Here is a 49,063-nt window from a genome sequence, read left to right on the forward strand (position 1 = left end):
AAACACTAAAAAATCCTTGATTTTCAAGGAAAAAAGACTTGACTATATAGGGAGGAAAATGCAATGATACAGAATCCAATACTTCCGGGATTTAACCCGGATCCGTGCATCTGCCGCAAAGGCGATGATTATTATATGGCAGTTTCTACTTTCGAATGGTTTCCGGGAATCCCGGTATATCATTCCAGAGATCTCAAAAACTGGGAATTATATACACATGTATTAACCGATGATGAGGAAGTAAACCTCAAGAAACTTCCAAGTGCCAAAGGTGTCTGGGCACCATGCCTGACTTATTGTGAGGAAGAAGAGATGTTTTATGTAGTTTATGGGGTGATGAACTCCATGAACGCGAGATATTTTGATGTGGACAACTTCCTGATCTGCTCCAAAGACATCAAAGGACCGTGGAGTAAACCGGTATATCTTCATTCAGCAGGATTTGACGCTTCTTTATTCCATGACACAGATGGTAAGAAATATGTTGTTTCACTGGAATGGGAGACAAGGGAAGGATATGAAAAGCCAGGCTACATCTGCATGGTGGAGTATTCTCCGGAAAAGAAGGAGATCGTAGGATATCCGAAGATCATATGGAAAGGCGGCACAGACAGAGGCTGCATGGAAGCTCCGCATCTGACAAAGCGTGGAGACTATTATTTCATCATGTGTGCTGAGGGTGGCACAGGATACAATCACTGTGTGACCATGGGACGTTCCAAAAACGTCTGGGGACCATATGAAAAAGATCCGAAGAACCCGATTGTGACAAGTGTACCGGGAGAATCTTATGAAAGACAGGATCCCGATCATCTGAAACCGAAGTACTATAATCCGGACTCTATTCTTCAGAAATCCGGTCATGGAAGTTATGTGGAACTTCCTACAGGAGAAGTCTATCTGGTTCATCTCTGTTCCAGACCGTTCGTTCCGGAACTACGCTGCACACTTGGAAGAGAGACTGCGATCCAGAAAATGATGTGGACAGAGGATAACTGGCTCCGCATGGCAGACGGCAGCAACCTTGCCAAACTTGAAGTACCGGAAAGTTCCCTCCCGGAATATCCGATAGAAAAAACACCGGACTTTGATGATTTCGACGGTGATGAACTTGGAAACTTCTATTATTCACCGCGTATCATGCCGCAGAGATTTGCTGATATAAATGCAAGAAAAGGATATGTCCGTATCCGTGGACAGGAATCCCGCACTTCCCTGAACAAAGTCAGCATTCTTGCAAGAAAACTGACCAGTGTTTACGCAAGGATCACTACAAAGATGGAATTTGTGCCGGAAGTACATCAGCACAGTGCGGGTCTGATCCTGTATTATGATAACATGAACTACATCAACCTCCGCAAATATTACAGTGAAACTCTCGGACAGAGCGCATTGTCCATCATCCATCTGGAAAATGGCGTCAAGACAGAATTTTTGAATACCAGGATCCCGGTAGAGGACAAACCGATCTACCTTCGCCTCTACATCGAAGGAAGAAAATCCTGGTTCGAGTGGAGCTACGACGGAGAAAATTATGAGAAGATCGGACGCATCTTCGATACCACCAGATTCTCCGATGAATACTGCAAATACGGTGAGTTCACCGGTACCATGGTAGGCCTCACCTGCGCCGACCGCATCCTCCACAGGAAATGTGCCGACTTCGATTTCTTCGAATACAAAGCCGACGAAAGCCGGATGGTGGAGTAAATTAGTCAGAATATCTAAAAAATTTAATATAAACCATCAATTCTGAACATTGACGGTTACCCCTTGTATGTGACAAAATAGGTATTACCAATAATAGGATTGCCGGGCGTTAAAATGCGCCTGGTTTTTCCGCGTTAAAAAGGAATATCAGGGAGGAAAAAAATGGCACAGAAAAGAAAATGCGGCGTACTGCTTCCAGTGAGCAGTCTGCCTTCAAAGTACGGTATTGGATGCTTTGACAAAAAAGCGTATGAATTTGTAGATGCACTCAAGGAAGCAGGACAGAGTTACTGGCAGATCCTGCCGCTGGGACCGACCAGCTATGGTGATTCACCGTACCAGTCTTTCTCTACATTTGCAGGAAACCCATACTTCATCAGTCTTGAGGCACTGATCGAAGAAGGAGTCCTGACAAAGAAAGAGTGTGACAAAGTAGACTTTGGAACAGATGCGACCAGCGTAGATTATGCGAAATTATACGAAGGACGTATGCAGCTTCTCCGCAAGGCATATGAGAGAAGTAATATTTATATGGATCCGGAGTTCCGCAGATTTCAGGAAGAAGAAGCATGGTGGCTCAAGGACTATGCACTTTTTATGGCAGTGAAGAAACGCTTCGGCGGTATTCCGTGGAGCGAGTGGGCTGAGGATATCCGCCTTCGCTGGCAGAACGCCCTGGATTACTACAGAGAAGAAATGTATTTTGAAATCGAATTCCAGGAATATATGCAGTTCAAATTCCGCCAGCAGTGGATGGCACTCAAATCTTATGCAAACGAAAAGGGAATCCAGATCATCGGTGACATCCCGATCTACGTTGCAATGGACAGCGCAGATACCTGGGCAAATCCGTGGCTCTTTAAACTGGATGAGAAAAACTGCCCGACACAGGTAGCAGGATGCCCGCCAGATGGATTTTCCGCTACAGGACAGCTCTGGGGAAACCCTCTGTACAACTGGGAAGTGCACCGTAACTCTGGATATGAGTGGTGGATCAAACGAATCTCCAACTGCTTCCGCCTGTATGACGTTGTAAGGATCGACCATTTCCGCGGATTTGATGAATATTATGCAATTCCATACGGAGATAAGACAGCAGAGAACGGCTGGTGGGAAAAAGGTCCTGGAATCGATCTGTTCCGTGCAATCTCAGCAAGATTGGGAGACAGAGAGATCATCGCAGAGGATCTTGGCTACATGACTGATAGCGTTAAACAGCTTGTAGAAGAGAGCGGCTATCCCAACATGAAAGTTATCGAATTCGCTTTTGACGAGCGCGATACCGGAAATGCCAGCGACTACCTGCCGCACAACTATCCGAGAAACTGTGTTGTCTATACAGGAACCCATGACAACGAAACACTTCTTTCCTGGCTGGACGACATCACACCGGGCGAGAGAAGACAGGTCCGTGAGTATCTGAACAACTTCAAAGACTCCGGCAAAGAACTGTGTGACGACCTGATCTGCCTCGTAATGCAGAGCGTTGCCAATCTGTGCATCATTCCAATGCAGGATTACCTTGGTCTTGACAACTCCGCACGAATGAACCAGCCGTCCACCCTCGGCAAGAACTGGAAGTGGAGACTAAAAGAAGGTCAGTTCTCAAAAGAACTTCAGAAAGAAATGCTGGAACTGGCAACACGTTATGGAAGAAGATAAGAAGAATAATATCAAAGGATATATGCTCGCAATCCTCGGAGGGGTCAGCTGGGGAATATCCGGTGTATGCAGCCAGTATCTGTTTACGCAATATGATCTCAGTGCTGACTGGCTTACCGCGATCCGAATGCTGCTTTCGGGGATCCTTCTTCTCGTACTTGCTTTCCGAAAGGAACATACACGGATTTTTAAGATCTGGACAAAAGGGAAAGATACGTTCTGGCTGATCGCGTTTGCACTTGCCGGACTTCTTCTGTGTCAGTATACATTTCTGGCAGCGATCAAACATTCTAATTCTGCTACAGCTACGGTCCTTCAGAGTCTGAACGTTGTTTTGATGGCGATCGTGATGGCGGTCTGGAATAAGAAAATGATGAGCAGAATACAGATAGCGGCAATTGTCTTGGCGTTTTCCGGTACCTATCTGATCGCAACGAAGGGAAGTCTGACAAGCATGGATCTTCCCGACAAACCTTGACCTTCCAGCGTGGATCATCATCGCAGTCATCGTTATTATCGGCACAGCAGTTGGATTTTCCGTATTTCTCGAGAGCGTAAAATATATCGGCCCCGTAAAATCAACACTACTTGGCTGCCTGGAACCTGCATCCGCAACCCTTCTCTCAGCCTTGCTGCTGGGAACGAAATTTACCGCGATCGAACTGATCGGTTTTGTATTTGTTGTAGGCACGGTATTTCTTTCCGTGTCAACAAAGGAATAGAAGTCTAAAATATTGCACCGGTTGTTTACTTGAGAAAAAGCATGTGTTATAATTTTTTACACGAAAAGATAAAAAATTATCGGGAGTGTAGAATGAAGAAAGAACTAGAGAAATATTTTGTGATAGCAGATACTGTTCAGGAGATGAATGGAGATATCTGTGAGGTTATCCTTCATGAGCTGACAAAATCTGGAAGTTATGTGGCATATGTTGCAAATGGAACAGTTACCGGACAGAAAACAGGAGAGAAGTCAGATTACTTCGTGAAGCAGGTGCTTGAGAACAAAGACTTTAAAGACGATCATCTTTCGAATTATTTTTTCAGGACAACAGATGAAAAGGCAGTCAAGTCATCATCAGCACTGCTCCGAGATCAGGATGGAGATGTGATCGGGATGCTTTGTATCAACATGGATATCACCATGCTTCAGAATGTAAATACTATGTTGATGAACTATCTGAAAACAGACCTGGAGGCAGGAAGAAATCCGGGAACAGGAGAACATGACGTCCCGCAGGACGTCATGGCAGTCATTGACAAACTCATTATGTCGGTGATTGGATCCACAGATACCAGAGAGTTAAGCCGCTCAAAATGCGTTGGGCTGGTGCGCCTTATGGATGAGAAAGGAATCTTCCTTGTCAAAGGAGCAATGGACAAAGTAGCAGAACTGATGGGAGTCTCCCGAGTGACGATCTACAGTTATCTTGACGAAGCAAGAGGAAAAAAAGGATAATTTTTATAGCATATATTAAGATAAGGGCTGCAGTTACGCTGGTGGTAACTGCAGCCCTTAAAATTGCATTGCATATCGAGGAGGTGCCAGTGGCACGTCTGCTGATTTTATGCCTCAGGCGTATAATACACAGCTGAGAACGGCGGCAGGGTCAGGATGATCCTGTCGTTTTTGAGTGTGATGGCGGTATTTAAGTTTTTCTGGGTGCCGCCGTAGATCTCAAGATTGCTGTTCAGTAGTTCTTTAAGGCTGGTGACTCCCGGGAGTTTCAGTTCGTACATCTGCTCGTGGTCGGAGAAGTTGAACAGGGAGATGATCTTTTCTTTCTTGCTGTTTCGCTCAAAGACGTAGATGCAGTTTGCCTCCTGGTGGCAGTCGATCCACTGGAAGCCGTCTGCCTCGTAATCCTTCTCCCAGAGAGCAGAGTGCTCAAGGTAAAGCTGGTTCAGGTCTTTCATGAAACGTGCAAATCCCTTATGGATCGGATAGTCGAGGAGCATCCAGTCCTGTTCACGCTTTTCATCCCATTCACGGAGCTGGCCGATCTCATTTCCCATGAAGTTCAGTTTCTTGCCAGGATGTGCATACATATACATGTACAGTGCGCGTGCCTGCGGGAATTTGTTGTCATAGTCGCCGCTCATTTTCTGCATGATCGTTGCCTTGCCGTGGACAACCTCATCGTGTGACAGCGGAAGCAGGAAACGTGCATCGTAGTAATACATCATGGAGAAAGTCAGTTTGTGATAATTGTCTGTACGATATTCCGGACCAGTACGGAAATAGTCCAGGGTATCGTTCATCCAGCCCATGTCCCATTTATAGTCAAATCCAAGACCGCCCTGGGAAACCGGATCGGTAACTTTCGGGAAGGAAGTGGAATCTTCGGCTGCGAGGATCGCAGATGGGTGGAGATTCTTGAGTCCCTGGTTCATGTACTGAAGGAACTCTACCGCATTCAGGTTTACCCCACGAGCCGGGTCGCCCTGCCAGTAGATCGCACGGCTGATCGCATCCATACGGATACCGTCCATGTGGAATTCACTCATCCAGTAATTGGCACAGGACTGCAGGAAACTTCTTGTTTCGCCGCGGGAATGCATAAAGTTGCAGCTTCCCCATTCGCTGACACCGACAGCAGAGTTCGGATACTCATAAAGCGCAGTTCCGTCATAATTTGCCAGACCGTAAGCATCCACAGCGAAATGAACCGGAACAAAGTCCATCAGCACGCCGATGCCGTGTTTGTGGCAGGCATCCACGAAAGCCTTTAACTGGTCAGCAGTTCCGTATCTGGAAGTCGGACTGAAAAATCCTGTTGCCTGATATCCCCAGGATTCGTCACATGGATACTCATTCAGCGGCATGATCTCAAGACAGTTGTATCCGTTCTCAGTAAGATACGGGATCAGGATATCGATCATTTCCTCATAAGTATACCAGTCGTCGGTCTTGTCGGACGGCTTGCGGAAAGAACCGAAATGGATCTCATAGATGTTGAGTGGTTTTTTGCGGCAGTCGCTGCGGTTCTGCATCCATTTGGAGTCTTTGAATTTATATTTGGACATGTCACGGACGATGGAAGCACTGTTCGGACGAAGCTCCATGCCGAATCCATACGGGTCGCAGTGATCGACCGGATTGTCGTTGCGGTCATAGATACGGTATTTGTACATCTGTCCCGGCTTTGCCTCCGGGATATAGCATTCCCAGAAGTTGCCGTCATAAACTTTGTTCATCTCTGATTCCTGCCAGTCGTTGAATTCTCCGATCACAGCGATGCGGGAAGCAGATGGTGCGAAAGTGCGGAAAGTAACTCCTGTTTTTTCTGTATGTGCACCGAGGTACTGATAAGCGTCAAAAATTTTTCCTGTGTAAAATCCGTAAAAATCCATGCAGATTCTCCTTTGCATATAATAATTATGATTCGATAGTAATGGACAATAGTTGTTTTTTTAACTATACTATAAGAAGACAAGGAAGGGTTGTCCACCGACAATAAAAAAAGAAAGACGGATAAGCAACTTTTGAAAAAAACCGTCGGAAAAGGAAAAACATATGGATATCAGAATCGAAAAAACAGAGCGCGCGATCAAGAATGCTTTTCTGGAATTACGCTCCCGCAAACCACTTGGAAAGATCACTGTAAAGGAGCTGTGCAGTCTGGCTGCGATCAACAAGTCAACTTTTTACAGTCATTATGAAGATATTTATGCACTGTCAGACAAAATGGAATCAGAAACAATTGTCTCTGTGCTCAAGAATATTTCCAGTCAGCAGGAGGAGCCGTTCAAGAATCCGGATGTGTTTACCAGAAACCTCTACATGGCACTGATCTCAAATAATACCCTGATCAACCTTCTGTTTTCCGGAACAGAAAAAGCCCGTCTCGGTGACTGCCTGGAAACAGAGCTGAAACGTCTGATCTGCGAAAAATATCCGGATTATAAGGAGGACCCGCAGAGAGACATCATGCTTTCTTTCTGCATCCAGGGCTGTTTCCATGCATATCTGAACAATCAGGAAAAAGATGTCGCAACACTGGTCTCTGTCAGTGAGAGTATTGTACGTAAACTGGCTCCGATGTATCTGGAAAACAACACAGAAGAAAACTGAAATACAATCTGAAAGAAGAGAAAACATGAAAAAACTGGTAATAGGAATCCTGGCGCATGTAGATGCCGGGAAGACAACTTTGTCCGAAAGACTCCTGTATCTGTGTGGTGTGATCCGTCAGATCGGACGCGTGGATCACGGAGATACCTTTCTGGATAATTATGAACTGGAAAAAGAGCGTGGGATCACGATCTTTTCCAAGCAGGCGATCCTTAAGACCGAGGATGTGGAAGTAACACTTTTGGATACTCCGGGGCATGTCGATTTTTCGGCTGAGATGGAGAGGACACTGCAGGTGCTGGACTATGCGATCCTTGTGATTAACGGCATGGACGGCGTGCAGAGCCATACGATGACACTGTGGCGGCTTCTGGAAAGATATCAGATCCCTACATTTCTGTTCGTCAACAAGATGGATCAGAACGGAACGGATCATGATGCCCTTCTTGCTGATCTTAAGGCACATCTGCATGAAAACTGCGTGGATTTTGGAAAAGTCCAGGAAAACGATGAAGAAAACACCCTAACTCCGGACCAGATGGAAAACATCGCGGTCTGTGACGAAACTCTTCTCGAAAAATATCTTGAGACAGGCAGCATCGAGGAAGAAGAGATTGCAGAACTGATCACACAGAGAAAGATTTTCCCGTGCTATTTTGGCTCCGCACTCAAAGAGGACGGTGTGGAGGATTTCTGGAATGGCGTGCAGAAATATACCAGAGAACCTAAACGACCGACAGAATTCGGTGCAAAGGTCTTCAAGATCGCAAGGGATGAACAGGGAAACCGTCTGACTTATATGAAGATCACAGGCGGCTCTCTCAAAGCCAAAACCATGCTATCATCCAGAGCGAAAGGACAGGCTTTGCCGGGTGTAAGACAGCAGCAGGAGGACTGGGAAGAAAAAGCAGACCAGCTCCGTCTCTACTCTGGCGCAAAATATACAACGATCACAGAGGCAGAAGCAGGAACGATCTGTGCCGTGACAGGTTTGACCAGAACTTATCCGGGTGAGGGACTTGGCATAGAAAGCGAATCCGAGCTTCCTGTTCTGGAACCGGTCCTGAATTATCAGATCCAGCTTCCGGACGACTGCGACCCGCACCAGATGCTGCAGAAATTACGACAGCTTGAGGAGGAAGAACCGGAACTTCACATTCTGTGGGACAGCCAGCTTGGCGAGATCCATGCACAGCTGATGGGAGAGGTACAGATCGAGATCCTCAAGAAACTGATCTGGGACCGTTTTCATGTGGCGGTAGAATTCGGAGCTGGAAGTATCGTCTACAAAGAAACAGTTGCAGAACCGGTAGAAGGGGTAGGGCATTTTGAGCCGCTTCGCCATTATGCGGAAGTCCACCTCCTGATCGAGCCGGGAGAACCGGGAAGCGGATGTCAGTTTTTTACCGCATGCAGTGAAGATGTGCTTGCAAGGAACTGGCAGCGTCTGATCCTCACACATCTGGAGGAGAAGGAACACATCGGTGTGCTGACAGGTTCTCCGCTTACGGATGTGCAGATCACCCTCCTGACAGGGCGTGCCCATGCGAAACATACAGAGGGCGGGGATTTCCGCCAGGCAACTTACCGTGCTGTCCGTCAGGGACTTCGCAAAGCAAAAAATATCCTTCTGGAACCATACTATGAATTCCGTCTTGAAGTGCCTGCCGAGATGATCGGAAGAGCACTGGCAGATGTCCAGAAGATGCAGGGGAGCTTCGAATCACCGGATACAGACGGAACAACCGCAGTCCTAAAAGGAACAGCAGCCGTTTCCCAGATGCGCGATTACCAGAAAGAGGTCGTTGCATACACACACGGAACAGGAAAACTTTTCTGCACACTCAAGGGCTATGCACCGTGCAAAAACCAGGAAGAGATCGTACAGAATGTTGCCTACGATCCGGAAAGCGATCTGGAAAATCCGACAGGTTCCGTTTTTTGTGCACATGGCGCAGGTTTTGTCGTACCATGGGATCAGGTCGAGGATTACATGCATCTGAACAGCGGAGTGGAACTTAACGGCCTGGACAGCGAAACCTGGTATGATGATGTGGATTATGCGGAAAATCCGGGTACAGCGGTGGATAATCCAAACATTTCCAGAAACACAAGTGGAAAAAACGGCAAATTTTCCTACAGCGGAAGTTATGATGAGGAGGAAGAGCTGCAGGCAATTTTTGAGAGGACATTTGGTCCGGTCAAACGCGACCGTGCCGCTTTCCAGAAAAAGACGGTTCATTCGTCAGCACCGACCGTCCGCTATCGACAGGGAAAACCACGCAAGGAAGAATATCTCCTTGTCGATGGATACAACATTATTTTTTCCTGGGAAGAACTGAATGAGCTGGCGAAAGAAAACATCCACGCAGCCTGCGATAAGCTGATGGATATTTTGAGCAATTATCAGGGCTACCGTAAATGCACGCTGATCCTTGTATTTGATGCTTACAAGGTGGAAGGACATATGGAAGAAGTCCTCACCTATCATAATATTTATGTAGTATACACCAAGGAAGCCGAGACAGCAGATCAGTATATCGAGAAGACGGTCCACCGGATCGGCAGACAGTATCAGGTAACCGTAGCGACTTCTGATGGTCTGGAGCAGGTCATCATCATGGGACAGGGCGCACACAGGATTTCCGCACAGGGACTCAAAAAAGAGATCGAAGATACGGAAAAAAATGCGCGTGCAGAGTGGCATCAGCAGCGCCGGAGCAGCAAGACCTATCTCTTTGACAACATGTCAGAAGAACTGCAGGCGCAGATGGAAAAAATCCGGTTAGGTGAGGCAGGCGAAGAATAAAAAATGATATATTTATATAGAAGAAACAAAACAGGAATCTGCATTGACCGCGTATATGGACACGACGGGATCGTGGAACTGCCGGAAACTCTGGAAGGATTTCCTGTGACAGAACTGGGAGCATATATTTTTTCTGACCATATAGACCGGGGCGACTTGGAAAAGTGCAGGATGAGTGGGAAATTCTGTACAGAGGACGGACTGGAAGTGCAGGATGAAGAAGGAATGCCGGAGATGTCCGGAAATGCGGTGCAGGAACTGATTCTTCCGTCAAAACTCAGAAAAGTAGGAAGATATGCTTTTTACAATTGTTTTCACTTGAAAAAGTTAAGTTTCGGCGGTGATCTGCGGGATGTCGGTGTCGGTGCAATGACCGGCTGCCACAAGATCGAGCGGGTCACTGTAAAAACAGACGAGAACGGTGATTCCTGCCTGAGAGATATCCTGACAGAACTGCCGGAGACTCTGAGAGTCGATATGGACAAAAATGGTGAACAGGGGCGTTTCTGGTTTCCGGAATTTTTTGAGGAAGGCGTAGAAAACACACCGGCGCGAATCATCGAAAATCATGTGCACGGAAGCGGGATCCGTTACCGAAACAGCTTCCTTCACAAGAAACTCAACATACTGGAATACGACAAGCTTTTTCCCTATGCGGAAGCGTGGGAGGAGGAGTCAATCGTTCTGAAACTGGTACTGGACCGTATCCTCTACCCGATGGATCTGACAGAGACAGCGGAAGAAAAATACATCCAGTATCTCAGAGAACACGGAGAGCGTGCGGTCAGTATCCTTGGCGAAGAAAAAGAATACGCAGCAATGCGGACGATCCTCACAAAGATCACTCCGGACAGGGCAGAGACAGAAAAAATGCTCGAGCGTGCACAGAGATCAGGAGATTCCAGATGGGTCAGTATCCTCATGGACACGCTCGCAGGCCATGGAAGGAAGAAGAGAAAGGCATTTGAACTGTGAACAGAGAAGAAAAAAACAAATTTGGAAATTTTGTTCATGAGCAGCGCAAAAAAGAAGAAGAGGTACTGGAGATCTGCCAGGATATTTTTGCAAATTCCAGAAATGAACTGGCGGTTTCCATGCGTTATTTCCAGAGCGCTCTCAGTGCATTAAAGATAGTGCCGTCAGGCGAGACACAGGTGCTGGGCACGGACGGGAAACTTCTCTATGTGTCCCCACAGTGGCTGCTTCCGATGTTTATGCAGAACAAAGTAGTGATCAACAGGCTGTATCTCCACGAACTTCTGCACTGTCTTTTCTGCCATCTGTGGAGCAGAAAGGAACGGGAGTGGAGAATCTGGGATCTGGCAGCAGATATCGCGGTGGAAAATATTCTGGATGAACTTTATCAGAAGGCAGTTTACATCCGCCCGAACAGTTTCCGAAGAGAAAAATATCAGCAGTGGAAAGCAGAACACAAAGTTCTGACTGCGGAGATCCTGTATTATGATCTCCTGAAATGCGAGGAAGAAGAAATCGCCCGTCTGGAACAGGAATTCCGCAAGGACGACCACCATTTCTGGTACACGCCGAACAGTCGAAGCGGGATGGCAGACCGCCAGAAGAAATGGGAAGAGATGCGGCGCAAGATGCAGACGGAGATGGAGCTTTTTTCGAAGGAAGCAGCAGGGGATTCGCCGGGACTTGTGGAGCATCTGCAGGCAGAAAACAGAAAACGGTATGATTACCGGGAGTTCCTTCGGAAGTTTTCTGTCCTGAAAGAAGAGATGCAGGTGGATATGGATTCTTTTGACCCGATCTACTATCATTTTGGGATGGAAACTTACGGGAATATGCCGCTGATCGAGCCGCTGGAAACAAAAGAGATGAAAAAAATCGAGGATTTTGTCATCGTGATCGACACTTCCATGTCCTGTAATGGAAGCCTGATCCGCAGGTTTCTGGAGGAAACGTACAGTGTACTTGCAGAGTCGGAGAGTTTTTTCCGAAAGATCCAGGTGCACATCATTCAGTGTGACGAAAAGATCCAGGACGATCAGGTGATCCATAACCAGAAAGAGATGGAAGCGTATCTTGAGGATTTTAATGTCAGAGGGTTCGGCGGAACGGATTTCCGTCCGGCATTTACGTATGTGGAGCATTTGATCAAAATGGGAGCATTTCAGAGACTTCGGGGACTTCTGTATTTCACCGACGGATATGGGACTTTTCCGGCAAAGATGCCGCCTTATGATACCGCGTTTGTTTTTATGAAGGATGATTACAGGGATGTGGATGTGCCGCCGTGGGCGATCAAACTCATTCTGGATACACAGGCACTAGAGAGGAAAGAAGATTATTATGAATATTAAACAGGCAAAACAGGAAGTTGTGGATACGGTCGAAGCGTATCTTATGAAAGACGAGTATGGAGAATATGTGATCCCGAGCGTTCATCAGAGGCCGGTGCTTCTCCTTGGTGCACCGGGAATCGGAAAGACGCAGATCATGGAGCAGGCGGCGCGTGAATGCGGCGTGGCACTGGTGGCGTATACGATCACACACCACACCAGACAGAGTGCGATCGGACTTCCGTTTATTTCGAAGAAGGAATACGGCGGCAGGGAATACTCGGCGACAGAATATACGATGAGCGAGATCGTTGCAAGTATTTATAACCGTATGAGTGAGACGGGTCTCAGCGAGGGAATCCTTTTTATTGATGAGATCAACTGTGTTTCTGAGACACTGGCTCCGGCGATGCTGCAGTTTCTCCAGTGCAAGAGTTTCGGAAACCATGAGATCCCGAAGGGATGGGTGATCGTGGCAGCAGGAAACCCGCCGGAATACAACAAATCTGTCCGTGAATTTGACGTTGTCACCCTGGATCGTGTCAAAAAGATCCTCGTAGAGCCGGATTACCAGACCTGGCGGGAATACGCATACAAAGAAAACATGCACCCGGCGATCCTTTCCTATCTGGAACTTCGCAACAACTGTTTCTACCAGATGGAGACAACGATCGACGGCAAACAGTTTGCAACTCCGCGAGGATGGGAAGATCTTTCCAGAATGATGGAAGTCTACGAGCGTCTTGGAAAAAGTATCACGGCAGATCTTGTGGGGCAGTACATCCAGCATGAGCGCATTTCGAGAGAATTTGCAGAATATTACGAACTGTATCAAAAATACCAGCAGGATTACCAGATCACAGAAATCCTTCAGGGCAAAAACTCCGAGGCAATGGTAAAGAAAGTTTCCCACGCATCCTTTGATGAAAGAGTGAGTGTCGTGAACCTTTTGTTCTCCGGTACACGACAGGCGGTACGAAAAGTCATGCTTCAGGAAGAAGTACTGGAAAAAGTGTTCGAGGTGCTGAAAGCCCTGAAAGAAAACCTGTCATCCGGAAATCTCGCGCAGAGACTGGAAGACTACATCTTTGATCTCAAAAACACCCGCGAGAAGAAGCAGAAAGAAGGACTTCTGGAACGAAGAGAAGACCTCTGCATTCGCCAGGCAGTCACACTTCTGGAAGATTACGCGAAACTTCTGAAACAGCACAGCGAGGTTCAGGGAGAAGAAGCGTTTGATCTTGTCCGGGAGGCATTTGGGAAAGAAAGAGCTTCCTGGGAAGACGAATGGGATCAGGCAGGAAATACACTGGAATATGCGTTTGATTTCATGGAGGCGGCTTTCTATAACAGCCAGGAAATGGTTATGTTTGTCTCAGGGATCAATACCGATTTCTACTGTGTACGTTTCCTGGAAACTTATGAATGTGAGAGATACGTACGTTACAACAGAGATCTGCTGTTCGAAGATGTGAGCCAGCAGATCCGAAGGAGAATTGAAGAACTTTAAGAGGAGCGTTATTAAATGAAGAAACAAAGGAAAATCTACACCTTTTTACTTTCGCTGCTTCTGGCGTTTTCGCTTCTGCTTCCGGGCAGTATCGTTCCGGTGGAAGCAGCAGGCGGCGACATGGCGGTGCACTTTATTGATGTAGGGCAGGGACTGGCGATCCTCGTGCAGTCGGGCGGAGAAAATCTTCTCTATGATGGTGGAAACCGTTCTCATGCAGATGAGGTGGTCCAGTATCTTAAGAATCAGGAAGTAGAGACGATCGATTACATGATCTCCTCTCACTATGATGAGGATCATCTGGGAGGACTTGTCAAATGCCTTGATAATTTTGAGGTGGATCATGTTCTGGGTTCCGACTATGTGCACACATCGGACCTTTTTAATACGTTTATGAATACGGCGACAGCGAATGCGATCACTGTCGAATATCCGGCTGTCGGTGATACTTATGAATTTGGGACCGGCAGTTTCACGGTCATGGCACCTTCCGGAATCTCCAAGAACAGCAATGACAACTCTGTTGTGATCCGTCTTGTCAATGGCGACAACAGCTTTATGTTCATGGGAGATGCGGAGGAGACAAGTGAGCAGGATATGATCAGTACAGGAATGAACCTGGACTGTGATGTGCTCTGTCTCGGTCATCATGGTTCTGCATCTTCTACTTCATGGGATCTTCTGGAAGCATCGACTCCATCCTGGGCAGTGGTAAGCTGCGGCAAAGGTAATTCCTACGGTCATCCGACTGCGGAGACAATGGGAAAACTTTCCGACATGGATATCCCGGTATTTCGTACCGATGACCAGGGAACCGTGATTGCAGTTTCTGATGGAAGTACGATCAGCTGGAACCAGGAACCGTGCAACGATTACAGTTCCGGAGATGAGAGTACTGGCAGCAGTTCAGGTTCTTCTGATGCAAGTACAGGTTCAGGTGTGCGTTATTCTGGCTGGTCAGACAGCTCACAGATTTCGGACAACAGCACCGAGACTGCAGACACGACTGACACCCAGGGAGCCATGGTCTGGATCTCTGCAACAGGAAGCAAATATCACAGCATTCCAAACTGCGGAAATATGAACCCGGACAATGCAAGACAGGAAAGTGAATCACAGGCACTCAGTGAAGGTTATGAAGCCTGCAAAAAATGCTGGTAAAAACAAGAATCAGATTTCCTGATAAAAATCCCGTACATAGTGCATAAACTGGCGCACATGCGGTTTCAGGATCCGGTTTTTGCTGTAAACAATATAAAAACTTCTTTTATGAACAGATTCTTCTAATGGAAACAGAAGGATCTGTTTTGTTTTTTCCAGATCTACGGCAGAACGGGCAGAGAGGATTGAGATGCCAAGTCCGTTGACGATAGATTTCTTGATGCTTTCCAGATCGTTCATTCGGGCGATCACATTGAGGTCAGAAGGCGTGATGCCGATCTTTTCCAGAAAAAGATCCATCTCTTTCTTGGTGCCGGAGCCTTTTTCACGGATGATGATCGGATCTTCCAGAAACTGTTTGAAATCGACAGGATCTTCCTTGAATTTCAGGTAGTGTTCTGTGACAGGCGTGGCGATCACAAGAGTATCCTGGCAGAACGGGATAAAGACACAGCTTTCATCTCCGGTGTTCTGCCCGACGAGTGCGAGGTCGACGATTCCATCGAGGACACGGTGGATAGCTCCTTCGCTGTCTGTCTGAATGGAATGAAAATAAATATCCGGGTGCGTGCCTCCAAAACCTGCGAGCAGTTCCGGCAACAGATAAGAGGAAGGAATCGTGGAGGCTGCAAGGTCGATCATGTGCTTCTGCGCCCCTGTGAAGTTGTCGAGAAGGTTGTTGCGGATCTCAAGCATCCGGACTGCACTGTCGTAGAGCTGGTAGCCTCTGGTGGTGATGGTGGTCTTTTTTGTCGTGCGGATGATGAGTTTGGAGTGAAGCTCTTCTTCGAGGGAGCGGATGTGTGCGCTGATGGTTGGCTGTGTCAGATAAAGTCGTCTGGCAGCTTCGGAGAAACTGCCGTAATCGACGACGGCGACAAAGGCTTCTAACTGTTTGAATTCCATAAATCAAAAATCTCCTGAAAAGTGAATCTTCTAAATAATACGATAATGATACGCTTATTGTGAAATCCCTGTGATCTCTGCAAGTGCATGAAGGGCAGTGTCCACTTCTTCCGGGGTATTTTCCGGACCAAAGGAGAAGCGGAGCGTACCGGCAGGATATGTGCCGAGGGTTTTGTGCGCACTTGGGGCACAGTGGAGACCGACGCGGGACATGATCCCGTAAGTATCGTCCAGTTCAAAGGCGGCACGAGCCATATCCACTTCAAGTGTCTGGATCGAGACGACGGCACAGCGGTTCTGGGTGTCTTTGTGTCCGATCACGCGAAGGCTGGCCTCAGCCGGGTCGAGGGTGAGGATTCCGTCAATGAATTGTTTCGTCAGCGTGAGTTCATGCTGGAAAGCCAGATCCATTGAACTGTTCTCCAGATCATCAAGCGCGGCGTGAAGACCGAGGATCCCGGGGATGTTCGGCGTTCCCGGCTCGAAGCGGTCCGGGAGGAAATCAGGGACTTCTTCAGTATGGGAAATACTTCCGGTGCCGCCACTTAAGAGTGGTTCGATCTGAGAAGCAAGCTCGCTGCAGATCAGGAAACCGCCGATCCCCTGTGGTCCACGGAGTCCTTTGTGCCCGGTGAAAGCGAGCGCATCAAGCTTTAATTCTTCCATATCGATCGGAAGTGTACCGGCAGTCTGTGCACTGTCCAGGACAAAAAGCAGCTCATGTTTCTGGCAGAAGGTGCTGATCTCCTTAAGCGGCATGATGGTTCCGCATACATTGGAAGCGTGGAGACAGACGAGAAGTCTGGTATTTGGTTTCACGAGCGCATCTGCTTCTGAGAGAATCAGATTTCCTTCATGATCGCACGGAATCCTGTCAAAAGTCACTCCCTGTCTCTGAAGCTGCACAAGCGGGCGCATTACTGCATTGTGCTCCATCGAAGTGACCAGCACATGGTCGCCTGGTTTCAGGATCCCCTTGAGGAGAATATTAAGGCTCATAGTGATGTTCTGGGTGAAAATCACATTTTTGCCCCTGCCGGATGTGAAATGGAAAAGCCGGCGAAGCTGTTCTCTTGTTTCAAAGATCTGTTCTTCTACGGAATAGGCAGCCTGATACCCGCCGCGTCCGACATTGACCGCACAGCCGGAGAGATACTGATAAACAGCATCAGCCACAGAAGGAGCCTTCGGAAAAGAAGTGCTTGCCTGATCCAGATATATTTTTTTCATAAAATTACCTCACGTACTTTTATTAGATCATAATTCTGAGTATAGCATAATTTATAAATATTATCTATAAGTAGCTATAAAATACGACTATATTTAATTAGTGAAAAATGCTCAACAATGGTATGATAATACAAAGAAAATATGCTGATACCAAAATCTTTCAGCATTGAGGGAAAGGGAGGTTATTCACTAATGAAAAAAGAAAAAACAACAATTGTTGTAGCTGGCGTGCTCATCGGTGTGATCGCAGCTATGCTGGTATTTTTTGGAAATCCGGCAAATATGGGATTCTGTATTGCCTGCTTCCTCCGTGATACCACAGGTGCGCTCGGACTTCATTCCGCAGCAGCCGTACAGTACATCCGTCCGGAGATCATCGGACTTGTGCTGGGTGCATGTATCGTGTCACTGATCACCAAAGAGTTCCGTCCAAGAGGAGGCTCTGCACCGGTGACAAGATTTGTTCTGGGTGCTTTTGTTATGATCGGATGCCTGATGTTCCTTGGCTGTCCGTTCCGTATGATCCTGCGTCTGGCAGGCGGTGACGGAAATGCCATCTTCGGTCTGGTTGGTTTCGTGGCAGGTATCCTGACAGGAACATTCTTCCTCAAGAAAGGCTACACTCTGAAACGTTCCTACAAGATGCCGAAACTTGAAGGTGGTATTTTCCCGGTAGTTCAGATCGTAATGCTGCTCCTTCTTGTGGCAGCACCGGCATTTATCTACTTTACAGAGCCGGACGGCGGCCCTGGAGCAAAGCATGCGGCAATTCTGATCTCACTGGCAGCAGGTGTGATCGTTGGTATCCTTGCACAGAGAACCCGTCTCTGCATGGTCGGCGGAATCCGTGATGCAGTTCTGTTTGGCGAGTTCAAGCTTCTGTTTGGTTTTGTTGCGATCCTTGTCAGTGCACTGATCGTAAATGTGATTCTTGGATATTTCCATCCGGGATTTGCCGGTCAGCCGATCGCACATACAGATGGACTCTGGAATGCACTTGGTATGTATCTTGCCGGTTTTGGCTGTATCCTTCTCGGTGGCTGCCCGATGCGCCAGCTCATTCTCTCCGGTGAGGGAAATACAGACTCTGTTGTGACCGTTCTCGGCCTGATGGCAGGAGCTGCTTTTGCCCACAACTTCGGTCTGGCATCTTCAGCAGATGGCCCGACAGCAAACGGCAAGATCGCAGTTGTGATCGGTATCATTGTTGTAGCAGTGATCGGCGTGGTCAATTCCAGGCGAAAAGAAGCCTGAAAGGAGATAAAATATGAAAAGAGTAGATGCAAGAGGACTGTCCTGCCCGGAACCAGTCATCCAGACAAAAAATGCCATGGCGTCCAGAGCAGCTCAGTATGAAGTTCTGGTAGACAATGTGGTGGCAAAAGAAAATGTCTCTCGTTTTGCAATCCATCAGGGCTATCAGGTCGAGGTGGAAGAACAGGGCGATGATTTCCTGCTCAGGATAAAGAAATGATGAAATATATAGCGACGTTTTATTCTCATTATGGTGCGATCCAGTACCGGAAGAACTGTGAGAAGATGGACCTGGAGGCGGTTGTCATGCCGGTTCCCAGAGACTTGAGTTCTTCCTGCGGAACCTGTGTGCGCTTCGAGGCGGAAGGGGAATTCCCGGAGCGAAACGAAGAAGTGGAACAGATCGTCCGGATCGAAGATTCAGGATATGTGCGTATCTATCATGCAGATGAAGAATAAAAAATATTAAGAGGAGCTTTCGGGCTTCTCTTTTTTTGACGTGAGATTGTACGAAAATGTAAATTCGTGTATACTAGGGATAAAATAAAAAGCCACATCAGCTTTAAAGATGCGGCACAGAATCAGGAGTGAGAACAATGAGAGAAAAACTGACCAAGAGAGACGTAGAAAAGATAGAAGAAGAGATCGAGCACCGTAAGCTTGTCATCCGAAAGGAAGCCATCGAGGCGGTCAAGGAAGCGCGTGCGCAAGGCGACCTGAGTGAGAACTTTGAATACTACGCTGCAAAGAAACACAAGAACCAGAACGAGAGCAGGATCCGTTACCTGGAGAGAATGCTCAAGACAGCAGAAGTCGTAGAGGATACTTCCAGGTCAGATGAAGTAGGCATGGACGATATCGTAGAAGTCGAATTCGAGGAAGATGGCGAAGTGGAGAAATACAAACTCGTCACTTCGATCCGTGGAAATTCGATGGAAAACCGTGTCAGCATCGAATCCCCGATCGGCAAAGCACTCAAGGGACACCGCGTCGGCGACAGAGTCAAAGTACAGGTGAACGAAAACGTAAGCTACTATCTGCGCATCCGCTCTATCGATAAGACAGGGGACGAAGGAGAAGACATCCGCAGCTTCTGACGGAAAAAATCCGCCAAAAAGCGTTTTTTTTCTGTGAAATTCGATTTTACAAAGATTTAACATAAAACTGGTGAGAACTTTACACGATGTCAATATGATGAAACCATATTAAATCTGAGCAAAGGAGAACATTATGGATTTTTTCAGCATATTAACATTGTTGGGCGGTCTTGCCATGTTTTTGTATGGAATGCAGGTTATGGGCGATGGTCTGGCAAAAGTATCAGGAGGTAAACTGGAGCAGATCCTGGAAAACTTAACTTCAAGCAAATGGAAAGCAGTACTTCTCGGAATGTGCGTGACAGCAGTCATCCAGTCCTCATCCGCAACGACCGTTATGGTAGTCGGATTTGTAAATTCAGGAATCATGAAACTGACACAGGCAGTCGGCATCATCATGGGTGCGAATATCGGAACTACCATCACTTCCTGGCTTCTGAGCCTTACTGGAATTGAGAGCAGCAACTTTTTTATCAGCCTTCTGAAACCGAGTTCTTTTTCACCGGTCCTGGCACTGGTCGGAATCAGCCTTCTGACTTTTACCAAAAGCTCCCGTAAGAAAGATATCGGAACCATCCTTCTGGGATTCGCAGTACTGATGTTTGGTATGGAATCTATGAGCGGCGCAGTAAAACCTCTGGCAGATGTACCGGAATTCACAGGTCTTCTCCTTAAATTCTCCAATCCGGTAGCAGGAATCCTTGCAGGTACGATCCTGACTGCGATCATTCAGTCTTCCTCCGCATCTGTCGGTATCCTTCAGGCACTCTGTATGACAGGTGCAGTTCCATTCAGCTCTGCATTCCCGATCATCATGGGACAGAACATCGGTACCTGTGTGACAGCACTTCTGTCTGCGATCGGTGCAAACAAGAATGCAAAGAGAGCAGCGATGATCCACCTGTACTTCAACCTGATCGGAACCGTTGTGTTCATGTCACTGTTTTACCTTATCAATACAGCGGTACATTTCCCATTTATGACGCAGATGGCAACACCGGCAACGATTGCGATCACACACAGTGTCTTCAATATCACAGCGACGGTTGCATGGCTTCCATTCTCTAACCTTCTTGTGAAACTTGCCTGTCTCACGATCCGTGACGACAAGTCCGATGAAGTCAGCAAGGAAGATCAGGAGTTCATGATCCTGGAATCCAGATTTTTGGAAAAACCGGCTTTTGCCGTAGAGCAGGGAAGAAATGCAGCAAGACATATGGAGCGTGATTCCCGCAAGGCTCTGGATATTTCGCTTGGACTGCTCCGTAACTATGAGGAAGAGCAGGCAGAGCGTGTCCAGAAGATCGAGACAAAAGTAGACCGTTATGAGGATGAACTGGGAACTTATCTGGTGAAGCTGAATAACAAAGACCTCTCCGAGAAGGACAGCCACAGCGTTTCCATCATGCTTCACTGCATCGGTGATTTCGAGCGTATCTCAGATCATGCGGTAAATATTATGGAATCCGCAAGAGAGCTTCACGAAAAGAATCTCAGTTTCTCGCCGGAGGCCAGAACGGAACTTCAGGTTCTGGTCAGTGTAGTCGGCAGGATCGTAGATACTGCATATGACGTATTCGACAAGCAGGATATGAACCTCACCCGTGATGTAGAGCCTCTGGAAGAAATGGTGGATGAGCTGAGCAGGGAGATGAAACGTCGCCATGTCAACCGTCTGCGTTCTGGAGAATGTACGATCGAGATGGGATTTATCCTCACAGACCTGATCACCAGTCTGGAACGTATCGCAGACCATTGTTCCAACATCAGCGTCTGCGTAACACAGGTAAGAGAGAATCTTTATGATACACACAGTCATCTGGAGAGCCTCAAAAACGAACCAGATGAAGGCTATTACAATCGTCTGGAAGAACTGCAGAGAGAGTATGTACTTCCGTAAAAGATACACACAGTAACGGCAGATTCCGGACAGAAAGGGAAATAACAGTTACAACAGAATGATCTATTGTGTAGAAGATGAAAGAAATATCAGAGAGCTTTTGATCTATACCCTGGAAACGACAGGATTTTCAGCAAAGGGTGTGTCGAATGGGAAAGAACTCCGGGCACTTCTTAAAGAAGAACTCCCGGATCTTATCCTTCTGGACATCATGCTTCCGGGGGAAGACGGATACAGCATTCTCGAACGGCTCAAAGCTTCACAGGAGACCAAAAATATCCCGGTGATCATGGTCACGGCAAAAGAAGCCGAATTTGACAAGGTCCGCGGGTTGGAAGCAGGAGCCGATGATTATATCACAAAACCTTTTGGAATGATGGAATTTGTCGCCAGAGTAAAGGCGGTCCTGCGCCGCTGTTCCAGACAGGAGGACGACAAAGAACTGAAATGTCAGGATCTGACACTGTCTGTCGGAAAGCACAAAGTCTGCTGGAAGGGCGAAAAGATCGAACTGACACGTAAGGAATTTGAACTTCTTCAGTATCTGATGGAAAACAAGGGACTGGTCATGACGAGAAATCAGATCCTCTGCCATGTATGGGGATATGATTTTGACGGCGAGACAAGGACAGTCGATGTACATGTCCGTACCCTGAGACAGAAGCTTGGGGAAGCCGGAAATCTGGTCGAGACGGTTCGAGGCGTAGGCTACCGGATCGGAGCATAAAAATGAGAAAAAAGATATTAAACCATACCTGTCTGCTCGTAGTCCTGTCAGTGCTTATGACGTTCCTTGCAGCGAGTCTGGTCATGTACAGCAAGTATAATGAAGATCTGAAGCAGAGCGTCCGGGACAGTACAAAATACATCCAGGACAGCGTAGAAAAGATGGGCGAATCCTATCTGGACAAGGATCTTGGCAAAGCTTCCGCTGCCCGTATCACACTTCTGGACAGTGAAGGAAATGTTTTGTTTGATTCACTGGAAGATCCGACGGAGCTTGCCAATCACAGCAACCGTCCGGAATTTATTCAGGCAGAAAAAGAAGGCTATGCGGAGACTCTGCGTTATTCAGAGACACTTTCAAAGCAGAATTTTTACTGTGCGGTGAAACTTTCCAATGGAGATATCCTCCGTGTGGGAAGAACGACAGACAGTGTCTTTTCGACAATGGTCTCCAGTTCGACACTTTTTGGTGCGCTTTTGCTTCTGATTCTGGTGCTGGCATTTATCCTTGTCCGGAAACAGACACAGGACCTAATCGAGCCGATCAATACACTGGATCTGGAACATCCGCTTGGAGAAGTCCGCTATGAGGAACTGCGACCTCTTCTGGAGCGTGTAGATGAGCAGAACCACCAGATCGCGAAACAGATGGAAGAGCTCAAGGAGGCAGAGGCTGTCCGCAGGGAATTTTCTGCGAATGTTTCTCACGAGCTTAAGACACCGTTGATGTCGATCTCCGGTTATGCGGAGCTGATGATGAACGGGATGGTTCCGGGAGACAAGATACAGGAGTTTTCCGGAAGGATCTACCACGAGGCAAGCCGTTTAAGTACATTGGTGACAGATATCATCCAGTTGTCGAGGCTGGATGAGAAGGATAGCGATATGCCATTTGAGCCGGTGGATCTGTATGAGCTGTCAGAGGATATCGTCCTTCATCTGGACAGTGCAGCATCAAAGAAGAATATTCAGTTACAGCTTGAGGGAGCGTCAGTTTCCGTCGAGGGTGTGCGTCAGGTCCTCTATGAGATGCTGTACAATATTGCGGACAATGCAGTACGCTATACGAATAAAGATGGGATCGTAAAGATCTTTGTAGGGCAGAGAGGAAGCCATCCATATTACCGTGTGGAGGATAATGGTATCGGTATCCCGAAAGAAGAGCAGAAGAGGATCTTTGAACGATTCTACAGGGTGGACAAGAGTCATTCCCGTGAAACCGGTGGAACAGGGCTTGGACTTTCAATCGTAAAGCACGGTGCGATCCTTCATAACGCAGAGATCGTCTTGGACAGCGAACCGGGACAGGGCACAAAAATGGAGCTGGTCTTTTGACAGACTGGCTCCATTTTTGTGCGTTGTAAAAGAAATAAATTTGAAGGCGAAATCAAAGATCCATCTCGGAAAGGGCTGCTTCATCAGCGATGATCGTGCAGTCCGGATGGAACTGAAGGATAGATCCCGGAACTTCTGGTGTGACAGGTCCCTGGATCACCTGTTTCAGAATCGCTGCCTTATCCTTACCGCTGACAAGAACGATCAGCTTACGGCAGCGCATGATGGTTCCAATCCCCATGGTGTATGCCTGACGAGGAACATCTTCTTCGCTGGCAAAGAAGCGCTTATTTGCCTGGATCGTTGTTTCAGTCAGATTCACACAGTGCGTCTCATCTTCGAAATGGTTGGATGGCTCGTTGAAGCCGATGTGTCCGTCGTGACCAAGCCCCAGAAGCTGGATGTCAGCCGGTCCGACGCGGTGGATCAGTTTGGTGTAGGCCTGGCAGCACTTCTCGCTGTCGGTTTCCGTACCGTCCGGAACATAAGTATTGGCATAAGAAATGTTTACGCGGTGAAAAAGATGCGTATTCATGAAATAACGATAGCTCTGTTCATGGGAACCTGGAAGTCCCTTATATTCATCAAGATTTACAGTGGTGATCTGTGAAAAATCCAGATCGCCGTCCTGGTACATTTCTACAAGGCGGTCATAAGTGCCGATCGGTGAAGAGCCGGTGGCCAGACCAAGAACACTGTCTGGTTTCAGAGTGATCTGGGCGGCGATGAGATTGGCAGCCTTGCGGCTGAGTTCCTGATAATTTTTTACTTTGCAGATCTGCATGGTAGTAGTTCCTCCCTGTCCGGTTATGGACGATTGTATTTTATATAGTTTTACCCCGTTATATCAGTTCTGACGCTGTGGGCGTTCAGATAATGCCTTGATAGAAGTTGCGTATTCTGTCGGTGTCATTCCGGACAGTTTCTTGAACTGTCTGGAAAAATAATGGATCGAAGAATAACTCAGGAAATCGGAAATCTGCGTGAAATTCATTTCGTTTTCCCGGATGAGCTGTTTGGCAAAGTCGATCTTCATCCGTGAGAAAAATTCGATCACACCACACTGATATTCTTCGCGAAAAAGTTTCTGCAGCTGTGAGCGCCCGATCATATTGTTCCTTGAGATATCCAGGATCGTCAGTGTTTCCCGGACATGCTGTTCCAGGTAGTGGATGATCTTGCGGCAGGTATCAGAAGTTGTCTGGCAAGGATCGTAGATCCCGGCAGAAGCGGAATAATGTGCGATCGTATAACGCCGGATCACGTGGATCAGAAGCTCCTCAAGGTAAAGTGTCAGAAGCTGCTGGGAACCGAAGGAAATCTCAGGTTTCTTGATCATCTGCTCCAGATAAGGATCGTCCAGAGGTGTTTCAAAACAGTTCCGCGCCTCTGCAATGATGCGTCCGAGGATGCTCCGCTCTGTTTCTGAAAAAGTGAGTATCTTATTTTCAAAAAATTCCATGCACGGCGAATCACAGGAAAATGAGATCACGATGATGCTTGGAGCGGTTTTTCCTGTAGCTTTCAGTGTGTGAAATTCATTTGGGCGGTGAAAGATGACCTGACCACGGGAGAGGGTGTGGCATCCATTGTCTGTAACAACCTCGGCAGCACCGGTGTCCACGCATTGAAATTCCCAGAAGTCGTGGCGTTCGCCGTCAAAATGAAAATCATTCTGATATTCGTAGTAATGGATCGTGTAAATGCTTTTTATGAAAAGTTCCTGGTCCAATGAGACACTCTGATAAGCCACGGGAAGACCTCCTTCATCCACTTGCATTTGTTGATTTATAATATTGTTCTTGGTTCTTATACTAATGAATTTGTGCGAAATAGTCAAACCATAATTGATATTATGCAAAAATATGATGTAATTGTGCAAATACTATTTCTAAAAAAACGCCCATATTAAATAATGGCTGCAGAAATTGAAAATTATTTGTTGTCATATTGGAATTTGTGGTGTACAGTTATTTTTGATTAAGAATACAGGAGGGCGAAAATGATGAAGAAACCAGTTTTAGTAGTAATGGCGGCAGGAATGGGAAGCCGCTATGGAGGTCTGAAACAGATCGATCCGATTGACAAAGAAGGTCATATTATCATGGACTTTTCCATTTATGATGCAGTAAGAGCTGGCTTTGAGAAAGTCGTATTTATTATAAAGAGAGAAAATGAACAGGCATTCCGTGAGGCAATCGGGGATCGTCTGAGCAAACAGATCGAAGTAGCGTATGTTTTCCAGGAACTGACCAATCTTCCGGAAGGTTATGCAGTCCCGGAAGGAAGAGTGAAACCGTGGGGAACCGGCCATGCAGTCTTAAGCTGTATCGATGAGATCGATGGACCTTTTGCTGTTATCAATGCAGATGATTACTATGGTGTACATGCATTCAAGATGGCATATGATTTCCTGACTTCTGAGCAGGAAGAAGGAGATGTTTACCGTTACATGATGGTAGGATACCGCCTTGAGAATACCCTTACAGAGAATGGTCATGTTGCCAGAGGTGTCTGTGTGACAGATGAGGAAGGTCATCTGATCAAGATCAATGAGCGTACCCATATCGAGAAACATGACGGCGGTACAGCATACACAGAGGATGACGGCAAGACATGGACCATGCTTCCGGAGGGCAGCATCGTTTCCATGAATATGTGGGGATTCTCAAACAGCATTTTGAAGGAACTTAAAGAACGTTTTAAACCATTTCTGGATGATGCGATCAAGAATAATCCGATGAAGGGAGAATATTTCCTTCCATTTGTTGTTGACGAACTTCTTCAGGAGCACAAAGCAACTGTCAAAGTTCTCAAGTCCGAGGATAAATGGTACGGAGTTACTTACAAAGAAGATAAACCAATGGTAATGGCTGCAGTTCAGAACCTGAAAGATCAGGGGCTGTATCCGCAGAATTTATGGGAGGAAGCATAAGTGGAGATCGGCAATACAGTACGTGAAGCGATTGACGGCTTCAAATTGCATGGTGAACTCAAAGAGTGCATCAGATATGGAAGCGGTCATATTAATGATACTTATCGACTGACTTACGAGACATCACAGGGAACGAAACGATATATCCTGCAGAGAATGAGCAGAAATATTTTTAAGAAACCAGTGGAACTGATAGAAAATATCAGCGGTGTTACTTCCTGGCTCCGCAAAAAGATCATCGAGAATGGCGGCGATCCGGAACGAGAGACACTGACACTGGTAAAAAGCCAGACAGGTCTTCCGTATTTTGTGGATTCTGATGGAGAGTACTGGAGAGTCTATCTCTTTATTGAGGGAGCGACCTGCTACGATGCAGTAAAGGACGACAATGATTTCTATCAGAGCGCAGTAGCATTCGGACATTTTCAGCAGCTTCTGGCAGATTATCCGGCAGAGACACTTCATGAGACGATCAAGGATTTCCATAACACACCGGACCGCCTTAAGAAATTCAAGAAAGCTGTTGCAGAGGATGTCTGTGGAAGAGCAGCCTCTGTCCAGAAAGAAATTGATTTTATCCTGGAGAGAGAAGAACTGACACATGCACTGTATGATATGCAGCTTGACGGAAGACTTCCGCTTCGTGTAACACATAATGACACCAAGCTGAACAACATCATGATCGATGACGCGACAGGCAAAGCAATCTGTGTGATCGATCTGGATACAGTCATGCCGGGACTGACAGCGAATGATTTCGGTGATTCTATCCGCTTCGGAGCAAGCACAGCTCTGGAGGACGAGAGAGACCTTTCCAAGGTGTCCTGTGACCTTCATCTCTTTGATGTTTATGCGAAGGGATTTATCGAGGGATGTGGCGGTGCGCTGACAGACCTTGAGATCGAGATGCTTCCGATGGGAGCGATCCTTATGACATTTGAGAATGGAATCCGTTTCCTGACAGACCATCTGGAGGGAGATCATTACTTCCATATCCACAGAGAGGGACATAACCTTGACAGATGCAGGACCCAGCTTACTCTTGTAAAAGACATGCAGGAAAAACTGCCGCAGATGAATGAGATCATCAGAAAATATAAATGATTTTTACAATAAAAAAGCTTCGGAACTTTGAACAGGTTCCGAAGCTTTTTGTTGTATATATCAGCCCTTTACACCACCGGAGGTAAGACCACCGACAAGATGTTTCTCGATCAGTATAAACAGGATGATGACCGGTACTGTTGCAAACAGTGAGGATGCAAACAGATACTGCCATTCTACCATGTTGTAACCGTTGAAGATCGTAATACCGACCGTCAGAGGTTTGAAGACATCTGTTGAGATCAGAGTCAGTGCGACTGTATATTCATTCCATGCGTTGATAAATACGAAGATCAGCGCAGTTACGATACCAGGTGCAGCGACTGGAAGAAGGATGCGGATCAGGGCAGAAACCTTGCCACAGCCGTCAACTGTTGCAGCCTGTTCCATTTCAGGTGAGATAGAAATAAAAGTACCGCGCAGCAGCCAGATCGCGAATGCCTGGTTGAATGCTGCATTGATAAATACAAGACCAACGAGACTGTCTGTCATACCGAAGGTTGACATGATCTTGTAGATACCTACCAGAAGGACTACAGGAGCAAACATCTGGGAGATGATAACGATACCCAGGAAGATCTTTTTGCCCTTAAACTTCATTCGTGCAAGTGCATAAGCTGCAGGAATACCACATACGATCGCGATCAGAGTGGAGCCACCTGCAACGACCAGGGAGTTGATGAAATATCTGGAAAGTGGAGCCAGTGTCCAGATATCCTTGAAGTTCTGCCAGAGCCAGTGGACCGGGAGAAGTGTTCCCTTGGTTGCGTAGATTTCTGCACGGCTCTTGGCGGCAGTCGTAAACATAACAAAGTATGGATACAGCGTAATCAATACGACCAGAATGACAAAAACATAAAGAAGAACCCGAAGGAGTGTGCTTTTTGTGTCGCGTGAATGTTTCATTAGTCTTCCTCCTCCTTTCTAAGTGAAAGTACCATATAAACAGAAGCGCATGCACACAGGATCAGGAATCCGATCACGGATACTGCAGCTGCTTCACCGGATTTGCCTTTGTAGAAAGCAAGTTTATAGAGATAGGTAACAAGGGTATCGGTACGGCTTGCCGGGTCGCCCTTGGTAATTGTCCATATGATAGGGAAGGAGTTGAATACATAAATGATATTCAACACAGTACTTACCGTCAGAGAAGATTTTACCAGCGGAAGTGTGATCTTGAACAGCTTCTGCCAGTAGTTGGCACCGTCAACGGTAGCCGCTTCATAATAAGAGTTGTCGATACTCTGCAGACCGGAAAGTACACAGAAAGTAACAAATGGTACAGTAACAAAAATACCTACAAAAATTTCCCATGCAAAATATGCTTCCGGGGTAGGAGTCCAGTTGACCGGACTAGAGATCAGTCCAAGTTTCAGTAAAAGGGTGTTCAGTGCACCGTAATCCTTGTCAATGATGAATTTCCATACGCCTGCCTGGATGATCAGGGAAGTTGCCCATGGGAATACAACAATAGCACGGACTGCTTTACGGAAACGGAATTTGTTATTTAGTACAAGTGCAAGGATAAAACCAAATACAGTAGAAAGTACTACAACAGCAATGGTCCATACAAGGGTATTTTTGAGAACCAGTTTAAAAGTAGATCCCCTGAGGACTTTGGCAAAATTGTCAAATCCACAGAATCCCTTTATCAGACCAGCTTTACTCACTTCGCTCATTGAAGTACGGAAAACTTCAAAGATAGGAAAGAGTATGAAGATTGTCATAAGAAGGATGCTGGGAAGCAGCCACAGATATGGCTCCACAGCAGCCAGAGGTTTCTTTTTTTTCATATTTACACCACCAAATCAATTGTCAAAAAGAATCGGGAGCCGGTCACTAATGTCCGGCTCCCGGTTAAGTCGTATCTCTAAATCAGGAATCAGCCTGCGATATCAGCCTGAAGATCATCAAGCAGTGTCTGAACGTCGTCGCCAAGGAGTGCGTTCTGCTCTACTTCGATAACGCCCTGCTTTACATCTGCCCATTCTGTCTTGGTTGCCGGGTAGAAGTTGCAGCTCTGCAGGATATCGATCCAGGATGAATAGGTGTCGTCCTCTTTTGCAAGAAGATCTGCTGCTGTCTGAGTGGTTGGAAGGAATCCTTCGTATACCATGTAATCAGCGTAACGAGTGTCATCATAGAAGAAGTCAAAGAACTTGGTGATGGCAGCTGTACGAGCTTCCTGATCCTCAGCGGAGTCATCCTTGAATACTTCAAGACGATCGCAAACGCCCATTGCTACGGATTCGCAGCCCTCATTTGCAGGGATTGTTGTTACATCGTAGTTAATGTCATATCCACCATCGGAGAGATAGGTAGGAATGTTGTTCGGTCCGATCATCATGGCAACTTTGCCTGCACCAAACATATCCTGAAGGTCATAACGTGTTTCGTTAGCCGGATCGGAGTTGGTGTATCCATCGTTTACAAGACCGAGTGCGAAGTTCAGAGCTTCTACGTTCTTGTCGCTGTTGAGGGCCCAGTCACCATTTTCATCAACGAATCCGCCGCCGTTGTTCCATGTATAATAAGAGAATGCAGCCTGACCTTCGTCAGTTGTCATATCAATACCCCATGGATAAACGTCATCGCCGAATTTATCTTTGATCTTCTTTGCTGCGTCCTGAACTTCTGCCCATGTGGTAGGAACGGTAGCACCTGCTTCTTCAAGGATGTCCTTGTTATAGAAGAGTGCACGGCAGGATGCCAGGATCGGTAATGCGTATACAGTATCATCAATTGTGCTTGCTTCCCAGAATGACGGGAAGAATTTGGACTGAAGATCTTCAGAAGCATATTCTGTTGCAGGCATCAGCAGATCGTCAGCCACATAATCTGCAAGAACGTCGATATTCAGAATATCAGGTGCGTTGTTGTTTGCAACCAGTGTATTTACTTTGGTATAAAGATCGTTCCAGGAAACAATTTCGATGTTCAGATCAATATCTGAGTTTTCAGCTTCGAAATCCTTTTCGAACTGGGACCACCACGCCTGGGTCTGGGTACCATACTGGCTGATGATGACATCCAGAGTTGTCTTGTCGTCTGCTGCGAGAACAGGCTGAGCCATTGTTGCTGTCATTGCCAGTACCATAGCTAATGCGATTTTACGTTTCATATGAAAGTCCTCCCTTTTGTTTGGTGAAACTGACAGAACCGTCAGTTTGGTTTCGTGATAATCACGAATGTATTAGGCTGATTATACCGTTTATAAGACTAAGTGTCAATAAAAATAGACAAAAAAAAACTGAAAATACAAAAAAAACAATGTATATTGCATAAATGGAAATGTTGACAAGTTGCACAAAGATTCAAAATCAGAATCACCAAAACAGAAGTTTCATAACTGCATCAGGTAATAGGTAAAATATGCGGGAGTTTTAGTAAAATATGCGGGAGGTTTTGGGAAAATATTGTGAAAAAAATAAAACAGTGCTACAATGACACCGTAGTAAAACAAAAGCAAATGTCAGGAGGAGTAAATCATGGCAATTTTAGTAACAGGCGGAGCCGGATTTATCGGAAGCCATACTGTAGTAGAACTTCAGAATGCAGGATATGATGTAGTAGTACTGGACAACTTAAGCAACTCCAGCGAGAAGAGTCTGGAACGTGTAGAAAAGATCACAGGAAAACCGGTTAAATTTTATAAAGTAGATATTCTTGACAGAGAAGGACTGAACGAAGTTTTGGAGAAAGAGGATATCGATTCCTGTATCCATTTCGCAGGTCTCAAAGCAGTTGGAGAATCTGTTGTTAAACCATGGGAATATTATGAGAATAACATTGCAGGTACACTTACACTGGTTGATGTAATGAGAAAACATAATGTCAAAAATATTATTTTCTCCTCTTCCGCAACTGTATACGGCGATCCGGCAATCATCCCGATCACAGAGGAATGCCCGAAAGGACAGTGCACCAACCCTTATGGATGGACCAAATCCATGCTGGAGCAGATCCTTACAGATATCCAGAAAGCAGATCCGGAATGGAATGTAGTACTTCTTCGTTACTTCAACCCGATCGGTGCTCACAAGAGCGGTCTTATCGGTGAGAACCCGAATGGTATCCCGAACAACCTGATGCCTTACATCACACAGGTTGCAGTAGGCAAGCTCAAAGAACTCGGCGTATTCGGAAATGACTATGACACACCGGACGGAACTGGTGTCAGAGATTACATCCACGTAGTTGACCTTGCCAAAGGACATGTAAAGGCTGTCCAGAAACTGGAAGACAATTCCGGACTCAGCATCTACAACCTTGGTACAGGTAAAGGATACAGTGTTCTTGACATTGTTAAGAACTTTGAAGCTGCAACAGGCGTTAAGATCCCATACTCTATCAAACCTCGTCGTGCCGGTGATGTTGCAACATGCTATTCCGATGCAACCAAGGCTAAGAAGGAACTTGGATGGGAAGCAGAGTACGATATCAAAGATATGTGTGCAGATTCCTGGAACTTCCAGCAGAAGAACCCGAACGGTTACGAAGACTGATTTTTATAAATACCATATACAATAAGAAACACCCCGGCAGAACGTATTCACAGCGTTCTGCCGGGGTGTTTTGTTTTGAAGAGATTTAGTGATATTTCTTTTCTTTTTCGAATTTCGGTTCACAGGTCAGCTCAATGCCGAGTTTGCGGAATTCCCAGATATCCACGGATGACAGCATGACAGAAGTATGTGCCTGGCATCCCTTGAGTGTGTGGAGCTGTTCCAGAGCCTTACGTGCTTCCGGGTTATCAGCGGCACTGACAGAAAGTGCGATCAGGGTTTCATCTGTATGAAGTCTCGGGTTCTTGCTTCCGAGATATTTGGTCTTGAGTTCCTGGATCGGATGGATCGCCTCCGGTGAGATCACATGATGCTCATGGTCGATGCCTGCGAGTTCCTTGAGTGCATTCAGAAGAAGTGCAGAGGAAGCACCGAGAAGGTCGGAAGTCTTTCCATAAATAATGCGTTCGTCAGGAAGTTCAAGGGCAGCAGCCGGTGCACCGGTCTCCTGTTCTTTGGCAAGGCTGGCAGGAACAACTTTGCGGTCATCGAGGGATGCGTGAGCCTGTTTCAGAAGAAGTTCGATCTTGCGTACTTCTTCCTCAGTACCGTCGCCTGTGAGAAGGGCATCGCAGCTCTTATAGTAACGGCGGATGATCTCCTGGCGGGAAGCTTCACAGCATACTTCGTCATCAACGATGCAGTTTCCGGCCATATTGACACCCATATCTGTAGGGGATTTGTAAGGGCATTCTCCCATGATCTTTTCAAACATTGCCTGGAGAACAGGGAAGATCTCTACGTCACGGTTGTAGTTGACGGTTGTCTCACCGTAAGCTTCCAGATGGAACGGGTCGATCATGTTGACATCATTAAGGTCTGCAGTAGCAGCCTCGTATGCCAGATTGACCGGATGCTTGAGCGGAATGTTCCAGATCGGGAAAGTCTCGAATTTGGCATAGCCGGCAGCAACGCCGCGTTTGTATTCATGGTATACCTGGGAAAGACAGGTTGCCATTTTTCCACTTCCTGGTCCTGGTGCGGTGATGACTACGAGAGGTCTGGTTGTTTCGATATATTCATTTTTGCCATATCCTTCATCGCTCACGATCAGCGGGATATTGCTCGGGTATCCTGGAATACTATAATGGAAGTAAACTTTGATGCCGAGTTTTGCAAGGCGGTTCTTAAAGAGAATAGCACTTTCCTGTCCGGCGTAGCGTGTGATGCATACACTTCCTACATAGAGACCGCGCTCTGTAAAAGCATCGATCAGACGAAGTACATCCTCATCGTAAGTGATTCCGAGGTCACCGCGCATTTTGTTCTTATCAATATCAGAGGCGCTGATGACAATGACAATCTCAGCCTGGTCGCGGAGTTGCATGAGCATGCGGAGCTTGCTGTCCGGCTCAAATCCTGGAAGAACACGGGATGCATGGTAATCATCAAAAAGCTTTCCGCCGAATTCCAGATAGAGCTTGTTGTCAAATTTGCTGATACGGTCGCGGATGTGTTCGGACTGCATAGTTAGATACTTTTCATTATCAAATCCAATTTTCATTTGTCGATTTCCTTTCCATCACAGTTAGCTATAGTAATTAGTTGGGTCTAGCTATCACGTGGATAGTATACTACAGTTATTGTTCACAGGCAATATCCCACTACTACAAACATTCACAGTTTTTCAGTTGATTTATAATGGAAATCTCTTTATAATATAGAAGATAACAAGAGGAGGAAAAGAATGAACGATCATATGGATAAGCGTCCGGATGATAAGCGTCCGAACCGAAATAACCCAGGAAATCAGGGACCGAACAAGAATCGTCAGACCATTCTTGGATTTTTGATCTGTCTCCTGATCAGTTTAGTTTGTCTGAGTTTTGTGACAGATATGATGAGCGATAAATCCAGTGAGATCACATATGATAAATTTATCGAAATGGTAGATAAAGATCAGATCAAAGAAGTGACACTCCAGTCCGGAGTGCTGACTGTCGTTCCAAAACTTCAGAAATCTTATCAGAAAGAAAGCTATAAGGTCAACCAGATGGAGGATACCAGTGCACTGACGCAACGTCTGGAAGGCAAAGGAATTATTTTCAAATATGAACAACCTGATGTGATGGGAGAGTTTGTATCTACCATGATCAGTCTGCTGCTTCCGACGGTAGTGCTGTTCTTTATGCTGATGTATCTTATGCGGCGAATGAACAAAGGTAGTGGCGGCGGCATCATGGGAGTCGGCAAGAGCCGTGCCAAAGCCTACATTCAGAAGGAAACAGGTGTTCTTTTTAAGGATGTAGCAGGACAGGAGGAAGCCAAGGAATCTCTTCAGGAGGTTGTTGATTTCCTGCACAATCCGGGAAAATACACGCAGATCGGTGCGAAACTTCCGAAAGGAGCCCTTCTCGTAGGACCTCCGGGAACAGGTAAGACCCTTCTTGCGAAAGCCGTTGCAGGAGAGGCAAAGGTACCGTTCTTTTCACTTTCCGGTTCCGAATTTGTCGAGATGTTTGTCGGTGTCGGAGCTTCCAGAGTCAGAGATCTGTTTGAGGAAGCCAAGAAGAATGCACCGTGTATCGTGTTTATTGATGAGATCGATGCAATCGGTAAGAGCCGTGATTCCAGATATGGCGGCGGCAATGACGAGCGTGAGCAGACACTGAACCAGCTCCTTGCAGAGATGGATGGTTTTGATACTTCCAAGGGCCTTCTGATCCTGGCGGCAACCAACCGTCCGGAAGTACTTGACCCGGCACTTTTAAGGCCAGGACGTTTTGACCGACGTATCATCGTAGATCGTCCGGATCTCAAGGGCCGTGTAGAGATCCTCAAGGTCCATGCCAAGAATGTCATGCTGGATGAAACTGTGGATCTGGATGCAATCGCACTGGCTACTTCCGGGGCAGTCGGATCTGACCTTGCCAACATGATCAACGAAGCTGCGATCCTTGCTGTCAAGAACGGCCGAAGGGCTGTCTCACAGAAGGATCTTCAGGAATCCGTAGAGGTTGTCCTTGTCGGCAAAGAGAAGAAAGACCGTATCTTAAGCGTGCAGGAGAGACGTATCGTTTCCTACCACGAAGTAGGACATGCACTTGTGAATGCTCTCCAGAAGGATGCAGAACCGGTGCAGAAGATCACGATCGTTCCGCGTACCATGGGAGCACTCGGTTACGTTATGCAGGTTCCGGAGGAAGAGAAATATCTCAATACCCAGAAGGAACTCGAGGCTATGCTGGTTGGATACCTTGGAGGACGTGCGGCTGAGGAGATCGTATTTGATACTGTAACGACAGGTGCAGCCAATGATATCGAGCAGGCGACCAAGGTTGCCCGTGCAATGATCACCCAGTATGGTATGTCACAGAAATTTGGTCTGATGGGACTTGCAACACAGGAGAATCAGTATCTTTCCGGTCGTGCAGTCCTTAACTGTGGTGATGACACAGCGACAGAGATCGACCACGAAGTAATGCAGCTCCTTCATTATTCCTATGAGGAAGCCAAGAGACTTCTGAACGAACACAGAGAAGCACTGGACAAGATCGCTGAGTATCTGATCCGCAGAGAGACGATCACTGGCAAGGAATTCATGAAGATCTTCCGTGCAGTCGAGAGAGGACTTGAGATTCCGGAAAACCTTGACGAACTTCCGGATTTTGACAAGAAAGACGAGGAAAAGCAGCCAGAGACAGAAGTGGATACTCCTGCGAAGGTAAATCTTTCCAAGGAAGCTCTGGCAGAGACAGAAGCGGAAGTCCCTGAGAATCAGGAGACACCAGAAACACCGGCAGAGATTCCGTCCCAGGAAACAGAATCAGAGACATCAGAAGGTAGCAGCACAGAGGCTTAATAAAGGAGCCGCGATATGTTTCAGATTGAAGAAGAATTAAAGAAGCTTCCCGCAAGACCGGGTGTGTATATTATGCACGACGAGCGGGATGCGATCATCTATGTGGGCAAGGCGATCAGTCTCCGCAACCGTGTACGGCAGTATTTTCAGAGCAGCCGCAACAAGGGTGCCAAGATCGAGCAGATGGTCACCCACATATCGAGATTCGAATATATTGTTACAGATTCTGAACTGGAAGCACTCGTTCTGGAGAGCAACCTTATCAAAGAGCACCGTCCGAAATATAATACGATGCTCAAGGATGACAAGAGCTATCCGTTTATCAAGGTCACGGTGCAGGAGGCATATCCCAGAGTTCTGTTTGCCAGGCAGATGAAGAAGGACAAAAACAGATATTTTGGTCCTTATACCAGTGGCGGCGCGGTCAAGGATGTGATCGAGCTGGTACGCAAACTGTACCAGGTTCGCTCCTGCAGCAGGAACCTTCCGCGCGACTGCGGTAAGGACCGGCCATGTCTGTATTACCATATGAAGCAGTGTACCGGACCCTGTACCGGTCATGTGGATCAGAAGCAATACAGGGAAAACATCCAGAAGGTGCTCAGCTTTCTGAATGGCGATTTTCAGGATACGATCGATGAACTCACAGACAAGATGATGACGGCTTCCGAAGAAATGCGATTCGAGGATGCTGCCGGATATCGTGATCTGATCCAGAGTATCCGCAAGATCGGAGAGCGTCAGAAGATCACTGCTTACGGAGAAGAGGACCGCGACATCATTGCTGTGGCGATGGACGAGAGTCTGGATCTCAGGGAACAGGATGCCGTTGTCCAGGTTTTCTTTATGCGAAGCGGCAGGATGATCGGCAGAGATCATTTTTATCTGAGAGTTGCAAGAGGCGATACCCGTTCGCAGGTTCTGTCCAGCTTCCTCAAGCAGTATTATGCGGGAACACCGTTTATACCGAGGGAGATCATGCTTCAGGCTGATATTGAAGACAGAGAAGTGATCGAGGAATGGCTCACATCCCGTCGGAAACAGAAGGTTCATATCGTGATCCCTAAGAAAGGTACCAAGGAAAAAATGGTAGAACTTGCCTGGGAAAATGCCCGTATGGTCCTTGAGAAGGACCGTGAGCGCATCCGCAGGGAGGAAGGCAGAACGATCGGAGCTGTCCATGAGGTAGAGGAATGGCTTGGACTTACAGGAATCAGCCGTATGGAGGCGTTCGATATCTCCAATATCAGTGGTTTTGAGTCCGTTGGTTCCATGGTAGTCTATGAGAAGGGCAAGCCGAAGCGGAGCGATTACCGCAAATTCCGGATCAAGTCTGTTCAGGGTCCGAACGATTATGCCAGTATGGAAGAAGTGCTGACGAGGCGCTTTACACACGAGAGCAATGGAGAGTTCGACAGCTTTGCGAGAATGCCGGATCTGCTTCTGATGGATGGAGGCCGTGGACAGGTCAATATCGCGCTTGGTGTTCTTGAGAAACTGGGCATTGATGTTCCGGTCTGCGGAATGGTCAAGGATGACTATCACCGTACCAGAGGACTTTATTATAATAATGTAGAGATCCCAATTGATACGAATAGTGAGGGATTCCGCCTGATCACCAGGATCCAGGACGAGGCACACCGCTTCGCAATCGAGTATCATCGTTCTCTGAGAAGTAAAGAACAGGTCCACTCGATCCTGGACGATATTCCGGGAATCGGAGAGCGCAGAAGAAAGGCTCTGATGCGCCGTTTCCGCTCGATCGAGGCGATCCGGGATGCTTCTGAGGAAGAACTGGCGCAGACAGAGTCCATGAATGCAGGAAGTGCAAAACAGGTGTATGATTTTTTTCATCGGCCAGATGATCCGGCAAATGAGAAATAAAAAGGCACTTGAAATATATAAACATTAAAGGAGAGCACATAATATGAAGGGTGTATTGATGACAAAGATGGTGCAGGAGCTGAATCTTACAAATCTGACTCCTGAGATTGACCTGTCAGACAAGAAGATCATAACCGCAGAGATTAACCGTCCTGCACTGCAGCTTACTGGTTATCTGGAGCATTTTGCCAATGAACGTGTTCAGATCATCGGTTATGTAGAATACACATATCTGATGCAGCTCAGTGATGAGAAACGCATGATGACATACGAGCGATTCATTTCCAGTAAGATTCCGTGTGTTATTTTCAGTACCATGACCAAGCCGTCTCAGGATATGATCGACATGGCAATTAAATATAATGTTCCTACATTTGTGACAGAAAGAACAACTTCAAGCCTGATGGCAGAGATCATCCGCTGGCTGGGCGTACAGCTTGCACCATGTATTTCCATCCACGGAGTTCTGGTAGATGTCTATGGTGAGGGGATCCTGATCACAGGAGAGAGCGGCATCGGCAAGAGTGAGGCTGCACTGGAGCTGATCAAGCGTGGGCATCGTCTGGTAAGTGATGATGTTGTAGAACTTCGTAAAGTAAGTGACGTCACTCTGGTCGGATCTGCGCCGGACATCACGAGGCATTTTATCGAGCTTCGAGGCATCGGTATCATCGATGTCAAAACGCTGTTCGGTGTTGAGAGTGTCAAGGATACCCAGTCTGTAGACCTTGTCATCAAACTGGAAGAGTGGGACCGCGACAAAGAATATGACCGTCTCGGTCTGCATGAAGAATACACCGAATACCTTGGAAACAAGATCGTGTGCCATTCCCTTCCGATCAGACCAGGACGTAACCTGGCTGTTATCGTAGAATCTGCCGCAGTCAACCACAGACAGAAGAAGATGGGTTACAATGCGGCTGAGGAACTCTACAAGCGTGTGCAGGCAAACATTGCACGTAAGAGAGAAGAATAAAAAATAAGAAAAGGTGGAGAAAAATGAAATCATATTGTTTTGGAATCGACGTAGGCGGAACTTCTGTAAAATGCGGTCTGTTCAACACAGACGGAACACTGTTAGAGAAATGGGAGATCCCTACCAGAACTGAAAATAAAGGCGAGAACATCCTTCCGGACGTTGCTGAGACGATCAAAGCCAAGATCGCAGAAAAGAATATTGACAAAGATGATATCGAAGGTGTTGGAATCGGAATTCCAGGACCGATCAACTCCAAAGGAGAAGCTGCCTGTGCAGTAAACCTCTACTGGGGATTCACACCGGTAGCTCAGATCTTAAGTGACCTCACAGGACTTAAGGCTCAGGCAGGAAACGATGCAAACGTAGCAGCACTCGGTGAAGCATGGAAAGGTGCAGCGGCAGGTTCTCAGAATGTGATCATGGTCACTCTCGGAACTGGTGTCGGCGGCGGAATCATCATTGACGGCAAGATCGTAGCAGGTTCCCACGGAGCAGGCGGTGAGATCGGACATGCACTCGTAGTCCGTGACGAAGCCGAAAAATGCAACTGTGGAAATCATGGCTGCCTGGAACAGTATGCTTCCGCAACAGGAATCGTGCGTGTGGCTGGAAGAATGCTTGCAGCTTCCGATGACGACAGTACCTTAAGAGAACTTCAGAATATCACAGCAAAGGATGTTCTGGACGCTTTCAAAGCCGGAGATGCAGTAGCAGTCCGTGTTATGGAGTATGTTGGAGACCTTCTCGGCGGAGCAATCGCAGGATTTGCTACAGTTGCTGATCCGGAAGCAATCGTTATCGGCGGCGGTGTATCCAAGGCAGGTCAGCCGCTTATCGACTGCATCGAGAAATACTATCAGAGATATGCATTCCCGTCCTGCAAGGAGACACCGATCGTTCTTGCAACACTTGGAAATGATGCAGGTATCTACGGTGCTGCCAAGATGGTACTCTGATAATCAGAAATTACATATTTTGAGCTGAACCTGAGAGGAAGAAGTCTTTTTACGAAGATTTCTTCCTTTTTTTAGAAAAAAATCCCAAAAAACCAAGGTTTTTGAAAGAAAATGTGAAGTTTTTAATTGGGGGCTTTATTTACGATTTTTTATTTGATATAATGGTACGGACTATAAAGGAGGAAAACCATGAATTACGGAAAAAAATCAGTCTCCAGGAAGCGGAATTCTCTGATTTCCCGTACCGCAATGATGGGTAAGAGAGCACATGTTTCTTTTATCAGAGTCCTGTTTGCGGTCCTGATCACAATATGTGTGGTCGTGGGATGTGTCGGGATTGGAGCTTTCAGGGGAATTATAGACAATGCTCCCGATGTGAATGATATTGATATTTCACCATTGGGATATGCGACTTTTTTGTATGATGGTGACGGAAATCAGCTTCGTAAATTAACGGCTCCCAGTTCCAACCGTCTGCCTGTCTCAATCGACCAGATTCCGGTGGATCTGCAGCATGCGGTAGTTGCGATAGAGGATGAGCGTTTTTATGAGCATAATGGAATTGACGTGCGCGGAATCCTGCGTGCTTTCGTAAAAAATATCACCTCAGGAAATCTTTCTGAGGGAGCAAGTACGATCACTCAGCAGCTTCTCAAGAACAATGTATTTACCAACTGGACCAAGGAGTCTACCTGGCTTGAACGTTTTACACGTAAAATACAGGAACAGTATCTTGCGGTAGAAGTTGAGAAGAAGATCAACAATAAGGATGTGATCCTTGAGAACTATCTGAATACCATTAACCTTGGAGCAGGAACTTATGGTGTACAGGCAGCAGCAAGGAAGTATTTTAATAAGGATGTCTGGGATCTGAACCTTTCAGAGAGTGCAACTCTGGCGGGTATCACACAGAACCCGACACAGTTCAACCCGATCGAACATCCAGAGGAAAATGCCAAGAGACGTAAAGAAGTTTTGGATCACATGATCGCTCAGGGCTATATTACACAGGCACAGTATGACGAAGTGCTCAATGATGACGTGTATTCACGCATCCAGGCTGCCCAGATCGAGAATTCTGAGACAGAGAATACGGTTTACAGTTATTTTGAGGATGAACTGATCGATCAGGTGATCAATGACCTGATGAATATTAAGGGATATACCAGAACACAGGCACAGAACCTTGTCTACAGCGGTGGTCTGAGCATTTATACAACACAGGATTCTGCAATCCAGAAGATTCTTGATGAAGAATATGCAGATCCGTCCAATTATCCGGATTATGTACAGTATGCACTGGACTATGCACTGACTGTCAAGAATCCTCAGGGTGAAGAAGTAAACTACAGCAAGGAAATGCTCGAGCTTTACTTCCAGAATGAAGATCCGGAATTTGACCTGCTCTTTGACTCTCAGGAAGAAGGTCAGAGTTATGTTGACCGTTATAAGGAAAGTATTCTCGCAGACGGAAGCACGGTTGTAGCAGAGCGTGTAAGCTTTGCACCTCAGCCACAGTCGTCCATGAGTGTAATCGACCAGCATACAGGATATGTCAAGGCGATCATCGGCGGTCGTGGAGAGAAGACTGCAAGTCTGACGCTGAACCGTGCAACGGATACAACCAGACAGCCTGGATCTACATTCAAGATCCTGTCTACGTATGCACCTGCTCTCAATGAGAAAGGCATGACACTGGCAACTACTTTTGAAGATGAACCATATAATTATCCGGATGGTTCACCAGTTAACAATGCATCGAGAAGTTATAATGGAACAACCACGATCCGCAAGGCAATCCAGAATTCTATCAACGTTGTTGCTGTCAAATGCCTGGAGGAAGTTACACCGGAACTGGGACTTCAGTATCTGGACAATTTTGGATTTACAACACTGGCACATGGCACAGAAGCAGATCGTGATGCTGATGGAACAGTATGGACAGATGCAAACCTCCCACTGGCACTCGGTGGTCTGACAAATGGTGTCACAAACATAGAACTGTGTGCAGCTTACGCGGCAATCGCAAACAGTGGAAATTATATTGAACCACTTTATTACACCAAGATCCTGGATCATAATGGCAATGTCCTGATCGAGAAAACATCTGCCGGACGTTCTGTTATCAAAGAAAGTACAGCATGGCTTCTTACAAGTGCAATGGAGGATGTTGTGACACAGGGTACAGGTACAGCGTGCCAGCTTGATAATATGACAGTCGCAGGTAAGACTGGTACTACAGATGCATACAATGACCTGTGGTTTGTAGGATATACACCATATTATACCTGTGCAGTATGGTCTGGATTTGACAATAACGAGAAACTTCCAGAGGATGCGAGAAACTTCCACAAGAATCTCTGGAAGAAAGTCATGACCCGTATTCATGAGGGACTTCCGGACAAAGATTTCGATATGCCTGCAAGTGTAGAGAAACTCAGTGTCTGCGCAGAGACAGGGCTTCTTCCGCGAGCCGGCTGCCCGATTATAACGGAGTACTTTGATATCGGTGATGTTCCAACGGATGAGTGCGACCAGCATTTCTATGGATATTCTGATTATGATAATTCTGATATGACGGAACACACCACAGAAGAGGGAATATATAATTCTGATGGTACACAGACAGATAATACGGACGATAATACCGGAGATAATACCGGAGATAATACCGGGGATAATACAGGCGATAACACTGGAGACAATACCGGAGACAACACGGGAGATAACACCGATAATACCGGAGACAATACCGGCGGAGACGACGGCGGAGATAACGGTGGTGATAATGGAGATAACACCGGAGGCGATGATGGTGGAGATTCTTCAGGTGGAGATGCCGAAGAATAATAAAGTATGAAACAGCAGCAGGCTGCAATCATCTGGCACAGGATGGTCGCAGCCTGTGTTGTACAGGCAGGGAGGATGAGAATGGAACAATACAAAACAGTACTGGAGGGCGGTACCGGGGAGATCGTCGAGAAGAAATCCCGCTTCATAGCAACGGTGCGCCCGGTTAAGAATGAGGAGGAAGCCCTGGCATTTCTGGAAGAGATGCGTAAGAAATACTGGGATGCCAGACATAACTGTTATGCATATTCAATCGGGAAGAACCGAGAATTTACCCGCTGCAGTGATGATGGAGAGCCATCCGGCACAGCAGGCCGGCCGATGCTGGATGTGATCCTGGGCGAAGATATCTATAATGTTGCAGTAGTTGTGACGCGATATTTCGGAGGAGTGCTCCTCGGAACCGGCGGGCTTGTCAGAGCTTACTCCAAAGCCGTGCAGGAAGGACTTGCAGGAAGCCTTGTGATCGAGAAGAAAAAAGGCATTTCTCTCAAGGTTACAACAGATTACACAGGAATTGGCAAGATCCAGTACATCGCAGGAGAACGTCAGATCCCGATCCTCGACAGCGAATATACGGACAAAGTTGTTCTGAAACTTCTTGTTCCTGACGCAGAAACAGAAGCTGTGCAGAAAGCCATCACAGAAGGCACAAACGGCAGAGCAGGAATGGAAAAAGAAAAAGAATTGTACTTTGCAAAAGTAAATGGAGAAGTTCTTACGTTTGAGGACTGACGATCGAAAGAACGATTATTTTGAAATTGAAATACAAAAAAAGCTGAACGCATGTGCAAAACAACGTTCAGCTTTTTTGCCTATTCAGATCAGCATTTCTCCGGTTCCGGATAATCTACGCCAAAAGTATCAACAGTCATAGACTTGATCTCCTGGTCGTCAAGCGGACGGTCTCTGAAGTCTGTCTCAGTCTCAGCGATTTTGTTGACAACATCCATGCCCTCGATCACTTTGCCGAATGCAGCATAGCTTCCGTCAAGATGCGGAGCAGCTTTGTGCATGATGAAGAACTGGCTTCCGCCTGAGTTTGGATGCATAGCTCTTGCCATGGAAAGAACACCTGGGGTATGAGCCAGATCATTTGCAACACCGTTCTGTGCAAATTCGCCCTTGATGCTGTATCCCGGGCCGCCCATTCCGGTTCCTTCCGGGCATCCGCCCTGGATCATGAAACCGTTGATGACGCGGTGGAAGATCAGTCCGTCATAGAATCCTTTCCTTACAAGGCTTATGAAGTTGTTGACTGTGTTTGGAGCAACTTCCGGATATAATTCTGCTTTCATTACATCGCCGTTTTCCATAGTAATGGTTACGATCGGGTTTTTATTTGCCATAATGATAATCTCCTTTTGCAAAAAGTATTGTTTTTCTTTGTGGGCTCTATTATAATATGCAAAGAACAATTCTGCAAGGAAAAAGGTGATTTGCGTGATAATAGAGACAGAAAATCCGGAGGAAACTTTTGCCCTCGGACAAAAAATTGGCAGAGCTGCCACTCCCGGACAGGTCTATACACTGACCGGTGATCTGGGCGTTGGCAAGACTGTTTTTACACAGGGGGTTGCATCAGGACTTGGAATCACTGAGCCGGTGAACAGCCCTACATTTACGATCGTACAGGTATACGAGGAAGGCAGACTTCCTTTTTATCATTTTGATGTATACAGGATCGGCGATATAGAGGAAATGGAAGAGATCGGATATGATGATTATTTCTTTGGAGAGGGTATCTGCCTGATCGAGTGGGCAGAGCTGATCGAGGAGATCCTGCCGGAAAACAGGATTTCCATAACCATCGAGAAAGATCTTTCCAGAGGATTTGATTACAGACGTATCACGATCGAGGGACTGGAATTATAATAATTGAGGAGAAAAAAATGAAAATTTTAGGTCTTGACAGCTCAGGGATCGTAGCTTCCGTAGCTGTTGTAGAGGATGATATTCTCGTAGCAGAATACACCGTAAATTACAAAAAAACACATTCACAGACACTGCTTCCGATGCTGGATGAGATTGCAAAGATGACAGAGCTTGATCTGAATACGATCGACGCGATCGCAGTCGCAGCAGGACCGGGATCTTTTACAGGACTCCGTATCGGTTCCGCAACTGCCAAGGGACTTGGACTTGCACTTAAGAAACCGCTTGTGGCAGTGCCGACAGTAGAGGGACTTGCATACAATCTGTATGATACACAGGGACTGATCTGCCCGATCATGGATGCAAGAAGAAAACAGGTCTACACAGGAATCTATCGTTTCGAGGCTCACAGACTTGTGACAGTAGAAGACCAGATGGCAGTGCCGATGGAAGAACTGATCACGAAGCTGAATGCATACCAGCAGCCGGTGACCTTCCTGGGCGACGGCGTACCGGTTTTCAAGGACCTGATCGCAGAGAAACTGACTGTACCGTACACATTTGCACCGGCACACGTAAATAAGCAGAGAGCAGCAGCAGTCGCAGCACTTGGACTTGTTTATTACAAAGAAGGTAAGATACAGACAGCAATGGAGCACATTCCGGACTACCTGCGTGTTTCTCAGGCAGAACGCGAACGTGCGGAACGAGAGAAAAAGGAGCAGCAGTCATGACTTTCCGGGAGATGCTGATCGAAGATCTGGATCAGGTCATGGAGATCGAGACAGATCTTTTTGCCATACCATGGACAAAGGAGGGAATGTTCACTTTCCTGACAAGAGAGGACACCATGTTCTTCGTAGTAGAAGAAAAGGGCAGAATCCTTGGTTACTGCAGCATGCAGACAGTGCTGGACGAGGGTGATATCCTCAACGTGGCAGTACGCAGTGACCGCCAGAAAGAAGGAATCGGCTATTTTCTGGTAGACAGCATGCTGATGCTTGCACAGGCACAGGGAATCAGCCTGGTTCATCTTGAAGTCAGAGAAAGCAACGGAACTGCCCGCAGACTTTATCAGAGACTGGGATTTGTCGAGGATGGACTTCGCAAAAATTATTATACCGATCCGCTGGAAAATGCGGTTCTTATGACAAAGAAACAATGAGAATTAGAAAAAGAGGAAAAATATGTTAGATGTTTGTTTACTTGGAACCGGAGGGATGATGCCGCTTCCAAGACGCTGGCTGACTGCCCTTATGACAAGATATAACGGAAGCAGCCTGATGATCGACTGCGGCGAGGGAACACAGGTGGCAGTCAAGGAAAAAGGCTGGAGTTTCAAACCGGTCGATGTGATCTGCTTTACCCATTACCACGGAGATCATATCAGCGGACTTCCGGGACTGCTCCTTACCATGGGCAATGCAGACAGGACAGAACCACTTACACTGATCGGTCCGAAAGGACTGGAGCGGGTCGTAAATGCATTACGGGTGATCGCACCGGAACTTCCGTTTGAGATCCGGTTTATCGAGATCACCAAACCAGAAGAAGTCATTGAGATCAATGGATACAGGATCACTGCATTCAGAGTGAACCACAACGTGATCTGTTATGGATACACACTTGAGATTCTGCGCCAGGGCAAATTTTCACCGGAACGCGCGAAGGAACAGGAGATCCCGCTGAAATACTGGAATCCTCTGCAGAAGGGACAGACCATAGAAGCAGACGGTGTTGTATATACGCCGGACATGGTGCTCGGACCAGACCGTAAGGGGATCAAAGTTACCTATACCACAGATACCAGACCGACAGAGTCTATCCTGCGCAACGCAAAAGGCTCAGATCTTTTTATCTGCGAGGGAATGTATGCCGAGGAAGAGAAGCTTGAGAAGGCCAAGGGCTACAAGCATATGATGTTCCGCGAGGCAGCGACACTTGCCAGGGATGCAGAGGTAGGAGAAATGTGGCTGACGCATTTCAGCCCGTCACTGATCCGGCCGGACGAATATATGGATAAAGTAAGAGAGATCTTTCCGAATTCATACCCGGGCAGGGATGGCAAAAGTGTAGAATTAAATTTTGAAGAAGACTAGAGGTGTCTGAATATGGAAGATACATTAATTTTGGCAATCGAAAGTTCCTGCGATGAGACCGCCGCTTCCGTAGTAAAAAACGGCCGGACGATTTTATCCAACGTGATCTCATCACAGATCGAACTTCACAAATTATACGGAGGAGTTGTCCCGGAGATCGCTTCCCGTAAACATATCGAGAAAGTAAACCAGGTCATCGAGGAGGCTCTCAAAGAAGCTGACGTTACTCTGGACGATCTGGACGCGATCGGTGTAACTTACGGACCAGGACTTGTAGGAGCGCTTCTTGTGGGCGTAGCAGAGGCAAAAGCCATTGCCTATGCCAAGAAACTTCCACTGGTAGGAGTGCATCATATCGAAGGACATGTTTCTGCAAACTATATAGAGCATCCTGATCTGGAACCGCCATTTTTGTGCCTGATCGTTTCCGGCGGTCATACACATCTTGTTATCGTCAAGGATTATGGAGAATTCGAGATCCTTGGACGTACAAGGGACGATGCAGCCGGCGAGGCATTTGACAAAGTAGCACGTGCGATCGGACTGGGCTATCCGGGTGGACCAAAGATCGACAAATTATCCAAAGAAGGAAATCCGAATGCCATCGTATTCCCGAAGGCCAAGATTGGAGACTGCCCATATGACTTCAGCTTCAGCGGTGTCAAATCAGCAGTCCTGAACTATCTGAACCAGGCTCAGATGAAAGGAGAAGATGTAAACCGCGCAGATCTTGCAGCTTCTTTCCAGAAAGCTGTCGTAGATGTGCTTGTAGAACATACCATGCAGGCAGCAAAGGATTATCATATGGACAAAGTAGCGATCGCAGGCGGAGTTGCATCCAACGGAACACTTCGGGCAGCGATGGAAGAAGCATGCCAGAAACACGGATACAAATTCTATCGTCCGTCACCGATCTTCTGTACAGATAATGCGGCAATGATCGGAGTGGCAGCTTATTACGAATTTAAAAAGGGAACCCGTCATGGCTGGGATCTGAATGCAGTTCCGAACCTCAGATTAGGTGAGAGATAAAATCCTTTTTACTTTATTAAGAAAGATTTGATGGAGGGCTTATTATGAAGCAGGAGAGAAATACAGCGATCGTTCTGGCAGCAGGACAGGGCAAAAGAATGCACAGTAAGATCCAGAAGCAGTTTCTGGAGATCGATCACCGCCCGGTTCTGTACTATTCACTGGAATGTTTTCAGAAAAGTCCTCTGATCCAGGAAATTATTCTGGTAACAGGAGAAGAAATGATTTCCTATTGTAAAAGAGAAATCGTAGAACGCTATCATTTTACAAAAGTAACCAAAGTGATCGCAGGCGGCAAGGAGCGATATGATTCTGTATATCAGGGGCTTCTTGCCTGCGAAGACTGCGATTATGTATTTATACACGACGGGGCAAGACCGTTCATAACAGAAGAAATCCTGGAGAGAGGTATCTTTGGAGTGCAGGAGACAGGCGCCTGTGCAGTCGGCATGCCATCCAAAGATACCATCAAGATCGCAGATAAGGATGGATTTATCCAGTCTACACCGGACCGCAGCCAGGTGTGGTCTATTCAGACACCACAGATCTTTGCATATCCCCTGATCAGATCCGCCCATGAGAGCCTGCGTGCAAAAGACATGTCAGGAGTCACCGATGATGCCATGGTAGTAGAGCAGGAAAAAGGCACCAAGATCCGCCTGGTAGAAGGCTCCTACCAGAATATCAAGATCACAACACCAGAAGATCTTGATGTTGCAGAAACTTTTTTGAAAAAATATAAAAAAATGTAAATTTAGGTGTTGACATGTGCGAAGTTCGATGATAGAATATGTCTTGCGCTGACAGAGAAGCGCAAAAAACACTGAAAAGTGAATACGGAGAGATATCGAAGTGGTCATAACGAGGCGGTCTTGAAAACCGTTTGTCCGCAAGGGCGCGTGGGTTCGAATCCCACTCTCTCCGCTTGTTAAGAACAAAAAAGATTTTGAAAAAAGTCGAAAAAGTTCTTGACAAAAGAAAAACAACGCGATATAATATAAAACGCTTCTGGCAAAGAAATAAACCAAAGCGATTGCGTAGGGCAATTTGGAGAAGTACCCAAGCTGGCCGAAGGGGCTCCCCTGGAAAGGGAGTAGGTCGTTAATAGCGGCGCGAGGGTTCAAATCCCTCCTTCTCCGTTTCAAAACTTCTTAGATAAAAAGTTTTGAAAAAAAGTTAAAAAAGTTCTTGACAAATAGTTGAGAATGAGATAAAATAAACGAGCTGTCGCAAGGCGGCAAGTAAAGAACCTTGATAACTAAACAGTGAAACACATACGATTCTCGAAAATTCTTTAAGAA

The 49,063-nt window shown here is 46.7% G+C and carries 43 protein-coding genes and 2 tRNA genes; 35 read left to right on the top strand and 10 right to left on the bottom strand.

The features are described from left to right. Positions 1-63: 63 nt before the first annotated feature. The 5 genes from DWX28_RS14270 (at position 64) to DWX28_RS14285 (ending at position 4,831) form a co-directional block, all read left to right on the top strand. Complete coding sequence (locus DWX28_RS14270) at positions 64-1,710, top strand: glycoside hydrolase family 43 protein (RefSeq protein WP_118253231.1); 1,647 nt, start codon at positions 64-66, stop codon at positions 1,708-1,710. Between the two features lie 162 nt (positions 1,711-1,872). Beyond that, positions 1,873-3,372: a 4-alpha-glucanotransferase gene (gene malQ, locus DWX28_RS14275; protein WP_118253235.1), complete on the top strand. Its 1,500-nt coding sequence runs from the start codon at positions 1,873-1,875 to the stop codon at positions 3,370-3,372. Next, positions 3,359-3,850, top strand: coding sequence for a DMT family transporter (locus tag DWX28_RS14280; RefSeq protein ID WP_022215100.1), 492 nt, complete (start codon positions 3,359-3,361; stop codon positions 3,848-3,850). Before malQ ends, DWX28_RS14280 begins: the two co-directional genes overlap by 14 nt. Before the next feature lie 37 nt (positions 3,851-3,887). Continuing rightward, positions 3,888-4,094 carry an EamA family transporter gene (locus DWX28_RS20815; RefSeq protein ID WP_442852506.1) on the top strand — a complete coding sequence of 69 codons (207 nt, stop codon included), beginning with the start codon at positions 3,888-3,890 and terminating at the stop codon, positions 4,092-4,094. 92 nt (positions 4,095-4,186) lie between these two features. Continuing rightward, on the top strand, positions 4,187-4,831 hold the full coding sequence (locus DWX28_RS14285; protein ID WP_022215101.1) for a helix-turn-helix transcriptional regulator: 645 nt from the start codon (positions 4,187-4,189) through the stop codon (positions 4,829-4,831). 107 nt (positions 4,832-4,938) lie between these two features. On the opposite strand, the gene glgB is transcribed toward DWX28_RS14285, so the two are convergent. Further along, positions 4,939-6,726, bottom strand: coding sequence for a 1,4-alpha-glucan branching protein GlgB (gene glgB / locus DWX28_RS14290; protein ID WP_022215102.1), 1,788 nt, complete (start codon positions 6,724-6,726; stop codon positions 4,939-4,941). 163 nt (positions 6,727-6,889) lie between these two features. Here glgB and DWX28_RS14295 point away from each other — a divergent pair, with 163 nt between their 5' ends. From DWX28_RS14295 to DWX28_RS14320, 6 genes are read left to right on the top strand one after another with little or no spacing between them, the layout of a single operon-like run. Further along, a complete protein-coding gene (locus tag DWX28_RS14295) occupies positions 6,890-7,447 on the top strand; it encodes a TetR/AcrR family transcriptional regulator (protein WP_118253244.1) in 558 nt (185 codons plus the stop codon). Positions 7,448-7,472: 25 nt separating this feature from the next. Beyond that, on the top strand, positions 7,473-10,256 hold the full coding sequence (locus DWX28_RS14300) for a translation factor GTPase family protein (protein WP_118253248.1): 2,784 nt from the start codon (positions 7,473-7,475) through the stop codon (positions 10,254-10,256). A 3-nt stretch (positions 10,257-10,259) separates the two neighbouring features. Then, positions 10,260-11,231 carry a leucine-rich repeat protein gene (locus tag DWX28_RS14305; protein ID WP_118253251.1) on the top strand — a complete coding sequence of 324 codons (972 nt, stop codon included), beginning with the start codon at positions 10,260-10,262 and terminating at the stop codon, positions 11,229-11,231. Further along, positions 11,228-12,583 carry a vWA domain-containing protein gene (locus DWX28_RS14310; RefSeq protein ID WP_118253255.1) on the top strand — a complete coding sequence of 452 codons (1,356 nt, stop codon included), beginning with the start codon at positions 11,228-11,230 and terminating at the stop codon, positions 12,581-12,583. Before DWX28_RS14305 ends, DWX28_RS14310 begins: the two co-directional genes overlap by 4 nt. Next, positions 12,573-14,072 (top strand): AAA family ATPase, encoded by a 1,500-nt coding sequence (locus DWX28_RS14315; protein ID WP_118253258.1) that lies wholly within the window; start codon positions 12,573-12,575, stop codon positions 14,070-14,072. The genes DWX28_RS14310 and DWX28_RS14315 overlap by 11 nt, the downstream gene beginning before the upstream one ends. Positions 14,073-14,087: 15 nt before the next feature. Then, the gene (locus DWX28_RS14320) at positions 14,088-15,233 is read left to right on the top strand and encodes a ComEC/Rec2 family competence protein (RefSeq protein ID WP_022215108.1); all 1,146 of its coding nucleotides are present in this window, start codon (positions 14,088-14,090) and stop codon (positions 15,231-15,233) included. Positions 15,234-15,242: 9 nt separating this feature from the next. On the opposite strand, the gene DWX28_RS14325 is transcribed toward DWX28_RS14320, so the two are convergent. Then, entirely contained in the window at positions 15,243-16,139 is an 897-nt protein-coding gene (locus DWX28_RS14325; protein WP_118253263.1) for a selenium metabolism-associated LysR family transcriptional regulator, read from the bottom strand. A 54-nt stretch (positions 16,140-16,193) separates the two neighbouring features. Then, positions 16,194-17,369 carry an aminotransferase class V-fold PLP-dependent enzyme gene (locus DWX28_RS14330; RefSeq protein ID WP_118253266.1) on the bottom strand — a complete coding sequence of 392 codons (1,176 nt, stop codon included), beginning with the start codon at positions 17,367-17,369 and terminating at the stop codon, positions 16,194-16,196. A 192-nt stretch (positions 17,370-17,561) separates the two neighbouring features. Here DWX28_RS14330 and yedE point away from each other — a divergent pair, with 192 nt between their 5' ends. The 7 genes from yedE to DWX28_RS14365 all read left to right on the top strand — a co-directional run bounded on the left by yedE (position 17,562) and on the right by DWX28_RS14365 (position 23,681). Then, the gene (yedE, locus tag DWX28_RS14335) at positions 17,562-18,623 is read left to right on the top strand and encodes a YedE family putative selenium transporter (protein ID WP_118253269.1); all 1,062 of its coding nucleotides are present in this window, start codon (positions 17,562-17,564) and stop codon (positions 18,621-18,623) included. A gap of 13 nt (positions 18,624-18,636) precedes the next feature. Then, a complete protein-coding gene (locus DWX28_RS14340) occupies positions 18,637-18,843 on the top strand; it encodes a sulfurtransferase TusA family protein (RefSeq protein WP_118253273.1) in 207 nt (68 codons plus the stop codon). Next, the gene (locus tag DWX28_RS14345) at positions 18,840-19,082 is read left to right on the top strand and encodes a DUF3343 domain-containing protein (protein WP_173905861.1); all 243 of its coding nucleotides are present in this window, start codon (positions 18,840-18,842) and stop codon (positions 19,080-19,082) included. The genes DWX28_RS14340 and DWX28_RS14345 overlap by 4 nt, the downstream gene beginning before the upstream one ends. A 137-nt stretch (positions 19,083-19,219) precedes the next feature. Then, positions 19,220-19,720, top strand: a complete 501-nt coding sequence (greA, locus tag DWX28_RS14350) for a transcription elongation factor GreA (RefSeq protein ID WP_022215114.1) — start codon at positions 19,220-19,222, stop codon at positions 19,718-19,720. 133 nt (positions 19,721-19,853) lie between these two features. Further along, positions 19,854-21,620: a Na/Pi cotransporter family protein gene (locus tag DWX28_RS14355; protein WP_118253279.1), complete on the top strand. Its 1,767-nt coding sequence runs from the start codon at positions 19,854-19,856 to the stop codon at positions 21,618-21,620. Between the two features lie 58 nt (positions 21,621-21,678). Further along, positions 21,679-22,347, top strand: coding sequence for a winged helix-turn-helix domain-containing protein (locus tag DWX28_RS14360; protein WP_118253282.1), 669 nt, complete (start codon positions 21,679-21,681; stop codon positions 22,345-22,347). A gap of 2 nt (positions 22,348-22,349) precedes the next feature. Continuing rightward, entirely contained in the window at positions 22,350-23,681 is a 1,332-nt protein-coding gene (locus tag DWX28_RS14365; RefSeq protein ID WP_118253286.1) for a sensor histidine kinase, read from the top strand. 52 nt (positions 23,682-23,733) lie between these two features. Here the strand turns inward: DWX28_RS14365 and nagB are convergent, their stop codons facing one another. Continuing rightward, a complete protein-coding gene (gene nagB / locus DWX28_RS14370) occupies positions 23,734-24,465 on the bottom strand; it encodes a glucosamine-6-phosphate deaminase (RefSeq protein WP_118253291.1) in 732 nt (243 codons plus the stop codon). Between the two features lie 63 nt (positions 24,466-24,528). Next, a complete protein-coding gene (locus DWX28_RS14375) occupies positions 24,529-25,434 on the bottom strand; it encodes an AraC family transcriptional regulator (RefSeq protein ID WP_118253295.1) in 906 nt (301 codons plus the stop codon). 252 nt (positions 25,435-25,686) lie between these two features. Between DWX28_RS14375 and DWX28_RS14380 the strand changes: the two genes are divergently transcribed. Both DWX28_RS14380 and DWX28_RS14385 read left to right on the top strand, forming a co-directional pair. Then, positions 25,687-26,616, top strand: coding sequence for a sugar phosphate nucleotidyltransferase (locus DWX28_RS14380; protein ID WP_118253325.1), 930 nt, complete (start codon positions 25,687-25,689; stop codon positions 26,614-26,616). Beyond that, complete coding sequence (locus DWX28_RS14385; RefSeq protein WP_022215121.1) at positions 26,617-27,720, top strand: phosphotransferase enzyme family protein; 1,104 nt, start codon at positions 26,617-26,619, stop codon at positions 27,718-27,720. It begins immediately after the preceding gene. A gap of 60 nt (positions 27,721-27,780) precedes the next feature. Here the strand turns inward: DWX28_RS14385 and DWX28_RS14390 are convergent, their stop codons facing one another. The 3 genes from DWX28_RS14390 to DWX28_RS14400 all read right to left on the bottom strand — a co-directional run bounded on the left by DWX28_RS14390 (position 27,781) and on the right by DWX28_RS14400 (position 30,841). Then, complete coding sequence (locus DWX28_RS14390) at positions 27,781-28,626, bottom strand: carbohydrate ABC transporter permease (RefSeq protein WP_022215122.1); 846 nt, start codon at positions 28,624-28,626, stop codon at positions 27,781-27,783. Then, positions 28,626-29,513, bottom strand: a complete 888-nt coding sequence (locus tag DWX28_RS14395; protein WP_022215123.1) for a carbohydrate ABC transporter permease — start codon at positions 29,511-29,513, stop codon at positions 28,626-28,628. Before DWX28_RS14395 ends, DWX28_RS14390 begins: the two co-directional genes overlap by 1 nt. Before the next feature lie 89 nt (positions 29,514-29,602). Beyond that, positions 29,603-30,841, bottom strand: coding sequence for an ABC transporter substrate-binding protein (locus DWX28_RS14400; protein WP_022215124.1), 1,239 nt, complete (start codon positions 30,839-30,841; stop codon positions 29,603-29,605). 367 nt (positions 30,842-31,208) lie between these two features. Between DWX28_RS14400 and galE the strand changes: the two genes are divergently transcribed. Then, positions 31,209-32,225, top strand: coding sequence for a UDP-glucose 4-epimerase GalE (galE, locus tag DWX28_RS14405; RefSeq protein WP_022215125.1), 1,017 nt, complete (start codon positions 31,209-31,211; stop codon positions 32,223-32,225). Between the two features lie 85 nt (positions 32,226-32,310). Here galE and DWX28_RS14410 read toward each other — a convergent pair whose 3' ends face one another. Further along, positions 32,311-33,789: a DUF1846 domain-containing protein gene (locus tag DWX28_RS14410; RefSeq protein WP_022215126.1), complete on the bottom strand. Its 1,479-nt coding sequence runs from the start codon at positions 33,787-33,789 to the stop codon at positions 32,311-32,313. A 183-nt stretch (positions 33,790-33,972) separates the two neighbouring features. Here DWX28_RS14410 and ftsH point away from each other — a divergent pair, with 183 nt between their 5' ends. From ftsH to DWX28_RS14440, 6 genes are all read left to right on the top strand, one after another. Continuing rightward, complete coding sequence (ftsH, locus tag DWX28_RS14415) at positions 33,973-36,087, top strand: ATP-dependent zinc metalloprotease FtsH (protein ID WP_118253297.1); 2,115 nt, start codon at positions 33,973-33,975, stop codon at positions 36,085-36,087. A gap of 15 nt (positions 36,088-36,102) precedes the next feature. Then, positions 36,103-37,971 (top strand): excinuclease ABC subunit UvrC, encoded by a 1,869-nt coding sequence (gene uvrC, locus DWX28_RS14420; protein ID WP_022215128.1) that lies wholly within the window; start codon positions 36,103-36,105, stop codon positions 37,969-37,971. Positions 37,972-38,014: 43 nt separating this feature from the next. Next, positions 38,015-38,947, top strand: a complete 933-nt coding sequence (gene hprK, locus DWX28_RS14425; protein ID WP_022215129.1) for an HPr(Ser) kinase/phosphatase — start codon at positions 38,015-38,017, stop codon at positions 38,945-38,947. Positions 38,948-38,970: 23 nt separating this feature from the next. After that, positions 38,971-39,906: an ROK family glucokinase gene (locus DWX28_RS14430; protein WP_022215130.1), complete on the top strand. Its 936-nt coding sequence runs from the start codon at positions 38,971-38,973 to the stop codon at positions 39,904-39,906. Positions 39,907-40,095: 189 nt separating this feature from the next. Beyond that, positions 40,096-42,756 (top strand): transglycosylase domain-containing protein, encoded by a 2,661-nt coding sequence (locus DWX28_RS14435; RefSeq protein ID WP_118253301.1) that lies wholly within the window; start codon positions 40,096-40,098, stop codon positions 42,754-42,756. An 81-nt stretch (positions 42,757-42,837) separates the two neighbouring features. Continuing rightward, entirely contained in the window at positions 42,838-43,491 is a 654-nt protein-coding gene (locus DWX28_RS14440; RefSeq protein WP_022215132.1) for a YigZ family protein, read from the top strand. Between the two features lie 89 nt (positions 43,492-43,580). Here the strand turns inward: DWX28_RS14440 and DWX28_RS14445 are convergent, their stop codons facing one another. Continuing rightward, the gene (locus DWX28_RS14445; RefSeq protein ID WP_118253305.1) at positions 43,581-44,105 is read right to left on the bottom strand and encodes a peptidylprolyl isomerase; all 525 of its coding nucleotides are present in this window, start codon (positions 44,103-44,105) and stop codon (positions 43,581-43,583) included. A gap of 94 nt (positions 44,106-44,199) precedes the next feature. Here DWX28_RS14445 and tsaE point away from each other — a divergent pair, with 94 nt between their 5' ends. The 8 genes from tsaE to DWX28_RS14485 all read left to right on the top strand — a co-directional run bounded on the left by tsaE (position 44,200) and on the right by DWX28_RS14485 (position 48,901). Beyond that, positions 44,200-44,631 carry a tRNA (adenosine(37)-N6)-threonylcarbamoyltransferase complex ATPase subunit type 1 TsaE gene (gene tsaE / locus DWX28_RS14450; RefSeq protein ID WP_118253308.1) on the top strand — a complete coding sequence of 144 codons (432 nt, stop codon included), beginning with the start codon at positions 44,200-44,202 and terminating at the stop codon, positions 44,629-44,631. 17 nt (positions 44,632-44,648) lie between these two features. Continuing rightward, a complete protein-coding gene (gene tsaB / locus DWX28_RS14455) occupies positions 44,649-45,365 on the top strand; it encodes a tRNA (adenosine(37)-N6)-threonylcarbamoyltransferase complex dimerization subunit type 1 TsaB (RefSeq protein ID WP_118253311.1) in 717 nt (238 codons plus the stop codon). Next, a complete protein-coding gene (rimI, locus tag DWX28_RS14460) occupies positions 45,362-45,796 on the top strand; it encodes a ribosomal protein S18-alanine N-acetyltransferase (protein ID WP_118253314.1) in 435 nt (144 codons plus the stop codon). The genes tsaB and rimI overlap by 4 nt, the downstream gene beginning before the upstream one ends. Positions 45,797-45,818: 22 nt before the next feature. Further along, positions 45,819-46,730 (top strand): ribonuclease Z, encoded by a 912-nt coding sequence (locus tag DWX28_RS14465; RefSeq protein WP_022215137.1) that lies wholly within the window; start codon positions 45,819-45,821, stop codon positions 46,728-46,730. A 12-nt stretch (positions 46,731-46,742) separates the two neighbouring features. Beyond that, complete coding sequence (gene tsaD, locus DWX28_RS14470; protein WP_118253319.1) at positions 46,743-47,762, top strand: tRNA (adenosine(37)-N6)-threonylcarbamoyltransferase complex transferase subunit TsaD; 1,020 nt, start codon at positions 46,743-46,745, stop codon at positions 47,760-47,762. A gap of 44 nt (positions 47,763-47,806) precedes the next feature. After that, positions 47,807-48,514 (top strand): 2-C-methyl-D-erythritol 4-phosphate cytidylyltransferase, encoded by a 708-nt coding sequence (gene ispD, locus DWX28_RS14475; RefSeq protein WP_022215139.1) that lies wholly within the window; start codon positions 47,807-47,809, stop codon positions 48,512-48,514. Positions 48,515-48,600: 86 nt separating this feature from the next. Further along, positions 48,601-48,686: transfer RNA gene (locus tag DWX28_RS14480), tRNA-Ser, on the top strand. Between the two features lie 125 nt (positions 48,687-48,811). Next, positions 48,812-48,901 (top strand) — tRNA-Ser (locus tag DWX28_RS14485). Positions 48,902-49,063 lie beyond the last annotated feature (162 nt).

This window comes from Blautia sp. AF19-10LB (assembly GCF_003461245.1).
GTDB lineage: Bacteria > Bacillota > Clostridia > Lachnospirales > Lachnospiraceae > Blautia_A > Blautia_A intestinihominis.

Bases quoted from the DNA above. Each gene is read 5' to 3' on its own strand.
- DWX28_RS14430 (WP_022215130.1), top strand. From the start codon at position 38,971: ATGAAATCATATTGTTTTGGAATCGACGTAGGCGGAACTTCTGTAAAA.
- DWX28_RS14325 (WP_118253263.1), bottom strand. From the start codon at position 16,139: ATGGAATTCAAACAGTTAGAAGCCTTTGTCGCCGTCGTCGATTACGGC.
- DWX28_RS14465 (WP_022215137.1), top strand. From the start codon at position 45,819: ATGTTAGATGTTTGTTTACTTGGAACCGGAGGGATGATGCCGCTTCCA.
- DWX28_RS14400 (WP_022215124.1), bottom strand. From the start codon at position 30,841: ATGAAACGTAAAATCGCATTAGCTATGGTACTGGCAATGACAGCAACA.
- nagB (WP_118253291.1), bottom strand. From the start codon at position 24,465: ATGCAGATCTGCAAAGTAAAAAATTATCAGGAACTCAGCCGCAAGGCT.
- DWX28_RS14410 (WP_022215126.1), bottom strand. From the start codon at position 33,789: ATGAAAATTGGATTTGATAATGAAAAGTATCTAACTATGCAGTCCGAA.
- yedE (WP_118253269.1), top strand. From the start codon at position 17,562: ATGAAAAAAGAAAAAACAACAATTGTTGTAGCTGGCGTGCTCATCGGT.
- DWX28_RS14345 (WP_173905861.1), top strand. From the start codon at position 18,840: ATGATGAAATATATAGCGACGTTTTATTCTCATTATGGTGCGATCCAG.
- tsaB (WP_118253311.1), top strand. From the start codon at position 44,649: ATGAAAATTTTAGGTCTTGACAGCTCAGGGATCGTAGCTTCCGTAGCT.
- DWX28_RS14300 (WP_118253248.1), top strand. From the start codon at position 7,473: ATGAAAAAACTGGTAATAGGAATCCTGGCGCATGTAGATGCCGGGAAG.
- DWX28_RS14315 (WP_118253258.1), top strand. From the start codon at position 12,573: ATGAATATTAAACAGGCAAAACAGGAAGTTGTGGATACGGTCGAAGCG.
- DWX28_RS14435 (WP_118253301.1), top strand. From the start codon at position 40,096: ATGAATTACGGAAAAAAATCAGTCTCCAGGAAGCGGAATTCTCTGATT.
- tsaD (WP_118253319.1), top strand. From the start codon at position 46,743: ATGGAAGATACATTAATTTTGGCAATCGAAAGTTCCTGCGATGAGACC.
- malQ (WP_118253235.1), top strand. From the start codon at position 1,873: ATGGCACAGAAAAGAAAATGCGGCGTACTGCTTCCAGTGAGCAGTCTG.
- hprK (WP_022215129.1), top strand. From the start codon at position 38,015: ATGAAGGGTGTATTGATGACAAAGATGGTGCAGGAGCTGAATCTTACA.
- DWX28_RS14330 (WP_118253266.1), bottom strand. From the start codon at position 17,369: ATGAAAAAAATATATCTGGATCAGGCAAGCACTTCTTTTCCGAAGGCT.
- DWX28_RS14320 (WP_022215108.1), top strand. From the start codon at position 14,088: ATGAAGAAACAAAGGAAAATCTACACCTTTTTACTTTCGCTGCTTCTG.
- rimI (WP_118253314.1), top strand. From the start codon at position 45,362: ATGACTTTCCGGGAGATGCTGATCGAAGATCTGGATCAGGTCATGGAG.
- DWX28_RS14285 (WP_022215101.1), top strand. From the start codon at position 4,187: ATGAAGAAAGAACTAGAGAAATATTTTGTGATAGCAGATACTGTTCAG.
- DWX28_RS14440 (WP_022215132.1), top strand. From the start codon at position 42,838: ATGGAACAATACAAAACAGTACTGGAGGGCGGTACCGGGGAGATCGTC.
- DWX28_RS14395 (WP_022215123.1), bottom strand. From the start codon at position 29,513: ATGAAAAAAAAGAAACCTCTGGCTGCTGTGGAGCCATATCTGTGGCTG.
- DWX28_RS14270 (WP_118253231.1), top strand. From the start codon at position 64: ATGATACAGAATCCAATACTTCCGGGATTTAACCCGGATCCGTGCATC.
- galE (WP_022215125.1), top strand. From the start codon at position 31,209: ATGGCAATTTTAGTAACAGGCGGAGCCGGATTTATCGGAAGCCATACT.
- DWX28_RS14280 (WP_022215100.1), top strand. From the start codon at position 3,359: ATGGAAGAAGATAAGAAGAATAATATCAAAGGATATATGCTCGCAATC.
- DWX28_RS14295 (WP_118253244.1), top strand. From the start codon at position 6,890: ATGGATATCAGAATCGAAAAAACAGAGCGCGCGATCAAGAATGCTTTT.
- DWX28_RS14365 (WP_118253286.1), top strand. From the start codon at position 22,350: ATGAGAAAAAAGATATTAAACCATACCTGTCTGCTCGTAGTCCTGTCA.
- DWX28_RS14360 (WP_118253282.1), top strand. From the start codon at position 21,679: ATGATCTATTGTGTAGAAGATGAAAGAAATATCAGAGAGCTTTTGATC.
- DWX28_RS14305 (WP_118253251.1), top strand. From the start codon at position 10,260: ATGATATATTTATATAGAAGAAACAAAACAGGAATCTGCATTGACCGC.
- ftsH (WP_118253297.1), top strand. From the start codon at position 33,973: ATGAACGATCATATGGATAAGCGTCCGGATGATAAGCGTCCGAACCGA.
- uvrC (WP_022215128.1), top strand. From the start codon at position 36,103: ATGTTTCAGATTGAAGAAGAATTAAAGAAGCTTCCCGCAAGACCGGGT.
- glgB (WP_022215102.1), bottom strand. From the start codon at position 6,726: ATGGATTTTTACGGATTTTACACAGGAAAAATTTTTGACGCTTATCAG.
- DWX28_RS14445 (WP_118253305.1), bottom strand. From the start codon at position 44,105: ATGGCAAATAAAAACCCGATCGTAACCATTACTATGGAAAACGGCGAT.
- DWX28_RS14390 (WP_022215122.1), bottom strand. From the start codon at position 28,626: ATGAAACATTCACGCGACACAAAAAGCACACTCCTTCGGGTTCTTCTT.
- greA (WP_022215114.1), top strand. From the start codon at position 19,220: ATGAGAGAAAAACTGACCAAGAGAGACGTAGAAAAGATAGAAGAAGAG.
- DWX28_RS14340 (WP_118253273.1), top strand. From the start codon at position 18,637: ATGAAAAGAGTAGATGCAAGAGGACTGTCCTGCCCGGAACCAGTCATC.
- DWX28_RS14355 (WP_118253279.1), top strand. From the start codon at position 19,854: ATGGATTTTTTCAGCATATTAACATTGTTGGGCGGTCTTGCCATGTTT.
- DWX28_RS14380 (WP_118253325.1), top strand. From the start codon at position 25,687: ATGAAGAAACCAGTTTTAGTAGTAATGGCGGCAGGAATGGGAAGCCGC.
- ispD (WP_022215139.1), top strand. From the start codon at position 47,807: ATGAAGCAGGAGAGAAATACAGCGATCGTTCTGGCAGCAGGACAGGGC.